The following is a 56,479-nucleotide window of genomic DNA, read 5'->3' on the forward strand; positions in this document are numbered from 1 at the left end:
GGAAAGCACGCTGTACGGCAGCATTCGCATCACCAACCGCCAGACGTTCCAGTTTCATGGCATCCTGAAAGGCAACGTCAAACCGGTGCATCAGTTGCTGAATCGCCTGGGGCTGGACGCGCTGGCGACCGCCAACGACGTGAACCGCAACGTGCTGTGCACCTCCAACCCGGTGGAGTCCGAGCTGCATCAGGAAGCCTACGAGTGGGCGAAGAAGATCTCCGAACACCTGCTGCCGCGCACCCGCGCCTACGCAGAGGTGTGGCTGGATCAGGAAAAGGTGGCCACCACCGACGAAGAGCCAATTCTGGGGCCGACCTACCTGCCGCGTAAATTCAAAACCACGGTGGTGATCCCGCCGCAGAACGACGTCGATCTGCACGCCAACGACATGAACTTCGTGGCGATCGCCGAAAACGGCAAGCTGGTGGGCTTCAACCTGCTGGTGGGCGGCGGGCTGTCTATCGAGCACGGCAACAAGAAAACCTACGCGCGTCAGGCCAGCGAGTTCGGTTACATTCCGCTCGAGCATACGCTGGCGGTGGCGGAAGCGGTGGTGACCACGCAGCGCGACTGGGGCAACCGTACCGATCGCAAGAACGCCAAGACCAAATACACGCTGGAGCGCGTCGGCGTGGACGTTTTCCGCACCGAAGTGGAAAAGCGCGCCGGCATCACCTTCGCGCCGATCCGGCCGTATGAATTCACCGGCCGCGGCGATCGCATCGGTTGGGTGAAGGGTATCGACGATCAGTGGCATCTGACGCTGTTTATCGAGAACGGTCGCCTGCTGGACTATCCGGGGCGTCCGCTGAAGACCGGCATGGCGGAGATCGCCAAGATCCATAAAGGCGACTTCCGCCTGACGGCGAACCAAAACGTGATCATCGCCGGCGTGCCGGAAAGCGAGAAGGCGAAGATTGAAGCCCTGGCGCGCGAACATGGTCTGATCGACGACCAGATCAGCGAGCAACGCAAAAACTCGATGGCCTGCGTGTCTTTCCCGACCTGCCCGCTGGCGATGGCGGAGGCCGAGCGCTTCTTGCCGCAGTTCGTCACCAAGGTCGAGGGGATCATGCATCGGCACGGGATGGGCGACGAGCATATCGTGCTGCGCATCACCGGCTGCCCGAACGGCTGCGGCCGCGCGCTGCTGGCGGAGCTGGGGCTGGTGGGCAAGGCGGTCGGCCGCTATAACCTGCATTTGGGCGGCAACCGTGAAGGCACGCGCATTCCGCGCATGTACCGCGAGAACATCAACGAAGACGAGATCCTGAGCGAGGTAGACCTGTTGGTGGGGCGCTGGGCAAAGGAACGTAACGCCGGCGAGGGCTTCGGCGACTTCACCGTGCGCGCGGGCATCGTCAAACCGGTGCTGGATCCGGCGCGGGATTTCTGGGAGTGAGGCCGGGCGGCCTCTGGGCAGAGGGGGCGCACAGGCAATTTCAAGCATCAGGAGAGACAACATGGCTGAATTCGATCTGGCGGCGCTGAACGCGTTGCCTAAATCCGGGCAGGCGCTGGCATTGGCGGTGGTCAACGGCCAACTGGAGACCCTCAGCGCCGAACAGCGCGTTGAATGGGCGCTGGCGCATCTGCCCGGCGAGTTCGTACTCTCGTCCAGTTTCGGCATTCAGGCGGCGGTGTGTCTGCACCTGGTGACGCGCATCCGGCCGGATATCCCGGTGATCCTGACCGACACCGGTTACCTGTTCCCGGAAACCTACCGCTTTATCGATCAACTGGCCGACCAGCTGAAGCTGAATCTGCAGGTGTTCCGCGCGGAGCAGTCTCCCGCCTGGCAAGAGGCGCGCTATGGCAAACTGTGGGAGCAGGGTGTGGAAGGGATTGAAAAATACAACCAGATCAACAAGGTCGAGCCGATGAACCGCGCGCTGGAGACGCTGGGCGCGCAGAGCTGGTTCGCCGGCCTGCGGCGCGAGCAGTCCGGCAGCCGCGCCAATCTGCCGGTACTGGCGGTGCAGCGTGGGGTGTTCAAGATCCTGCCGATCATCGACTGGGACAACCGCAAGATTTACCAGTATCTGACCGAACACGGGCTGAGTTATCACCCGCTGTGGGAGCAGGGTTACCTGTCGGTAGGCGATACCCACACCACTCAAAAGTGGGAGCCGGGCATGAGCGAGGAAGAGACGCGCTTCTTTGGCCTGAAGCGCGAGTGCGGTCTGCACGAAGGCTAAACGACGCGAATGACATCACAGGGCTCAGCAATGCTGGGCCCTGTTTTTTTACGGGCTACTTTTTCTTTTGCGCTTTCGGCGGGTGCGCCTGCGCCAGCTCTTTGATCAAGGGCAGCAGGATCTGCACGCTGTCGCGGCTGCGTTTGTCGATCCGCCCCGGCAGGTAGCGATCCAGATATTGCAGGTTGTCGTATTGCGGGCGGTGCCAGGTGATGCCCTGCGGGAAGTGCGGGCTGACGGCGCGCTGCTGGTAACCGTCCTTGTCGCCCAGCGACCAGTTGGTGGCCTCCACCGACAAGACCGGGATGCCTGCGGCGTCGAACACCTCTTGATCGGAACAGCAGCCGGTGCCTTGCGGATGCTGCGCGTTGCCTGGGTTGGTGGCGGCGGCGATGCCGTAGCGGTGGGCGATATCCAGCGCGCGATCGCGGGAGCGCTTCGCCATCTGCGGCGGCGTGTTGCGCCCGGCGTTGAAGTACAGACGATCGCCGGTGATCAGGCTGTCGAGATTGATCACCAGCACGGTGTTGCTTTTCTCTTCCGCGCTCATGCGCTGCAGGTAGTTCTGCGCGCCCAGCGAACCGATCTCTTCAGCGCTGGTGGCGACGAAGCGCAGGCCGTAGGCGGTGGGGATATCCTTCAGGCGTTCCGCCAGCTCCAGCATCACGCCGATGCCGGAGGCGTTGTCGTCGACGCCCTGCAGCGTCAGGCCGCCGAGATTGTTATCCAGATCCTCGTCGCTCTGCGGCGTATAGGTGTCGAAGTGGGCGACGACCACGATTTGTTTCGGGCTGTCGCCGTTGCGGGCGGCGATCACCGAGCTGGCGGTGACGTTATTCCAGTTCTTCTTGCCGTCTTTGCTGGTGTAGAGATAGCGCGTGTTGACGCTGCGAATATCGCTTTGGTAACCCATCTTGCTGAACTGCTGCTTCAGGTAGTCGGCGGTGAGCAGTTCGGCTGGGCTGCCCGCCATGCGGCCGGGGAAGTAAGTGGCGATGTGGCGGGTCTGTTCGGCGGCGAAACGGCCCATAGGCGCGTCTTTTGCGGGCTGTGCGGCACACACGCTGAAGACGCCGCCGAGTGCGAGGGCCAGCAGGCTGGTCTTCAGGTAAAAACGGGAAAACATACCGAAAAATCCTTCTTTGCTATCGGCGCTGCCGATCATTTTTCTTCGGCGCCCAGTATGAGACGACGGGCGGCATTACACAATTTCCCTGTCTCTTAATTTTCGCGCGAACGCGCAAATCGCCGTCGCGATGAGCATGGTTTGCCTCCTGCGCTGCGGCCTATATTCCATAAAGGAACTAATCATTCCTTTTCGTCATTTCAGAGGCTAAATCTCAGCCCGTATAGTCACACTATCTTTCTGTTATATGAAAAGGCTGTTGTGGACTATCTACCAATATTCGCCGACCTGAAACAACGTCCGGTGCTGGTCGTTGGCGGTGGGGACGTGGCGGCGCGCAAAGTCTTCCTGCTTCAGCGCGCCGGGGCTGAAATACGGATAGTTGCGCAGTCGCTCTCACCGGAACTGGAACAACAACGTCAGCAAGGGCGGGTGCTCTGGCTGGGGAAAACCTTTGATCCGCAGCAGTTGGACGACGTGTTTCTGGCGATCGCCGCCACGGACGACAATGCGCTGAACGCTGCGGTGTTCGCCGAGGCGGATAAACGACGGGTGCTGGCCAACGTGGTGGACGATCAGCCGCGCTGTTCGTTCATCTTCCCGTCGATCATCGATCGTTCGCCGCTGGTGGTGGCCGTATCGTCCAGCGGCCAGGCGCCGGTGCTGGCGCGGTTGCTGCGCGAAAAGCTGGAGGCGTTGCTGCCCGCCAGTTTGGGGCAGATGGCGCAGGTGGCGGGCCGCTGGCGCGGCCAGGTCAAACAGCGGTTGGCTTCGATCGGCGAACGTCGCCGTTTCTGGGAAAAAACCTTCGGCGGCCGTTTCGCCACGCTGGTGGCCAACGGCCAGACGGCGCAGGCGGAACGGCAGCTGGAGCAGGATTTACACCGCTTCGCCGCAGGCGATGAGGGCGCACAGGGCGAGATAGCCCTGGTGGGCGCCGGGCCGGGCGACGTGGGGCTGTTGACCCTGCGCGGACTGCAGGTGATGCAGCAGGCGGACGTGGTGCTGTATGACCATCTGGTCAGCGGCGAGATCCTCGATCTGGTGCGTCGCGACGCCGAGCGCATCTGCGTGGGCAAGCGCGCCGGCGCGCACTCGGTGATCCAGGAAGAGACCAACCGGCTGCTGGTGGAGCTGGCGCAGCAGGGCAAACGGGTGGTGCGCCTCAAGGGCGGCGATCCGTTCATCTTTGGCCGCGGCGGCGAAGAGCTGCAGGTGGCCGCCGCCGCCGGCATTCCGTTCCAGGTGGTGCCGGGCGTCACGGCCGCCGCGGGGGCGACCGCCTACGCCGGCATTCCGCTGACGCATCGCGATCACGCGCAGAGTGTGACCTTTATCACCGGCCACTGCCGCCCCGACGGCGATGGCCTGGACTGGGCCGATCTGGCCCGGGCGCGGCAGACGCTGGCTATCTACATGGGCACCATGAAGGCGGCGGACATCAGCCAGCGGCTGATCGCCCACGGTCGCGACGCCGCGACGCCGGTGGCGGTGATCAGCCGCGGCACGCGCGCCGATCAGCAGGTGCAGGTCGGCACGCTGGAACAACTGGAATATCTGGCCCAACGGGCGCCGTTGCCGGCGCTGCTGGTGATCGGCGAAGTGGTGGAACTGCATCACCAAATCGCCTGGTTCGGGCATCAATCGCAGACGGAAGGGGCCGCGCGCCCGGCCGTCGTGAATTTGGCATAGGCAAGGCTTTTAAGGACCTGTTATGGACGAAAAACGACTCACTCATTTGCGGCAATTGGAGGCGGAGAGTATCCATATCATCCGTGAAGTCGCCGCTGAATTCGCCAATCCGGTGATGCTGTATTCCATCGGCAAAGACTCTTCCGTGATGCTGCACCTGGCGCGTAAGGCGTTCTTCCCCGGCACGCTGCCATTCCCGCTGCTGCACGTCGATACCGGCTGGAAATTCCGCGAAATGTACGAATTCCGCGATCGCACCGCGAAGGAGTACGGCTTCGAGCTGCTGGTGCATAAAAACCCGGAAGGGGTGGCGATGGGCATCAACCCGTTCGTACACGGCAGCGCCAAGCATACCGACATCATGAAAACCGAGGGCCTGAAGCAGGCGTTGAACAAGTACGGTTTCGACGCCGCCTTCGGCGGTGCGCGGCGCGACGAGGAGAAATCGCGCGCCAAAGAGCGCATCTATTCGTTCCGAGATCGCTTCCACCGCTGGGATCCGAAAAACCAGCGGCCGGAGCTGTGGCACAACTACAACGGCCAGATCAACAAAGGGGAGAGCATCCGCGTCTTCCCGCTGTCGAACTGGACCGAGCTGGATATCTGGCAGTACATCTTCCTGGAAAACATCGACATCGTGCCGCTGTATCTGGCGAAACCGCGCCCGGTGGTGGAGCGCGACGGCATGCTGATGATGGTGGACGACGATCGCATCGATCTGCAGCCGGGTGAAGTGATCAGCCAGCGCATGGTGCGTTTCCGCACCCTGGGGTGTTGGCCGCTGACCGGCGCGGTGGACTCGCAGGCGCAAACCCTGCCGGAGATCATCGAAGAAATGCTGGTCTCCACCACCAGTGAACGCCAGGGGCGGATGATCGATCGCGATCAGTCCGGCTCGATGGAGCTGAAAAAGCGTCAAGGGTATTTCTAAGGAGCCGCCGGATGAACAACGCAATTGCACAACAAATCGCTGACCAGGGCGGCGTCGAGTCCTATCTGCACGCGCAGCAGCACAAGAGCCTGCTGCGTTTTCTGACCTGTGGCAGCGTCGACGACGGCAAAAGCACCCTGATCGGCCGCCTGCTGCACGATACCCGCCAGATCTACGAGGATCAGCTGTCGACGCTGCACAGCGACAGCAAACGCATCGGCACCCAGGGCGAGAAGCTCGATCTGGCGCTGCTGGTGGACGGACTGCAGGCCGAGCGCGAGCAGGGCATCACCATCGATGTGGCCTATCGCTACTTCTCGACCGAAAAACGCAAGTTTATCATCGCCGATACCCCGGGGCATGAGCAGTACACCCGCAACATGGCCACCGGTGCCTCTACCTGCGATCTGGCGATCCTGCTGATCGACGCGCGTAAAGGGGTGCTGGATCAGACTCGCCGCCACAGCTTTATCGCTACCTTGCTGGGCATTCGCCATCTGGTGGTCGCGGTAAACAAAATGGATCTGGTGGACTATCAGGAAGCGGTGTTCGAGCAGTTCAAACAGGATTACCTGACCTTCGCCCAGCAGCTGCCAGGCGATCTGGACATCAAGTTCGTGCCGCTGTCGGCGCTGGACGGCGACAACGTGGCGAGCGAAAGCGCCCATATGCCGTGGTACAGCGGCCCGACGCTGCTGGAAGTGCTGGAGAGCGTTGACGTGGTCAGCGAGCGAGAAAACCAGCCGCTGCGCTTCCCGGTGCAGTACGTCAACCGCCCGAACCTCGATTTTCGCGGCTATGCCGGCACGCTGTCCGCCGGCGTGGTGCGGGTGGGGCAACGCATCAAAGTGCTGCCTTCCGGCGTGGAGTCCAGCGTGGCGCGCATCGTGACCTTCGACGGCGATCTGCCAGAGGCGGTGCCGGGCGAAGCGATTACGCTGGTGCTGAAGGATGAAGTGGACATCAGCCGGGGCGATCTGCTGGTCGACGCCGGCGAAAGCCTGCAGGCGGCGCAGAGCGCGCTGGTGGACGTGGTATGGATGGCTGAGCAGCCGCTGGTGCCGGGCCAGAGCTACGACATCAAGATCGCCGGTAAAAAGACCCGTGCACGCGTGGAGAGCATCCGCCATCAGGTGGAGATCAATACGCTGGAGCAGCATCCGGCCGACACGTTGCCGCTCAACGGCATCGGATTGGTGGAACTGACCTTCGACGAACCGCTGGTGCTGGACAGCTACCAGAGCAACCACGACACCGGCGGGCTGATCTTTATCGATCGCATGAGCAACGTGACGGTGGGCGCCGGTCTGGTGCGTGAAACGCTGCAGGCCGCATCGGCGGCGCGCGGCGAATTCAGCGCCTTCGAGCTGGAGCTGAATGCGCTGGTGCGCAAGCACTTCCCGCACTGGGGCGCACGTGATCTGCTCGGTGGCCGATAAGGTGGCGGTTGAACTGAGGGCGACCGGGCCGGACGACGAAAATGTGGTTTGGCATCCGCACGCGGTGACGCGCGCGGATCGCGAAGCGCGCAACGGCCATCGCGGCGCGGTGCTGTGGTTTACCGGGCTGTCCGGCTCGGGCAAATCCACCGTCGCCGGCGCGCTGGAGCAGGCGCTGCATGGGCTCGGCGTCAGCACCTACCTGCTGGACGGCGATAACGTGCGCCACGGCCTGTGCCGCGATCTCGGCTTCTCCGACGAGGATCGGCGCGAGAACATTCGCCGGGTGGGGGAAGTGGCCAAGCTGATGGTGGACGCCGGGCTGGTGGTGCTGACCGCGTTCATTTCGCCGCACCGCGCCGAACGGCAGATGGTGCGCGAGATGCTCGGCGACGATCGCTTTATCGAGGTGTTTGTCGATACGCCGTTGGCGATCTGCGAGGCGCGCGATCCGAAGGGATTGTATAAGAAAGCGCGCGCCGGCGAGCTGCGCAATTTCACCGGTATCGACGCGGTTTACGAGGCGCCGCAGCAGCCGGAAATCCATCTTGATGGCCAACAATTGGTAACAAATTTGATTGCGCAATTGTTAGACGTGTTGCGTGGTCAGGCTATTATCAAACCCTGAATTCAAAAAAAGCGTGTGGCGTTTTTCGCCATGCGCTTTTTACTCTAAGCCGCCGCAGAGCGAGCCGAATAACCAGGGATCACTATGCAAAATGTCACGCCTATCTTGATCGACTCCAAGCAGTCAAAACAGGAGAGAGAGGAGCCTTCTTATTCTTTCCTGGGCGGCGTCAGCGGCTTTGTTTTCTACTGGCTGGCGTTCGCGTTGCCGTTTTTGGTTTACGGTTCCAATACGCTGTTTTTCCTGCTTTATACCTGGCCATTCTTCCTGGCGCTGATGCCGCTGTCGGTGCTGATCGGCATCACCCTCAGCATGCTGCTGCGCGGCCGTCTGATCTTGACGCTGTTGCTGACCGGCGCTGTTGTGCTGTGCCTGTTCTGGCTGGTGTTCAGCTTCCTGACCGGGTGGTGAGAGAGCGGGCGCCGATGCCGGCGCCCGCAGGATTGCAAAGCCGTGCCGAAGGTTACAAAACTTTGCTCAAAAATGCCTGAGTGCGCGGATTGGACGGGTGACTGAAGATCTGCTGCGGTTCCCCTTCTTCCTGAATGATCCCCTGATCGATAAACATCACCCGGTCGGCCACCTCGCGGGCAAAGCCCATCTCATGCGTCACCACCACCATGGTCATGCCCTCGTGGGCCAGTGATTTCATTACCGCCAACACTTCGCCCACCAGCTCCGGATCGAGCGCGGAGGTCGGCTCGTCGAACAGCATGATCCTCGGTTCCATCGCCAGCGCGCGGGCGATCGCCACCCGCTGCTGCTGGCCGCCGGACAGGCTGTTGGGATAGGCGTCGATTTTGTCGAGCAGGCCGACCTTGCGCAGCAGCTGTTCCGCTTGCGCGATGGCTTCGGCGCGCGGCAGTTTTTTCACGCTTACCGGCGCCATGATGATGTTTTCCAACACCGTCATGTGCGGGAACAGGTTAAAGCGTTGGAACACCATGCCCACGCTTTCCCGCATCTTGTTCAGGTCGGTTTTCTGATCGTGGACGGCGAAACCGTTGACCTCGATCTCGCCGCCGGAGAGCGTCTCCAGCGCGTTGATGCAGCGCAGGAAGGTGCTTTTACCGGAGCCGGAGGGGCCGATGACGCACACCACTTCGTTGGCGGCGATCCGGCAGGAAATGCCGCGCAGCACGTGGCTTTCACCGAACTGTTTTTGCAGGTTATGTACGCGAATCACTTTTACCGAACCTCTTTTCCATGTGTTGCACCAGCAGCGAGAGCAGGAAGGTGATGACCCAATAGACCAGCGAAATGGTCAGGTAGGGCTCCCAATAGGTGGCGTAGGCGCCGGAGACGGTGCGGGCGGCATAGGCCAGATCCGCCAGGCCGATGGCGGAGGCCAGCGACGAATCCTTGACGATGGCGATGGCGTTGTTGCCCAGCGGCGGCAGCATGCGCCGGAAGGCCTGCGGCAGGATCACCTGGCGCATGGTCTTGCCGTAGCTCATGCCCAACGAGCGCGAGGCTTCCATCTGGCCGCGGTCGATCGATTGGATCCCGGCGCGGAAGATCTCCGACACATAGGCGCCGGCGTTGAGCGTGATCGCCACCACGCAGGAGAGAAAGGCGCCGTAGTCGGCGCGCAGCGCGCGGGCGAAGTCGACGCTCATCAGGCCGCTGGTGACCAGCAGGCCGTCGCGCGGGTTGATGAACAGCGGCACCAGCGCAAAGTGCACCACCATGATCTGCACGAACAGCGGGGTGCCGCGAAAGGCGCTGATGTAGATGCGCACCGGCCACTGAACGCCGTAATGCAGGATGGGTTTCCAGATGCCGTGCGGCGCCTGCGCCAAGCGCCCCAGACCGAGGATCAATCCCCAGGTGGTGCCCAGCAGCACGCAGATAATGGTGCATTTGATGGTCATCCAGGCGCCTTCCATAAACAGCGGCGCGTATTCCTGGATGATCTCCCAGCGGAAGTTCAAGGGGTATTCCTTCTTGGTATGCTGAAACGGTGGCGCGCCGACGGCCTTGCGGGCGCCGGCGGCAGGGCATTATTCCGTCGGCAGCGTCGGTACGTTGCTGTCGAACCAGGCTTGGTAGATCTTGGCGTAGGTGCCGTCGGCGATGATTTTCTTCAGGCCGGTGTTGATTTTGTTGCGCAGCTCATCGTTGCCTTTGGCGACGGCGATGCCGAAATACTGACGTTCGAACTTGGCGTCGGGCACCAGCTTGAAGGCTTTCTCAGGGTGGGTTTTGATATAGAACTTGGCCACGCCGACGTCGCCGACCGCCGCGCCGATGCCGTCTTCATAAAGCTCTTGCAGCATCAGTGGGGTATTGTCGAAGCGTTTGATGGCGGTGCTGTTTTTGCCCAGCACGTCGGACACCACGATGTCGCCGGTGCTGGAGTTGACCACGCCGACCTTCAGCGCTTTCAACGCGGCAATGGAGTCTACCTTCGAGTCTTGCGGCACCACGATGGCCTGCTCAGCCGGGAAGTAAGGCGCAGAAAAATCAACCATTTGTTTGCGTTTATCGGTGATGGTGATGCCGGAGATGATGATATCGCGATCGCCGGAATTCAGCGTGGCGAAGATCCCTTCCCACGGTGTATTGATCAGTTTTATCTGGAAACCTTCGGCCTTGGCTACCGCTTTGATAATGTCGATGTCGAAACCTTCCAGCTGCTTTTGGCTGTTTTCAAACTCGAACGGCCGATAGGTGCCGCCGGAGCCGACGACGTAGGTAGGTTCAGCCGCCAGCGCGGCGGTGGAGAAGGTGGCGGCCAGGCAGGCGCCGATCAGAACTAAACGTTTTAACATCGCGATCCCCGATAATGAATGGTTATATATTGGAATTATTTATGCACTATGAGTGCATAAAAATAAGCTTCAATGAATGAAAGTGCAACCACTGCATGACGATTCTTCTCTCTATGGTGTTAAATATTCACTTTTTGCTTTGCTGTGGCGTAAGCGACGGGTCAGGAAGCGGTGGTGCAGTGATTCTTGCTGCATAATGGGGGAAGGACAGTGTGCGTGTCAGCGGAAAACGCGGCGCGCGCGCCGGACTAAAGCGGCTTTTTTTGCCGCTTTCGCAGTGGAATTAGGCGATAAACACGGGAATCCTTCATCCGTATTCTGAATTTGGCGTTGAAATGCCGCTCTCAGTGTGGAGTCCAACGAGAAGTTGTGGGATGATTGGTCGGTTTTTCAGGGGGCGGAGATGGGAAAACTTACGCTGCTATTGCTGGCATTGCTCGGTTGGTTACAGTATTCACTGTGGCTGGGCAAAAATGGTATTCACGATTACGTGCGGGTCAATGAAGACGTTGCGGTCCAACAGGGCAACAACGCGAAGTTGAAAGCGCGTAACGATCAGCTGTTTGCCGAAATCGATGATTTGAACGGCGGTCAGGAAGCGATCGAAGAGCGAGCGCGTAATGAGCTGGGCATGATCAAGCCCGGTGAGACTTTCTATCGTCTGGTTCCTGACCAATCCAGACGCAACGCGGCGTCTTCCTCGCAAAATAACGCACAAAAATAACGCATGAATCACTCCGCAGGCACCTTTCCCTCGGTGATTGCCGTCCTGCCCGCTGCCGGTATCGGCAGCCGCATGCAGGCGGAATGCCCGAAGCAATATTTAACCATCGGCCGGCACAGCATCGTCGAACACGCTATCCATGCCCTGTTGCGCCACCCGCGCATTGAACGGGTGATCGTGGCGATCGGCCCGGAAGATCGTCAGTTCGAACGGTTGCCCATCGCTCAGGATCCGCGGGTGACCGTCACCGAGGGCGGCAAACAGCGCGCCGATTCGGTGATGGCCGGGCTGAAGCTCGCGGGTGATGCGGACTGGGTGCTGGTACACGACGCTGCGCGCCCCTGTCTGCACGCCGACGATCTCGAGCGCCTGCTGGCGATCACCGCACACAGCAAGGTGGGCGGCATTCTCGCCGCACCGGTGCGCGACACCATGAAGCGCGCCGAACCTGGCCGCGACACCATCGCCCACACCGTTGAACGGCAGGATCTGTGGCACGCGCTGACGCCGCAGCTGTTTCCGCTGCCGCTGCTCAAGCAGTGCCTGCAGCGCGCGCTGGATGAAGGCGCGAACGTCACCGACGAAGCCTCGGCGCTGGAGCATTGCGGTTATCATCCGCTGCTGATCGCCGGCCGGGCGGATAACATTAAAGTAACGCGGCCGGAGGATTTGGCGCTGGCGGCGTTCTATTTGACTCAGTTGGACAATTAAGGAGCGCACCATGCGTATCGGTCACGGTTTTGACGTACATAAATTCGGCGGCGAAGGCCCGTTGGTGATCGGCGGTGTTCGCATCCCTTACGACAAAGGCTTGCTGGCCCACTCCGACGGCGACGTTGCGCTGCACGCCGCGACCGACGCCTTGCTGGGCGCGGCGGCGCTGGGCGATATCGGCAAGCTGTTCCCCGATACCGATCCGGCCTTCAAGGGCGCGGACAGCCGCGAGCTGCTGCGCGAAGCCTGGAAGCGCATCCGCGCCAAAGGGTACCGCCTCGGCAACCTCGATATCACGATTATTGCCCAGGCGCCGAAAATGGCGCCGCACATCCCGCAGATGCGCGTCTTCCTGGCGGAAGATCTGCAGTGCCATATGGATGACGTCAACGTGAAGGCCACGACCACCGAGCAGCTCGGCTTCACCGGGCGCGGCGAGGGCATCGCCTGCGAAGCGGTCGCCTTGCTGATCAAGGAATAACCGCATGGATATGGCGAATCTGACCTGGCTGCATGGCCGGCCGCAGAGCACCGGGGTGTTGAAAGCCAATCCGGAAGACTTCGTGGTGGTGGAAGACCTGGGCTTTGCGCCGGACGGCGAAGGCGAGCATGTGCTGGTGAACATCCGTAAAAACGGCTGCAATACCCAGTTCGTGGCCGACTATCTGGCGCGCTTCGCCGGTATTCACGCCCGTTCCGTCAGCTATGCGGGCTTGAAGGATCGCCACGCGGTGACCGAACAGTGGTTCTGCCTGCATATGCCGGGCAAAGACACGCCGGATTTCTCACAGTTTGCGCTGGAAGGCTGCGAGGTGCTCTCGTTCGCCCGCCACCTGCGCAAAATGCGCATCGGCAATCTGAAGGGCAACCACTTTACGCTGGTGCTGCGCCAGATTTCCGATCGTCAGGACGTTGAGCGCCGCCTGCAGGCTATCGCTGCGCAGGGCGTGCCAAACTATTTCGGCAGCCAACGCTTCGGCCGCGGCGGCAACAATCTGGTGATGGCGCGCCGCTGGGCGAACGACGAAATCCGCGTTAAAGAGCGCAGCAAGCGCAGCTTCTACCTTTCCGCCAGCCGCAGTGCGCTGTTCAATCTGATAACCGGCCGGCGCCTGGCCGACGGCCTGCAGCGCACCGTGCTGGAGGGGGATGCCCTGCAGTTGAGCGGCCGCGGCAGCTGGTTCGTCGCCAAAGCCGATGAGCTGGAGACGTTGCAACAGCGGCTGGATGCCGACGAGCTGGCGATCACGGCTTCCTTGCCGGGCGACGGTGAGCCAGGCACCGCCGGCCAAGCCTTGGCTTTTGAACAACAATGCTTGGCGGAACAACCGGAATTGCTTACGCTTTTAAAGCGCGAGCGTGTCGAACCCGCTCGCCGGGCCCTGCTGTTGCAGCCGCAAAATTTGCAGTGGAACTGGTGGGATGACGTTACTGTGGAACTGCGCTTCTGGCTGCCGGCAGGCAGCTTTGCTACCAGCGTGGTTCGCGAAATCATGCAGCAGGATAACAGTGATGCGGATATTGCTGAGTAACGATGACGGCGTCAGCGCACCGGGTATTCAGGCGTTGGCGGCGGCGCTGCGGGAGTTTGCCGAGGTGCAAGTGGTGGCGCCGGATCGTAACCGCAGCGGTTCTTCCAATGCCCTGACGCTGGAGTCGCCGCTGCGTACGCAGACGCTGGCCAACGGCGATATCGCGGTGCTGCAGGGGACGCCGACCGACTGTGTCTATCTTGGCGTCAACGCGCTGATGCGCCCGGCGCCGGACATCGTGGTCTCCGGCATCAACGCCGGGCCGAATTTGGGCGACGACGTCATCTATTCCGGCACCGTCGCGGCGGCGATGGAGGGCCGGCACCTGGGGCTGCCCGCGCTGGCGGTGTCGCTGAACGGCCATCAGCATTATGCGACCGCCGCCGTCATTACCTGCCGCATCCTGCGCGCGCTGCAGCGCGAGCCGTTGCGTACCGGAAAAATCCTGAATATCAACGTGCCGGATCTGCCGCTGGCGGAGATTAAAGGCCTGCGCGTCACCCGCTGCGGTAGCCGTCATCCTGCCGATAAGGTCTTCTGCCAGCAGGATCCGCGCGGACAAAATCTCTACTGGATCGGGCCGCCTGGTGATAAATTTGATGCCGGGCCGGATACCGACTTTGCGGCGGTGGAACAAGGCTATGTGGCGATCACGCCGCTGCAGGTGGATTTGACCGCCTACGCGGCGCAGGAAGTCGTGAAAACATGGTTAACCAAGGCAGAGGTTAGCGGGGAATGGTGAACAAGCGTATGCAAACATTGCTGGCGCAGCTGCGTCAGCAAGGGATCCGGGACGAAAAGCTGCTGCGAGCGATCGAAGCGGTGCCGCGCGAGCGTTTTGTCGACGAAGCGCTGGATCACAAAGCCTACGAAAACACTGCATTACCGATCGGTTCCGGCCAGACCATTTCTCAGCCCTATATGGTGGCGCGGATGACCGAGCTGCTGAATCTGAAGCCCACTTCACGGGTGCTGGAGATCGGCACCGGTTCCGGTTATCAAACCGCTATCCTGGCGCATCTGGTGCAACACGTTTGTTCCGTCGAGCGCATCAAGGGGCTGCAATGGCAGGCCAAGCGCCGCCTGAAGCAGCTCGATCTTCATAATGTTTCCACTCGCCACGGCGACGGCTGGCAGGGCTGGGCGTCGCGCGGCCCGTTCGATGCGATCATCGTCACTGCCGCGCCGCCTGAGATCCCACAGGCGCTGGTTGAGCAGTTGGACGACGGCGGCATTTTGGTGTTGCCGGTGGGCGAGCAGGCCCAAACCCTCAAACGCATTCAGCGTCATGGCAACGATTTCGTGGTCGACGCGGTGGAAGCGGTGCGTTTTGTGCCGCTGGTGAAAGGCGAATTGGCCTAGCGATTGTCTGATTTTTAGACCGCCCGCAAAATCTGTTGCACTTTCATCACGTGCGGATAAGGTTTTCTCGTTCCAATCAGGCTAATTTTCACTAGAATTGGCCTTTCTACGTAGTTGTCTTATGGTGCGGCAACGTCAATGTGGTTAGCATTGGCGCGCGTTTTGATGCTCCGGCGGGAGATGACCTGGCGTTCAGGGATCGGCCGGCGGCGCCTTTACATCGCAGAAACTGGGAAGTGGCAAAAGCTCGGCTACGATGTAAAGGGTATTTTGGATATATCACTGATATTGCTGTCATGGGGGAAGCATGAGCACGGGAAGCCCAATGATTACGTTACGCCGGGTTGCGGTGTGTACGATGGTAAGTTTGTGGTTGGCGGGTTGTACAAACACGGCCTCGACGTCAGCCCCTATCAGCAGCGTGGGCGGTGGCGCCGTTCCAACCGGCAATAATAATGGCGGGGCACAGCAGACCGGCCCTGAGGGCCGCATTGTCTATAACCGCAGTTATAACGCTATCCCTAAAGGGAGCTACAGCGGCGGCGACACCTATACGGTCAAGCGCGGTGACACGCTGTTCTACATCGCCTGGATCACCGGCAACGATTTCCGCGACCTGGCGCAGCGCAACAATATTCCCGAGCCTTACAGCCTGAATGTTGGCCAAACCATTCAACTTGGTAATGGTTCTGCCAATGGCGGCGGCGGTATGCTGGCGACGACTGACGCGACCAAAGGCGGTGTTCCGAAGCCACCTTCCAGCGCCCAGATCCAGACGGCAACGGTTGATTCTCAATCAACTAACGCGTATTCTGAAAACTCGGGTAAACAGAATGTAGGTAAGATGTTACCTGCAGCGGGCGCCGCAGCGGTTGGGACCGCGACTGCGCCTGTTACCGCACCGGAAGCCGCTCCACCAGTGAGCAGCACCGTCAGCAATAGCGCTCCTGTCAGTACCTGGAGATGGCCGACTGACGGCAAGATTATTGATAACTTTTCCTCATCAGAAGGTGGGAATAAGGGCGTCGATATCGCCGGTTCCCGTGGGCAGCCTATCTTCGCTACCGCCGATGGTCGCGTAGTGTATGCCGGCAACGCTTTACGGGGTTACGGTAATCTAATCATCATCAAACATAATGATGATTACCTGAGCGCCTACGCTCATAACGACACAATGCTGGTCCGGGAACAACAAGAAGTGAAGGCGGGTCAAAAAATAGCCACCATGGGTAGCACCGGTACCAGTTCAGTACGTTTGCATTTTGAAATTCGTTACAAGGGGAAATCCGTAAACCCGCTGCGTTATCTTCCGCAGCGATAGATTGGGCAGAATACGCTGAGATTCTGCTCGCGGTATCACGGGTAGGAGCAGCATATGAGCCAAAATACGCTGAAAGTTAACGAGTTACATGATGATGCGGATTTCGACGAGAATGGAGCTGAGGCCGAGTCGTTTGATGAAAAAGCGCTGGTAGAAGAAGAGGCCAGCGAGAACGATTTAGCGGAAGAAGAGCTGTTGTCTCAAGGCGTTACGCAACGCGTATTGGATGCGACGCAGCTCTATCTGGGTGAGATCGGTTATTCACCTCTGCTGACCGCAGAGGAAGAGGTCTATTTTGCGCGGCGTGCTCTGCGCGGTGACGTGCCGTCCCGCCGTCGCATGATTGAAAGCAACCTGCGGCTGGTGGTGAAAATCGCCCGCCGCTACAGCAACCGCGGTCTGGCGCTGCTGGATCTGATCGAAGAGGGTAACCTCGGTCTGATCCGCGCGGTGGAAAAATTCGACCCGGAACGCGGTTTCCGTTTCTCCACTTACGCAACCTGGTGGATCCGTCAGACGATTGAACGGGCGATCATGAACCAAACCCGCACCATTCGTTTGCCTATCCATATCGTCAAAGAACTGAATGTTTATCTGCGCACCGCGCGCGAGCTTTCCCATAAACTGGATCATGAACCGAGCGCTGAAGAGATTGCCGAGCAACTCGACAAGCCGGTGGATGACGTCAGCCGCATGCTGCGCCTGAATGAGCGCATCACCTCGGTGGATACGCCGCTGGGCGGGGATTCGGAGAAAGCGCTGCTGGACATTCTGGCCGACGAGAAGGACAACGGGCCTGAAGACACCACGCAAGACGACGATATGAAGCAAAGCATCGTCAAATGGCTGTTCGAACTGAACGCCAAACAGCGTGAAGTGTTGGCGCGTCGTTTCGGCCTGCTGGGCTATGAAGCGGCGACGCTGGAAGACGTGGGCCGGGAGATTGGCCTGACGCGTGAACGCGTCCGTCAGATTCAGGTTGAAGGTTTGCGCCGCCTGCGTGAGATTCTGCAGATGCAGGGCCTGAGCATTGAGGCGCTGTTCCGCGAATAACGCCGGTTGTTGAACCGCATCAAATAAAAACGGTGAGCATGATGCTCACCGTTTTTTTATGCCCGCGTGTGACGTCTGACTACACCATATTTTTCAGCCGGTAGATCCATTCCAGCGCCTGGCGCGGCGACAGGGAATCCGGATCCAGCGCCTCCAGGGCTTCTACCGCCGGCGAAGTCTCTTCCTGCAACAGCGTCATCTGGGTGGCATCGACGCTGCCCGACGCGGTGTGGCTGGAGATGGATTCCAGCTCGCGCAGTTTCTGGCGGGCGCGCTTGATGACGTCGCGCGGCACGCCGGCCAGCGCGGCGACCGCCAGGCCATAGCTTTTGCTGGCGGCACCGTCCTGCACGCTGTGCATAAAAGCGATGGTGTCGCCGTGCTCAAGCGCGTCCAGATGCACGTTGACCACGCCTTCCATTTTTTCCGGCAGGGTTGTCAGCTCGAAGTAGTGGGTGGCGAACAGCGTCATTGCCTTGATGCGGTTAGCCAGGTTCTCGGCGCAGGCCCAGGCCAGCGACAGGCCGTCGTAGGTGGAGGTGCCACGGCCGATTTCATCCATCAACACCAGGCTGTGCTCGGTGGCGTTGTGCAGGATGTTGGCGGTTTCGGTCATCTCCACCATGAAGGTGGAACGGCCGGAAGCCAGATCGTCCGCCGCGCCGACGCGGGTGAAGATGCGATCCACTGGGCCGATGGTGGCTTTGGCTGCCGGAACGTAGCTGCCGATGTGCGCCATCAGCACAATCAGCGCCGTTTGCCGCATATAGGTGCTTTTACCGCCCATGTTCGGGCCGGTGATGATCAGCATGCGGCGCTGTGGCGACAGGGAGAGCGGGTTGGAGATAAACGGTTCGCTCAGCACCTGCTCCACCACCGGGTGGCGGCCTTCGGTGATGCGGATCCCCGGCTGCTCGCTCATGACCGGGCAGGCGTAGTTCAGGGTGTCGGCGCGCTCGGCCAGGTTGGCCAGCACGTCCAGCTCGGCCAGCGCGGCGGCGCTTTGCTGCAGTTCCGCCAGGTGTGGCAGCAGCAGATCGAACAGCTCGTCGTACAGGTTTTTCTCAATTGCCAGCGCTTTGCCCTTGGAGGTGAGTACCTTGTCTTCGTACTCTTTCAATTCCGGGATGATGTAACGCTCGGCGTTTTTCAGCGTCTGGCGACGTACATAGTGGATCGGCACCAGATGGCTCTGGCCGCGGCTCACCTGAATGTAGTAGCCGTGTACGCCGTTGAAGCCGACCTTGAGCGTATCCAGCCCCAGCTTTTCACGCTCGCGGATCTCCAGCCGATCGAGGTAGTCGCTGGCGCCGTCGGCCAGGGCGCGCCACTCGTCCAGCTCGCTGTTGTAACCGGGGGCGATCACGCCGCCGTCGCGCACCAGCACCGGCGGCGATTCAATGATCGCGCGTTCCAGCAGTTCGCGCAGCTCGTCGAACTGGCCCACCTGAGATAGCAGTTGCTGCACATGCGGCGTATCCACATCTTGCAGCAGCGCGCGGATGTCCGGCAGTTGCTGGAAAGCATGACGCATGCGGGCCAGATCGCGCGGACGCGCGGTGCGCAGCGCCAGGCGCGCCAAAATTCGCTCCTGATCGCCCACCTGGCGCAGCGAAGGCTGCAGGTCGGCGAACCGTTCCTGCAATGCGCCGATCGCCTGTTGGCGGGCGGTCAGCACCTTGATGTCTCGGGTCGGCATGTGCAGCCAGCGTTTCAGCATGCGGCTGCCCATCGGCGTGACTGTGCGATCGAGGATCGCCGCCAGCGTGTTGTCGCTGCCGCCGGACAGGCTCTGCGTCAGCTCCAGGTTGCGGCGGGTGGCGGCGTCCATGATGATGCCGTCCTGCTGACGTTCCATGGTGATGCCGCGAATGTGCGGCAGCGAAGTGCGCTGGGTATCTTTCACGTACTGCAACAGACAGCCGGCGGCGCGCAGCGCCTGATGCGCCTGTTCGACGCCGAAGCCGGTCAAATCGCGGGTGCCGAACTGCAGGTTGAGTTGTTGGCGTGCGGTCTCCAGTTCGAATTCCCACAGCGGACGGCGGCGCAGGCCGTGGCGCTGTTCGATCAGCGCCATTTGTTCGAAGGTTTCCGGGTAGAGCAGCTCGGCCGGATTGGTGCGCTGCAGCTCGGCGGCCATGGTTTCCAGATCCTGCGGCTCGGCGACGCGGAAGCGGCCGGAGCTCACGTCCAGCGTGGCGTAACCGAAGCCGCGCGCATCCTGCCAGATCGCCGCCAGCAGGTTGTCCTGGCGCTCTTGCAGCAGCGCTTCGTCGGTGATGGTGCCGGGGGTGACGATGCGCACCACTTTGCGCTCGACCGGCCCTTTACTGGTGGCCGGATCGCCGATCTGCTCACAGATGGCGACGGACTCGCCGAGCTGCACCAGCTTGGCCAGGTAGTTCTCCACCGCGTGGTGCGGCACGCCGGCCATCGGGATCGGCTCGCCCGCCGAGGCGCCGCGTTTGGTCAGCGAGATATCCAGCAGTTGGGAAGCGCGCTTGGCGTCGTCGTAAAACAGCTCGTAGAAGTCGCCCATGCGGTAGAACAGCAGGATTTCAGGATGCTGGGCCTTGAGGCGCAGGTACTGCTGCATCATCGGCGTGTGCGAATCGAGTTTATCGGTGCTATTCATGCGATTATTTTTCCAATCCATTGAATGTAAAGGGAACTGTGATTTTCATTGTCGTCATTCGCTATCACATTGTTTCAGCAGGCGTCGCCCACTCAGCGCTTGGCGGGCGGCGCAAATCAAATCATCAAAACGCCAAACGGCGCGCTCAAACCTGAGGTTTGCACAGACGCTTATACTAGCCCAGCGGGCAATCGGCTGTCACAGGTAAAAATGGGAAGAGCTGCGCAAGGCGGGTTTGAAACGCGGCGAGATTGTTGTTCGCCTGCGGGCAATAACGCAAGTGGCCGCCCGCTGAGGCGGCGTAGAGGTTATTGCGCGCCGTTTCCCGGTTTTTACCTCTATTACCCCAACCGCAGAAACCATTCCGTGGCGCTGGCCACGGTGATTGAGTTGCTGCGTCTGCCCACGTAATCCTCTTCACCAGCCATCGCGTTCGGATGGCAGCAGGCGAATCAAGCTTGAACTATTTTTATTCCCTTTTCGTTTGTTCAGGCGCAAATAAACCCTTAAATTCCCGGCGAGTTTATAACTTGCTGTTTATAATTGCTATTTGATTATTTATTACGAATATTCTGAGTTTTTATCGGTTATTTGAGAGCCCGGTCACACTATTTTTTTGTGCGAAATGTGAAGAGAGTCAATCCATCAGGTCAATGAGAGACGGTTCTGTGTCCTTCTGGCTTACCGATCCTTTTTTCATGCTCCGTATACTGTCTGTAACCAGGGCAACGTGACGGAAATTTTCATAAGGAATGTGCGTGAAGCAATCGTGATTGCATCTGGCATACAAATAACACCGGGTTTTTTTGATTATCTGAGGTGCTTGGTATGGAAAAGAAAAAAATCTATCTGTTTTGTTCTGCCGGTATGTCCACTTCCCTGTTGGTATCAAAAATGAAGGCGCAGGCCGAAAAATATGAAGTGCCGGTGATCATCGCCGCCTATCCGGAAGCGCTGGCCGCGGAGAAGGGCGTTGAAGCGGATCTGATCCTGCTGGGGCCGCAGATCGCCTACACCCTGCCGGAAGTGCAGAAACAGTTGCCCAATAAACCTGTTGAAGTCATCGATCCGCAGCTGTACGGCAAGGTCGATGGGCTGGGCGTGCTGAAGGCCGCGGTGGCCGCCATCAAAAAAGCCAACCAATAACAGGAGGCCGCCGTGAATACCCTCATTGCCTCGCTCGAGAAGGTTATCCTGCCTTTCGCCGTAAAAATCGGTAAGCAGCCCTACGTCAACGCCATCAAAAACGGCTTTATCCGTCTGATGCCGCTGACCTTGACCGGGGCGATGTTCGTGTTGATCAACAACGTGTTCCTGAGCTTTGGCGAGGGATCGTTCTTCTATTCGCTGGGCGTGCGATTGGACGCCTCCACCATCGAGACGCTTAACGGCCTGAAGAGCATCGGCGGCAGCGTTTACAACGGTACGCTGGGGATCATGTCCCTGATGACGCCGTTCTTTATCAGCATGGCGTTGGCCGAAGAGCGCAAGGTCGATCCGCTGGCCTCGGCACTGCTGGCGGTGGCGGCCTTCATGACCGTCACGCCGTTCAACGTCGGCGAGGCCTATGCGGTGGGCGCCAACTGGCTGGGCGGCGCCAACATCATTTCCGGTATGGTGATCGGGTTGGCGGTGGCTGAGATGTTTGCTTTCATCGTGCGGCGCAACTGGGTGATCAGCCTGCCGGACAGCGTACCGGCTTCGGTGTCGCGTTCTTTCTCGGCACTGATCCCCGGCTTCATCATCCTCTCCATCATGGGGCTGGTGGCGTTCGCGCTGGCGCATTGGGGCACCAACTTCCACCAGATCATCATGGACGGCATTTCGGCGCCGCTGGCCAAGATGGGCAGCGTGGTGGGTTGGGTGTACGTGCTGTTCTCTTCGCTGCTGTGGTTCTTTGGGGTGCACGGCTCCATGGCGCTGGCGGCGCTGGACAGCGGCATCATGACACCGTTCGCGCTGGAAAACGTGGAGCTGTACAACAAATACGGTTCTGTCGAAGCGGCGGTGGCCGCCGGTAAAGAGTTCCACATGTGGGCGAAACCGTTCGTCGACTCCTATATCTACCTCGGCGGCACCGGCTCGACGCTGGGTCTGATCATCGCCATCTTCATCGCCTCGCGCCGCGAAGATTACCGCCAGGTCGCCAAGTTGGCGACGCCATCCGGCATTTTCCAGATCAACGAGCCGATCCTGTTTGGCCTGCCGGTGATCATGAACCCGGTGATGTTCATTCCGTTTATTCTGGTACAGCCGGTGCTGACCATTATCACTTCGCTGGCTTATTACTCCGGGCTGATCCCGCCGATCACCAACATCGCGCCCTGGACCATGCCGGTTGGCCTGGGGGCGTTCTTCAACACCAACGGCAGCATCATGGCCATGTTGCTGAGCCTGTTCAACCTGGCGGTCGCCACCGTGATTTACCTGCCGTTCGTGGCGATCTCCAACAAGGCGCAGAGCCAGATCGATGCGGCGACAGAAAGCGAAGAAGACATCGCCAACGCGCTGAAATTCTAACTGTGGAACGGGGCGGCGCGGCCGCCCCGCGAGGGACGCGAGTATGGAATATCAATTTGCCGACGGGTTCTGGTGGGGCAGCGCCACCTCCGCGCCGCAGTCTGAAGGGGCGGCCGCGCGGGACGGCAAGAGCCGCAACATCTTCGACTATTGGTACGAGATCGCGCCCGAGCGCTTTCACGATCGGGTGGGGCCGGCCGAGGCCTCGACCTTTTATGACCATTTCCGCACCGATATCGGGCTGCTCAAAACGTTGGGCCACAATACCTTCAGAACGTCGATCTCGTGGTCGCGGCTGATCCCGGACGGCGACGGCGAGGTGAACCCGCAGGCGGTGGCCTTCTATAACGCGATGATCGACGAGCTGCTGGCGCAGGGCATCACCCCGTTTATCAATCTCTATCACTTCGATATGCCGCTGTGCATGCAGCAGCGCGGCGGCTGGGAAAGCCGGGCGGTGGTCGAAGCCTACGCGCGTTACGCCGATACCTGTTTCGGCCTGTTTGGCGATCGGGTTACCCACTGGTTCACCTTCAACGAGCCGATCGTGCCGGTAGAGGCCGGTTACCTGAATGACTTGCACTACCCTTGCGTGGTGGACTTCAAACGGGCGGTCACCGTGGCGTATCACAGCGTGCTGGCGCACGCCATGGCAGTGCAGCGTTTCAGAGCGCGCGGGTTGCCGGGGAGCATCGGCATCATTCTGAATCTGAGCCCGACCTATCCGCGCTCCGATGCGCCGGAGGATCTGCAGGCCGCACACGACGCCGATCTGCTGCTCAATCGCAGCTTTCTCGATCCGGTCGCCAAGGGGCGTTATCCGACGCCGCTGCTGCACCTGTTGGAGCAGCATGGGCTGATGCCACACTGCGAGCCGCAGGACGCGCAACTGATCGAAGGCGGCGTGGTGGATATCCTCGGCGTCAACTACTACCAGCCGCGCAGGGTGCAGGCGAAAGCGGGGCGCCGCGCCGGGGAGCCGATCGCGCTGCCGGAGGACTTGTTCAGTTACTATGCAATGCCGGGCCGCAAAATCAATCCGCATCGCGGCTGGGAGATCTATGAGAAGGGGTTGTACGACATCCTGATGGACCTGAAAGAGAACTACGGCAATCTGCCCTGTTATATTTCGGAAAACGGCATGGGCGTCGAGGGCGAAGAAGCGTTTATCGGCGCCGATGGGCGGGTGGAGGACGATTACCGCATCGAGTTTATTCGCGAGCACCTGAAGTGGCTGCACCGCGCGCTGGCGGAAGGCTCGCAGTGCAAGGGCTATCATCTGTGGACCTTTATCGACTGCTGGTCCTGGTTGAACGCCTACAAGAATCGGTATGGGTTGGTGCGGCTGGATCGGGCGGAGCAGCGGCGCACCATCAAAAAAAGCGGCTACTGGTTTGCCGAGGCGGCCAGACGCAACGGATTTGACTAACGGGAGGCCGGCGCCGTGTCCGATAACCGAATTTCGCTGAATGCGAACGACGTGAAGCTGATTCGCGAGCAGGATTTCTTTAACTGCAAAGACTTTCACCTGTTCATCTACAACAAGGTGGAAAGCGCCACCGGGCTGCATCAGCACGACTATTACGAATTCACCATCGTGCTGAGCGGCAAATGCTATCAGGAGATCAACGGCAAGCGGGTGCTGCTGGAACGCGGGGATTTCGTCTTTATCCCAATCGGCTCTTACCACCAGAGCTTTTACGAGTTCGGCGCGACGAAAATCTTCAACGTGGCGGTCAGCAAAGCGTTCTTTGAAGAGCACTATTTGCAGCAACTGCCGCGCTGCTTTGTCGCCTCGCAGGCCTACAGCCTGAGAAGCGAGTTTTTGGCCTATATCGAATCGGTGGTGAGTTCGCCGCAGTTTCGCGAGGACGATTTCGCCGAATTCCTCGAAACGCTGACCTTCTACGTGATCAGCCGCATTCGTCACTATAAAGAAGACACCGACGGCGGCGATGATATCCCGCAGTGGCTGAAAAACACCCTGGCCGGCATGCATGACAAGGCGATGTTCGGCGAGCGGGCGTTGGCGAACATGGTGGCGCTGTCGGGGAAAACTCAGGAGTACCTGACCCGGGCGATGCGGCGTTACTACCAGAAGACGCCGATGCAGGTGATCAATGAGATCCGCATCAACTTCGCCAAGACGCAGCTGGAGGTCACCAACTATTCGGTCTCCGACATCGCCTTTGATTCCGGCTATGGCGATGTCAGCCTGTTCATTAAAAACTTCAAGCGGCTCACCGACGTGACCCCAGGCAACTACCGAAAAAAGTGTTACGGCCCTCTTTAGGGCCGCTCCCGATCAGTATCAACGCCGATATGCCGATGAGCCTCAGGGCGCCGGTCGGTTAATCATTTGATTTTTATCTTAGCTAAGGGGAATGCCGCACCGGTCGGTCGGCCCGCCCTTGCCAAAAATTCATCCCGCGGGAGCCACTATGGAAAAACTACTGATCGTGAATGCCGACGATTTCGGTCTGAGCAAAGGGCAGAACTATGGCGTTATCGAGGCGTATCAGCATGGCGTCGTTTCCTCCACCACGGCGATGGTGAACGGAGGCGGCGCGGAGCATGCTGCAGCGCTCAGCCGGCAATATCCCGGATTGCCGATCGGGCTGCACTTCGTTTTGACCCATGGCAGGCCGCTGGGCGCCATGCCTTCGCTGGTCAACGAGCACGGCGAACTGGGAAAATGGCTGTGGCGCCGCGCCGAGGCCGGCGAGCTGCCGCTGGACGAGATTCAGGAAGAGCTGCAGCGCCAGTTCGCGCGGTTCGTGACGGTGTTCGGCAGGCCGCCGACGCATATCGACAGTCACCACCATGTGCATATGCAGCCGCAAATTTATCCGCTGGTGGAGGCGTTCGCGCAAGCGCAGGGTCTGCCGCTGCGTCTCGATCGCGAAGAGGCGAAACGGCGTGGCATCACGCTGCATGCCCCCTATAGTACTGACGCTTTCGACGCGGGATTCTACGGTGAAATGATTTCCGAAGCCTTGTTCTTGCAGCGGTTGGCGCGCGCCGACGAGCAGGGCGCAGAATCATTGGAAATGATGTGCCACCCGGCGTTCCTCGACGCGACGATCCTGCAGAGCCAATACTGCCATCCGCGCCTCGTCGAGCTGGATGTGTTGACCGCGCCGACGCTGAAAGCGGCGATCGCCGAACGCGGTTTTCTGTTGGGCTCCTTCCAGGATCTGTAACGCCGCCGTTTACAGCATGGCGTGCGCCTTTTTCAGGCCGGTGTCTTCTTCCGGATCGGCGCCCTGAGGTAAGGGCTCCGCCTCTTGTGCTTCGGACTGCGGCTCGTCGACCTCGGGCGCCGCTTCCGGCGGCGGCATGGTGTCGTGAATGATCTGCTCATCGAAGGTCGGATTGAGCGCCGGCGACAGCGGCGAGCTGGTGAGGCTGTCCGGCAGCGGAATGTGCGGCACCGGCGCGTCCTGCGCCAACTGCGGTTCCTCCGCTTTCGCCGTGCGGCTGAGGGCCGCCAGCAGCACGCCGCACAGGGCGAAAAAGGCGTACAGGATATTGCCGCCCAGCGGCTCGATCAGCGCGCCGACCGCCAATGGCCCGATGCTGGCGCCGACGCCGAACGCCATCAGCAGACAGGCGGCCAGCGAGACGCGGCGTTCCGGCTCGATCAGATCGTTGGCCAGCGCCACCGCGAGCGGGTAAAGCGTAAATTGCAACATGCTGACGACGAACCCGACCGCCAGCAGCAGCGGGAAATCGATGTGCGGCAGCAGCGCCAGCGGCAGCGCCGCCACGATCAGCAGAATGGCGTTGAGGCGCATCAGCAAGGGGCGGTTATAGCGATCCGACAGCCAACTGAGCGGGAACTGCGCCACCAGCCCGGCGAAGATGGCCAGCGCCATGAACAGGCCGGTTTGCTGAGTGGTTAAGGATTGCAGGCTGGCGTAGACCGGCGCCAGGCCGTAAAACGAGCCCACCACCATGCCGATCACCAGCGTGGTAGCCAGCACCTTGGGAATGGCGCCGACAAAGTAACGCAGCTCCATCGGCGCCGGCGACATGTGGCGCGCATTGGTGCGGGTGGTGAGAGCGATGGGCACCAGACAAAGCGCGAAGCACAGCGCGATCACCAGCAGCGTGGCGATGCCCAGATTGCTTTGCAGCATCAGCACTATCTGGCCCAGCGACATGCCGAGATAGGTCGCCGCCATATAGAAGCCGAACACCATGCCGCGCTGATTGGATTCCGCCTGGTCGTTCAACCAGCTCTCCAGCACCATGTACTGACACATCATGCATAGGCCGATCACCAGGCGCAGCGCGACCCAGGCGGGAATGAACTCCGTCAGGCCGTGGCCCAGCACCGCGGCGGTGATGATGCCGGCGCAGGCCACGTAGGCGCGGATATGCCCGACGCGGGCGATGAGAAAGTGGCCGACCTTGCCGCCGATCACCAGCCCGATGTAGTTGGCGGCGATGATGGCGCCGATCAGCGCGCTGCTGACGTGAATGGAGGTCAGCCGCAGCGAGACGTAGGTAGTGAGCAGGCCCGAGCCCAACAGCAGCAGCAGGGTGGTGGTGTACAACGGCAAAAATACGCCCAACGTTTTTTTCACTCTATCATCCTAATCTCTTCTGGTGCGCCCTGAGACCGCCGCCGCAGCGTGCCGCCTCCGTGATGTTCCTTGTGCTGGTGCGCCGCCGCTCGATGGGGCGCTTCTTTTGATACTAGCAGCTTGGCCGGGCGCTTAAAACCGCACCTCCTGCGAGGCGCTGCGCATTTCTGCGCACCAGCCGCCGCGCCGCCTTGATAAATGCTACTATCGGGCGCATATACCTGAATTCGCGAGGGAGGGGTTATGAGTCAAAACCAACTGCGCCGGCTCAGCGTGCTGGCAGGGGAAAAACTGAAGGCGCAGGGCCGCTGGATCACCTGCGCGGAATCCTGCACCGGCGGCGGCATCGCCAAGGCCATTACCGATGTTGCGGGGAGCTCCGCCTATTTCGATCGCGGATTCGTGACCTACAGCAATGCGGCGAAGCATGATCTGCTGGGGGTGAGCGAAGCGACGTTGGCGGCGCACGGCGCGGTCAGCGAAGAGGTGGTGCGCGAGATGGCCATAGGGGCGCTGCGTGCGGCGAAGGCCGATCTGGCGCTGTCGGTGAGCGGCATCGCCGGCCCGGACGGCGGCAGCGCGGAAAAGCCGGTCGGCACCGTGTGGTTCGGCTTCGCCGGCAGCGATGGCCGGGGGCTGTCGCGCAAGATGCAATTCGAGGGCGACCGCGACGCGGTGCGGCTGCAGGCGACGATTTTCGCGCTGCAAACCGCCATCGACGAATTTTTGTAAATTAGGCTTGATACTGTATGACCATACAGTATAATTAGTGACATTTCCTGCACAACATACATTCAGTGGCAGTGTGGGGTAACACCGGCATTGCGAAACGAAGGAGCAAAAATGGCTATTGATGAGAACAAGCAAAAGGCGTTAGCTGCGGCACTGGGCCAGATTGAGAAACAGTTCGGCAAAGGCTCCATCATGCGCCTGGGTGAAGACCGCTCCATGGACGTGGAAACCATCTCCACCGGCTCACTGTCACTCGATATCGCTCTGGGCGCCGGCGGCCTGCCGATGGGCCGCATCGTCGAAATCTACGGCCCGGAATCGTCCGGTAAAACCACCCTGACGCTGCAGGTGATCGCCGCCGCGCAGCGCGAAGGCAAAACCTGTGCGTTCATCGATGCCGAGCACGCGCTGGATCCTATCTATGCGAAGAAGCTGGGCGTCGATATCGACAACCTGCTGTGCTCCCAGCCGGACACCGGCGAGCAGGCGCTGGAAATCTGTGATGCACTGACCCGCTCCGGCGCGGTTGACGTCATCATCGTCGATTCCGTGGCGGCGTTGACGCCGAAGGCGGAAATCGAAGGTGAAATCGGCGATTCGCACATGGGGTTGGCGGCGCGCATGATGAGCCAGGCGATGCGTAAGCTGGCCGGCAACCTGAAAAACGCCAATACCCTGCTGATCTTCATCAACCAGATCCGTATGAAAATCGGCGTGATGTTCGGCAACCCGGAAACCACTACCGGTGGTAACGCCCTGAAGTTCTATGCTTCGGTGCGTCTGGATATCCGTCGTATCGGCGCTATCAAAGAGGGCGACGAAGTGGTGGGCAGCGAAACCCGCGTGAAAGTAGTGAAGAACAAAATCGCTGCGCCGTTCAAACAGGCTGAGTTCCAAATCATGTACGGCGAAGGCATCAACAGCCGTGGCGAGCTGGTCGATCTGGGCGTGAAGCACAAGATGATCGAAAAAGCCGGCGCCTGGTACAGCTATAACGGCGAGAAGATCGGTCAGGGCAAGGCGAATGCCTGTAACTTCCTGAAAGAAAACCCGGCTATCGCCGCCGAGCTGGATAAGAAACTGCGCGACCTGCTGCTGCACAGCGGCGGTGAGCTGGTGGCTGCCTCCGGTGACGACTTCGAAGATGACGAAGCGGAAACCAGCGAGCAGTTTTAATCGCTGAAGATGTGCGCCGCCGTTTATGTGGCGCACATTCCCTGAATTCAGGCTTGAATGATGAATGACTTGCTAAGCCGCGCCATGCGCCTGCTGTCGCAACGCGATCATAGTGAAGCTGAACTGCGCCGCAAACTTGCGGCGCAGCCGTTTGTGGCGAAAGCCCGGTTTGGCGGCAAGGGGCCGCATGCGCCGACATCGCCGCCGCCGGTAGCCGAAGAGCCGGTGGATCCCGCGCTGATCGATCAGGTTATCGTCTACTGTTACCAGCACAACTGGCTGGACGATAAGCGTTTCGCCCACAGCTACATCGGCAGCCGCAGCCGCAAAGGTTATGGCGCGCAGCGCATCCGCAGCGAACTGATGCAAAAGGGCGTGGATAAAGCGCTGGTGCAGGACGCGTTGGCGGAATGCGATATCGACTGGTGCGAACAGGCGAAACAGGTGGCGCAGCGAAAATTTGGCGATGCGTTGCCAACCGACTGGAAAGAGAAAGCCAAAGTGCAGCGTTATCTGCTCTATCGCGGCTTCTTCCAAGAAGAAATTCAGTCAATTTACCGTGATTTTGCGCAATGAGCGCACACGGGGTTTTACTTCCCTCTGAAGAAAATTTATCTTATCCCCACTTTTTGTTCGTGAGCTGGTTGTCATCGTCGGGATGACGCGCCACCGGCTCACGTGTCGTTATTCTAGCCTTTCCAGGAAAATTATGAGCAAGAGCACCGCTGAGATCCGTCAAGCGTTTCTCGATTTCTTTCATAGTAAGGGTCATCAGGTTGTAGCAAGCAGCTCCCTGGTGCCTAACAATGATCCGACATTGCTGTTTACCAATGCCGGCATGAACCAATTTAAGGATGTTTTCCTGGGGCTCGACAAACGCGCCTATTCCCGCGCCACCACCTCGCAGCGCTGCGTGCGCGCAGGCGGCAAGCATAACGACCTGGAAAACGTCGGTTATACCGCTCGTCACCACACCTTCTTTGAAATGCTGGGCAACTTCAGCTTCGGCGATTACTTCAAGCACGACGCTATCAGCTACGCGTGGGAACTGCTGACCGGTGAAAACTGGTTCAACCTGCCGAAAGAGAGACTGTGGGTCACCGTGTATGAAACCGATGACGAAGCCTTCGACATCTGGCAGAAGCAAATCGGCGTACCGGCCGAGCGCATTATCCGCATCGGCGATAACAAGGGCGCGCCTTTCGCTTCAGATAACTTCTGGCAGATGGGTGATACCGGCCCATGCGGCCCGTGCACCGAGATTTTCTACGATCACGGCGATCACATCTGGGGCGGCCCTCCGGGCAGCCCGGAAGAAGACGGCGACCGCTACATCGAGATCTGGAACATCGTTTTCATGCAGTTCAACCGTCAGTCCGACGGCACCATGCTGCCGCTGCCGAAACCTTCGGTGGATACCGGTATGGGTCTGGAGCGTATCGCGGCGGTGTTGCAGCATGTGAACTCCAACTATGAGATCGACCTGTTCCGCACCCTGATCGCCGCCGTGGCGAAAGTGACCGGCGCGACCGATCTGGACAACAAATCCCTGCGCGTTATCGCCGACCACATTCGTTCCTGCGCCTTCCTGGTGTCGGACGGCGTGATCCCGTCTAACGAAAACCGCGGCTACGTGCTGCGCCGTATCATTCGTCGCGCGATCCGCCATGGCAACATGCTGGGTGCGAAAGACACCTTCTTCTACAAGCTGGTGGCGCCGCTGATCGAAGTGATGGGCCCGGCGGCCGACGAGCTGAAACGCCAGCAATCGCTGGTGGAGCAAGTGCTGAAAACCGAAGAAGAGCAGTTTGCTCGCACGCTGGAGCGTGGGCTGGCGCTGTTGGACGAAGAGCTGGCCAAGCTGCAGGGCGATACCCTGGACGGCGAGACCGCTTTCCGTCTGTACGACACCTACGGCTTCCCGGTGGATCTGACCGCAGACGTCTGCCGCGAGCGCGGTCTGAAAGTCGACGAAGTGGGCTTTGAAGAAGCGATGGAAGCGCAGCGCCGCCGCGCGCGCGAATCCAGCGGTTTCGGCGCCGACTACAACAGCCTGATCCGCGTGGACGGCAGCAGCCAGTTCAGCGGCTATGATCATGACGAGCAGCAGGCGACGGTGATCGCGCTGTTCCGTGATGGCCAGCCGGTCGAGCAGATCAACGCCGGCGAAGAGGCGGTGGTGGTGCTGGACGAGACGCCGTTCTACGGTGAATCCGGCGGCCAGGTCGGCGATAAAGGCGTGCTGAAAGCCGCCGGCGCAGAATTTGTGGTCAACGACACCCAGAAATACGGCCAGGCTATCGGCCATCAAGGCAAGCTGGCGCAGGGTTCGCTGAAGCTGAACGATCGCGTTGACGCGCAGATCGATACCGAGCGTCGCAACAGCATCCGTCTGAACCACTCCGCAACCCACCTGTTGCACGCCGCGTTGCGCCAAACGTTGGGTGAGCACGTTGCGCAGAAAGGCTCGCTGGTTAACGACAAATACCTGCGCTTCGACTTCTCGCATTTCGAAGCGATGAAGCCGGAACAAATCCGCGCGGTGGAAGATCTGGTTAACCAGCAGGTGCGTCGTAACCTGCCGGTGCAGACCGAGCTGATGGCGTTGGAAGACGCCAAAGAGAAGGGCGCAATGGCGCTGTTCGGTGAGAAGTACGACGACAACGTGCGCGTGCTGACCATGGGCGACTTCTCCACCGAGCTGTGCGGCGGCACCCACGCCAGCCGCACCGGCGATATCGGTCTGTTCCGCATTCTGAGCGAGTCGGGCACCGCGGCGGGCATCCGCCGTATTGAAGCGGTGACCGGCGCTGGCGCTATCGCTACGCTGCATCAGCAAAGCGATTTGTTGCAAGACGTTGCTCAGTTGGTGAAGGGCGACAGCAACAACCTGACCGATAAAGTGCGCTCGGTGCTCGATCGCACGCGCGTGCTGGAAAAAGAACTGCAGCAACTGAAGGATCAGCAGGCGGCGCAGGAAAGCGCGTCGCTGTCCAGCCAGGCGAAAGTGGTTAACGGCGTGAAGCTGTTGGTCAGCCAGTTGGACAATGTCGAAGCCAAAATGCTGCGCACCATGGTGGATGACCTGAAAAATCAATTGGGTTCGGCCATTATCGTGTTGGCGACGACGGCTGATGACAAAGTCAGCCTGGTCGCGGGCGTGACCAAGGATCTGACTGACCGCGTGAAAGCCGGCGAGTTGATCGGCAACGTGGCGCAGCAGGTCGGCGGCAAGGGCGGTGGTCGCCCTGATATGGCGATGGCGGGGGGGACGGATATCAACGCCCTGCCAGCGGCGTTAAACAGCGTAGAAGCCTGGGTGGCCTCAAAGCTGTGAACATAAATAAATAGCACGGACAAACGCCATAATACTTTGTTGATTATGGCGTTTTCATACTGTGCTAACACAATTTAGTTACAATTGCGGGAACAAAGTTTTTCTGGTCGGCTAAACTTACCATTATCTGAGGTGGGACCAAGTCTGCTTACACTTATTGTGGATTGCGCGGCTTACGTTTTCACCACATATGATGGATAATGACGGGGAAACTGAGAGACCCGACTCTTTTAATCTTTCAAGGAGCAAAGAATGTTAATTCTGACTCGTCGAGTTGGTGAAACCCTCATGATTGGCGATGAGGTTACGGTCACTGTGCTAGGGGTAAAAGGCAACCAGGTGCGTATTGGTGTGAACGCCCCCAAAGAGGTTTCAGTTCACCGTGAAGAAATCTATCAGCGCATTCAGGCAGAGAAGTCTCAGCAGACGACTTACTGATTCCGAAGCAGCGTCTCGTTGCCAGACGAGACGCTACTGCATCGTTTTACCCACTTCTTTCGTTCTCCCCTCTATTTTTCGTGATTATTTTCCCGGTTAGTTTCCTGCTTTATTGCTGCAGACGTTGCGGTTGCCTGTTGATAAAACGCCCTTTTTGCCGTGAAATCGCCCATGTTGGGTGTGAATTGTGCAAACGCACATGAGTTGGGAAAAATTGTTTGACTTAAAAGTCGGAGAAAGTAATATGTGCGCCACGCAGTGCCGATGAGCTTCTCCAAAGCAAGTTAGGCACAATTCGAAAGAAGCGTATGGTGAGGTGGCCGAGAGGCTGAAGGCGCTCCCCTGCTAAGGGAGTATGCGGTCAAAAGCTGCATCCGGGGTTCGAATCCCCGCCTCACCGCCATTTGCATCCGTAGCTCAGCTGGATAGAGTACTCGGCTACGAACCGAGCGGTCGGAGGTTCGAATCCTCCCGGATGCACCATATTTTGCAGTATGGTGGGGTAGTAACAACGTACCATACGGTATCAAAAAAGAATTCCTGTGCATCCGTAGCTCAGCTGGATAGAGTACTCGGCTACGAACCGAGCGGTCGGAGGTTCGAATCCTCCCGGATGCACCATTCTTAATCTCACTCGTCGCGAAGAGAAATCTTCAAGCGGGTGGAAGAAAAGAAAGTGTTCCCAGGGAGGATAACGTTGCTTAAGCAACGGCCCGCAGGGTAAGGCGCTAGCGCCGAATCATCCTCCCGGATGCACCATTCTTCAAGTCTGGCTTTATTAGCAAAGCCGGCACGCGGTAAAAATAGTAATGCATCCGTAGCTCAGCTGGATAGAGTACTCGGCTACGAACCGAGCGGTCGGAGGTTCGAATCCTCCCGGATGCACCATCTAAGAGAAGCCCGCCTTAGCGGGTTTTTGCTTTTCTGTTATTCGTGAAACAGGCAAGCGGCAAAAGCAGTCATGCATCCGTAGCTCAGCTGGATAGAGTACTCGGCTACGAACCGAGCGGTCGGAGGTTCGAATCCTCCCGGATGCACCATGTTTAACTCCCCGTATCGCGAAGAGAAATCTTCAAGTGGGTGGGAGAAAAGAAAGTGTCCTTGGGGAGGATAACGTTGCTTTAGCAACGGCCCGCAGGGTGAGGCGTTGGCGCCGAATCATCCTCCCGGATGCACCATCTAAGAGAAACCCGCCCTGGCGGGTTTTTCGCTTTTCAGCATTTCGCTATTCTCTCTTCACCCCTTTCTTTCTTTGCACCCGATCGATCACAGCACATTCCGCTATGACGCAGTCAGCGACAACCCAACGGCTTTACGCTAAAGTAGTTTTCTTTCCTCAACGATCATGGAGTAACGATGTACGACCGCTATCAGGGTCTTATTTTCGACATGGACGGCACGATTCTGGACACTGAGCCAACGCACCGTAAAGCGTGGCGCGAAGTGCTGTCCCGTTATGGCATGACGTTTGATGAAGCGGCAATGGTGGCGCTGAGCGGTTCACCGACCTGGCGCATCGCTCAGGCGATTATCGCCAGCCATCAGGCCGATCTCGATCCCCATCACTTGGCGGCGGAGAAAACGCGCGCGGTGGAAGCGATGCTGCTGGATAGCGTGCGTCCATTGCCATTGATCGAGGTGGTGAAATCCTATCATGGCCGCCGTCCGATGGCGGTCGGCACCGGCAGCGAGCACCGCATGGCGGAAATGCTGCTGCGTCATCTCGGCCTGTTCAACTGCTTCGACGCGATCGTCGGTGCGGACGACGTGCAGCGCCATAAACCGGAGCCGGATACCTTCCTGCGCTGTGCCGAACTGATCGGCGTGCCGCCGGAAAAATGCGTGGTGTTTGAAGACGCCGAGTTTGGCATTCAGGCGGCGAAAAATGCCGGCATGGCTGTGGTAGACGTTCGTACGCTGTGAGTAGTACGCTAGCCATAATATCGTTATTTGGCAGCAGCTTCCTCAGTGCGACGCTGCTGCCGGGAAATTCAGAAATCGTTCTGGTCGCCTTGCTGACCCAGAGTCGCGTCTCGCCGGAGTTGCTGGTGCTGGCCGCGACCCTGGGCAACACTCTTGGCGGGTTGACCAATGTCATTATCGGGCGCCTGTTACCGGCGTTGAAACCACAGCGGGGGCTGGCAACGGCGCTCGGGTGGCTGCAACGCTTTGGCCCGGCTGCGCTGTTGCTCAGCTGGGTGCCGGTGGTGGGCGATTTGTTGTGCGTGTTGGCAGGTTGGCTGCGCATGCCCTGGGGCTCTGTCGCGCTGTTTCTGTGTATCGGAAAGGCGCTGCGTTACATCGTTTTGGCTATGATAACGGTACAGGGCATCGCCTGGTGGCAGTAACCAAGTGAATATAACTCAATATTCTCTCGGATGCGGATTCAGTATGCTTACGAGTTATTGTTTTTAGAAGCGGGAGGTCAATTTGATCCCGGACGTATCACAGGCGCTTTCTTGGTTGGAAGCCCATCCCCAGGCATTAAAAGGCATTCGTCGCGGCATCGAGCGTGAAACGCTGCGAGTCACGCCGAACGGCACCTTGGCGACCACCGGGCATCCGGAAAAGCTGGGGGCGGCATTGACGCACCATTGGATCACCACGGATTTCGCCGAGGCGCTGTTAGAGTTCATTACGCCGGTTGATGACAATATCGATCACCTGCTGACGTTCCTGCGCGATATTCATCGCTACGTGGCGCGCAACATTGGCGATGAGCGCATGTGGCCGCTCAGCATGCCGTGCTTTATCGAAGCCGAGCAGGACATCGAGCTGGCGCAGTTCGGTTCGTCGAACATCGGCCGCATGAAGACGCTGTACCGTGAAGGGCTGAAGAATCGCTATGGCGCGCTGATGCAGACCATTTCCGGCGTGCACTACAACTTCTCGTTGCCGCTGGAGTTTTGGCAGGCCTGGGCCGGCGTGCAGGACGCAGAAAGCGGTAAAGAGCAGATCTCGGCCGGTTATTTCCGCCTGATCCGCAACTATTACCGTTTCGGCTGGGTGATCCCGTATCTGTTCGGCGCATCGCCGGCCATTTGTTCTTCGTTCCTCAAAGGGCGCGAGACCACTCTGCCGTTCGAGCGCACCGAGCAGGGGATGTGCTACCTGCCGTACGCCACTTCGCTGCGCTTGAGCGACTTGGGTTATACCAATAAATCGCAGAGTAATCTGGGCATCACCTTCAACGATCTGCACAGCTATGTGGCCGGTTTGAAGCGGGCGATCGCCACGCCTTCCGAAGAGTTCGCCAAGCTGGGCGTGAAAGAGGGCGATCGCTACCTGCAACTGAACAGCAACGTTCTGCAAATCGAGAACGAGCTGTATGCGCCGATCCGGCCAAAGCGCGTGACCCAAAGCGGCGAGACGCCGTCGGACGCGCTGCTGCGCGGCGGTATCGAATACATTGAAGTGCGTTCGCTGGACATCAACCCATTCTCGCCGATCGGCGTGGATGCGGTGCAGGCGCGTTTCCTGGATCTGTTCCTGGTGTGGTGCGCGCTGGCGGATGCACCGGAGATGAGCAGCGATGAGCTGCTGTGCACGCGCAAGAACTGGAACCGGGTGATCCTCGAAGGGCGTAAGCCGGGCCAGACCATCGGCATCGGCTGTGGCGCCAGCCATGAGCCGCTGGATAAAGTCGGCAAGGCGCTGTTCACCGATCTGCGTCGGGTGGCGGAAGTGCTGGACGGCGAAGCCGGCGATCGTCAATACCAGCAGGTGTGCGATGAACTGGTCGCCGCGTTCGACGACCCTGAATTGACCTTCTCCGCGCGCATTCTCAAGGCGATGAAGGCGGAAGGCACCGGGCGCGTCGGTTTGCAGTTGGCGGAGCAGTATCGCCAGACATTGCTGGAAGAACCGTTGGAAATCCTGAACGAAGCCGAGCTGGATAAAGAGCGGGAAGCCTCGTGGCAGCGTCAACGCGACATAGAAGCCAATGATACGCTAAGCTTTGAAGCGTTCCTGAAGCAAAACGGCGGAAGCTGAAAAAGAAAAAGGCCACATCAATGTGGCCAAATATGCATCTCTGATGACAGGGATGATGATAACAAATGCGCGTCTTTCACATACTCAGACTCGCAGGGTTGGAAAAGGTTTCCCGGTTAGGAAAAAAAGTTTCGAAATAAATGCTCTTTTACGAGGAGGTAGCGAAATGCCATTGCTGGATAGCTTTACCGTCGATCATACCCGTATGGCAGCTCCGGCTGTCCGCGTTGCAAAAACCATGAAAACGCCTCATGGCGATACCATCACGGTGTTTGATCTGCGCTTTTGCCGCCCGAACCTGGAAGTGATGCCCGAGCGCGGCATTCACACGCTGGAGCACCTGTTCGCCGGCTTTATGCGTGACCACCTGAACGGCCAGGGCGTGGAAATTATCGACATCTCCCCGATGGGCTGTCGCACCGGTTTCTACATGAGCCTGATCGGCGTACCGGAAGAGCAGCGCGTTGCCGATGCCTGGAAAGCGGCGATGGCCGACGTGCTGAAAGTGACCGACCAGCGCAAGATCCCTGAGCTTAACGAGTACCAGTGCGGCACCTACCATATGCACTCGCTGGAAGAAGCGCAGGAAATCGCCAAGCACATTCTGGATAACGGCGTGGTGGTGAACCACAACGACGAGCTGGCGCTGCCGAAAGAGAAGCTGCAGGAATTGCATATCTAGTCGTGCGTGGCCCGCAGAGATAAAAAAAGACGCGATTTCGCGTCTTTTTTACGTTCTGGCCGAGGACTAATGATGGCCGACGCTGGACTGCAGCGAGGTGATCGGCGTGACCCGCACCTGTTTAATCATGTTGCCCTGCACGTCGAGGATGTCGATATCGTAATGACCGATGCGCACCCGGGTGCCGATGTCGGGGATCTCTTCCAGCTCTTCCAGCAGCATGCCGTTGACGGTACGAGCCTCGTTGGCCGGCAAGGTCCAGTTGAAGGCCTTGTTCAGCTCGCGCACGTTGGCGGTGCCGTCGATCAAGACCGAACCGTCGCTCTGCGGCGTGACTTCTTCCGCCAGCGTGGGTGACATCGAGGTGGTGAAATCGCCCACGATCTCCTCGAGGATGTCTTCCACCGTGACCAGGCCCTGAATGTCGCCGTACTCGTCGACCACGATGCCGACCTTCTCTTTGTTGCGCTGGAATTTCACCAGCTGCACGTTGAGCGGCGTGCCTTCCGGAACGAAATAGATCTCATCGGCGGCGCGCAGCAGGTTCTCTTTGTTGAACTCTTTTTTCTCGGTCATCAGGCGGTAGGCTTCGCGTACGCGCAGCATGCCGATCGCATCGTCCAGCGAGCTGCGATACAGCACGATGCGGCCGTGCGGCGAGTGGGTCAGCTGGCGCATGATCGACTTCCAGTCGTCGTTGACGTCGATGCCGACGATCTCGGTGCGCGGCACCATGATGTCGTTGACCGTCACCTTTTCCAGATCCAGCACCGAGATCAGCATGTCCTGATTGCGGCGGGAGATCTGCGACTGGGATTCGCGCACGATGGTGCGCAGCTCATCCTTGCTGACGGCGTCGCTGATGCGCACGTTGGTGCGAATGCCGAACAGGCGCAAGGTCAGGCTAGTGATGCCGTTGAGCAGCCAGACCAGCGGGAACATCACCTTTTGCAACGGCGCCAGCAGGACGCTGCTGGGGAAGGCGATGCGTTCCGGATAGAGTGCGGCGAAGGTCTTCGGCAGCACTTCGGCGAACAGCAGCACGGCGAAAGTCAGTATGCCGGTCGCAATCGCCACGCCGAGATCGCCATACAGCCGCATGCCGACGATGGTCGCCAGCGCCGAAGCGAGGATGTTGACCAGGTTGTTGCCGATCAGCACCAGGCCGATCAGCCGATCCGGTTTTTGCAGCAGCTTCTCGACCCGACGCGCCGAGCGGTTGCCCTGTTTGGACAGGTGACGCAGGCGATAACGGTTGAGCGTCATCATGCCGGTTTCGGAGGCGGAGAAGTAAGCGGAGACCACGATCATGATCACCAGGATAATGATGAGGGTCCCCGTCGACACATGCTCCAATGCAGTATTCCTTATAGAGAGGGAGAATTGAGCCAGGCTGGCCTAGCGCACCATCACCTGCTGAATCAGACGGCTGCCGAAGTAGGCGAGCGTCAGCAGGAAGGCGCCGGCGAAGCTGAACCAGACGACGCGGCGGCCGCGCCAGCCCTCATGGTAGTGGCCCCACAACAGCACGATATACACGAACCAGGCCATGATCGACAGCACGGCTTTATGCACGTTCTCTTTGCTGAACAGATTATCCATGTACAGCAGGCCGGTGCACAGGGTGAGCGTCAGCAGCACCACGCCGATCTGGGTGATATGGAACATCTTGCGCTCAATGCTCATCAGCGGCGGCATGTCGGCGCTGAAGGTCAGCTTCTTGTTTTTCAACAGGTAGTCGAGCCAGGCGAGCTGCAAGGCATAGAGCGCAGCGATGATCAGGGTGGCGTAAGAGAACAGCGCCAGGCCGATATGCACCATCAGTTCCGGGCTGGCCTCCAGGTGAGTGATGAACTCGCCGGGCATAAAGCTGGCGAAGGCCAGGTTGATCATCGCGAAGCTGTAGACAATTGGCAGCAGGAACCAGCCGCGATCGCGCGAAGCGACGAAGGTCATCACCGAGCAGATGATCAGGCTGACGATGGAACCAATGTTCAGCAGGCTGAGATTCTGCCCGGCGCTGACGTCAAAGATGCGCTGCTGCAGCGCGATGGCGTGGCAAATCAGCGCGACCACCGCCGAGACGAGGGCAAGCCGACGGTATGCGCTGTTCTTCCGCAACAAACTGGGAATGATCAGTCCAAGGCTGAGCAGGTAGGCCATCAAAGCCACAATGGAGAAAACTGGCATAGCGTTTAATTTTGCTTCGGCGTGGTTAATTGGAGTGTCAGTATAACGTTGCGCGCGTTTCACTCCAACCTATCTCCAACGCTGAGGCAGAGATCCTGCTCGCTTCGTGTTATCATCGGCGCAATTGTGTCGCCGGAGCGGCCTGTCATTACACGTTGAGCATGAGACGATGTTTGAAAATTTAACCGATCGATTGTCGCGCACGTTGCGCAATATCAGCGGCCGCGGGCGGCTGACCGAAGAAAATATCAAGGAAACCCTGCGTGAAGTGCGTATGGCTTTGCTGGAAGCGGACGTTGCGCTGCCGGTGGTGCGCGACTTCATCAACCGCGTAAAAGAGAGCGCGGTTGGCCATGAAGTCAACAAGAGCCTGACGCCGGGGCAGGAGTTCGTCAAGATCGTCAAGGGCGAGCTGATCGCCGCGATGGGCGAAGTCAACACCGAGCTGAACCTAGCGGCACAGCCGCCGGCGGTGGTGCTGATGGCGGGCCTGCAGGGCGCCGGTAAAACCACCAGCGTCGGTAAGCTCGGCAAGTTCCTGAAAGAAAAACAGAAGAAGAAAGTGTTGGTGGTTTCCGCGGACGTTTATCGCCCAGCGGCGATCAAACAGCTGGAAACGCTGGCGGAAGGTGTCGGCATCGATTTCTTCCCGTCCGACGTCAAAGAAAAACCGATCGACATCGTCAACCGCGCGTTGCAGCAGGCCAAGCTGAAGTTCTATGACGTACTGATCGTCGATACCGCCGGCCGTCTGCACGTTGACGAAGCGATGATGGACGAGATCAAACAGGTGCACGCGGCCATCAAGCCGGTGGAAACCCTGTTCGTGGTCGACGCCATGACCGGCCAGGACGCCGCCAATACCGCCAAGGCGTTTAACGAAGCGCTGCCGCTGACCGGCGTGGTGCTGACCAAGGTCGACGGCGATGCGCGCGGCGGTGCCGCGTTGTCCATCCGCCATATCACCGGCAAGCCGATCAAGTTCCTCGGCGTCGGCGAGAAGACCGAAGCGCTGGAGCCGTTTTACCCGGATCGCGTGGCATCGCGCATCCTGGGCATGGGCGACGTGCTGTCGCTGATCGAAGATATCGAAAGCAAGGTCGACCGCGAGCAGGCAGAGAAGCTGGCCAACAAGCTGAAGAAGGGCGACGGTTTCGATCTGACCGACTTCCTGGAGCAGCTCAAGCAGATGCGCAACATGGGCGGCATGGCCAATATGCTGAGCAAGCTGCCGGGCGCCGGCCAACTGCCGGACAACGTCAAGTCGCAGATGGACGACAAAGTGCTGGTGCGCATGGAGGCGATCATCAACTCGATGACGCTGAAAGAGCGTGCCAAACCGGAAATCATCAAGGGCTCGCGCAAGCGCCGCATCGCGATGGGGGCTGGCATGCAGGTGCAGGACGTCAACCGCTTGCTGAAGCAGTTCGACGAAATGCAGCGTATGATGAAGAAGATGAAGAAAGGCGGCATGGCGAAGATGATGCGCGGCATGAAAGGTATGATGCCGCCGGGCTTCCCTGGCCGCTGACGGGCTTCCGCACGCTGAGTGCGGGCGCTTTCAGCATTCGCCGTTCGCGGTGAAAACCGTCCGAAATTTGACAGGCTGCAAAAGTTGTCCCCTGCGATCGACGCTTTAGATTGCTTTTTGCGCCAAAATGAGTAAAATTTTCGGGCTTTTTATATTGCAACCGGGCCCCGTCCCTCAATGGGGCCCGGCTGTTTTATTAACTAAAGAGGATGTTATGGTAACAATTCGTTTGGCACGTGGCGGCGCTAAAAAGCGTCCGTTCTATCAAGTAGTAGTGACCGACAGCCGCAACGCTCGTGATGGTCGTTTCATCGAGCGCGTAGGCTTCTTCAACCCGATCGCTTCCGGTCAGGCTGAAGCACTGCGTCTGGACCTGGACCGCATCGAGCACTGGGTTGGTCTGGGTGCAACCGTTTCTGATCGCGTTCACGCGCTGATCAAAGACGCTAAGAAAGCAGCTTAATCTGTCGCGGTGGTGGCAATGAGCAAGCAACTCAAACCGGTAGCGCCGATCGCGCCGATTGTACTCGGTAAAATGGGGTCCGCTTACGGCATTCGTGGTTGGCTCAGAGTGTTTTCATCCACCGAGAACGCCGAAAGCATTTTTGACTATCAGCCGTGGTTTATCCAGCAGGCGGGTCAGTGGCAGCATATCGAGTTGGAAGACTGGAAGCGCCACAGTCAGGATCTGATCATCAAAGTCAAAGGCATTGACGATCGGGACGCGGCGAATCTGCTGACTAATCGCGAGATTATGGTGGATTCCGATCAACTTCCTCCGTTGGAGGGTGATGATTACTACTGGAAAGACCTGATGGGCTGCCAGGTAGTCACCTCCGCCGGCTACGAGCTGGGTAAAGTCATCGATATGATGGAAACCGGCTCGAACGATGTGATGGTTGTGAAAGCGAACCTGAAAGATGCGTTTGGCATGAAGGAGCGGTTGATTCCGTTTCTTCATGGGCAGGTTATCAAGAAAGTCGATCTCACTGCCCGCGTGATTGAGGCAGATTGGGATCCTGGTTTTTGACCCCCGGATCAAACGGTCGAAGCAAGTGGAATAACGGTAAGGGGATTGGCTTGTGTTCATCGGTATTGTAAGCCTGTTTCCTGAGATGTTCCGCGCTATCACCGATTACGGGGTGACTGGCCGGGCAGTAAAAAATGGCCTGCTGAGCGTGCAGTGTTGGAGTCCTCGCGACTTCACCTACGACCGGCATCGTACCGTGGACGATCGCCCTTACGGCGGCGGCCCGGGAATGCTGATGATGGTGCAACCTTTACGGGAAGCCATTCATGCGGCGAAAGCAGCGGCAGGCGAGGGAGCAAAGGTGATTTATCTGTCACCTCAGGGGCGCAAGCTGGATCAAACCGGCGTGTGCGAACTGGCGGCCAATCAGAAGATGATTCTGGTGTGCGGCCGTTACGAAGGGATAGACGAGCGCGTAATCCAAACCGAAATTGACGAAGAATGGTCAATCGGCGATTACGTTCTCAGCGGCGGGGAACTGCCGGCGATGACCCTGATTGATTCAGTCGCCCGTTTCATACCGGGTGTGCTGGGCCATCAGGCCTCAGCGGAGGAAGACTCCTTCGCCGACGGATTGCTGGACTGCCCGCACTATACCCGCCCCGAGGTGTTGGAAGGAATGGAAGTACCGCCGGTTCTGCTGTCGGGCAACCATGCCGAGATACGTCGCTGGCGCTTAAAGCAGTCGCTGGGCCGAACCTGGCTTAGAAGACCTGAACTTCTAGAAAGCCTAGCTCTGACTGACGAGCAAGCGGTGTTGCTGGCTGAGTTCCAACGGGAACATCAGACCAGGCAACAGGACTATGAAGGAAACGTCTGACATCAGACGGGACCGATATATCAGTTTACCTAGGGTAAGAGACATATTATGAGCAACATTATTAAGCAACTTGAACAAGAGCAGATGAAACAAGACGTACCTGCATTCCGTCCGGGTGATTCCGTGGAAGTGAAGGTATGGGTCGTTGAAGGTAGCAAAAAACGTCTGCAGGCATTCGAGGGCGTGGTTATCGCTATCCGTAACCGCGGTCTGCACTCTGCATTCACTGTTCGTAAGATTTCCAACGGCGAAGGTGTTGAGCGCGTATTCCAGACTCACTCCCCAGTAATCGACAGCATTACTGTTAAACGTCGTGGTGCCGTTCGTAAAGCTAAACTGTACTACCTGCGTGAACGTACTGGTAAGGCTGCTCGTATCAAAGAGCGTCTGAACCGCGTTAACTAACGCTGCATCCAAAAGTTAATAGTTATCAGGGGTTGGCCTATGCCAACCCCTTTTTTTATCTGAAAATCCGGCTGCGTTGCATTTGCGAGATTTGGCCACGTTGTAGCGACATTAAAAAGCCTGCATCAGCAGGCTTTTTGCATTACAGCACTGCGGCGCTGTGTTTCTGCTGACTCTCCGGCGGGTGAGGCTGCGCCGGGATAATGTCATCGCCAGGTTTGACGATCACCCGCGCGACGGACTCGTGCGTGGCGAACGTGCAGCTGCAATTGATGTTGCGGCATTGATGGTAACGCTCTTTGGTCGACTCGCTCAGATAGCGGCTGGAGCGAGTGTGGGCCACGTGACCGCATAATGGACAGTGCATCATAAGAACCCCCTTGAACAAATTAAGTGAAATTGTTGTGGCATCACCACTTAGGCGAGCGAGCCCGTCATGATGAGGCAATACCTTGCAAGCACAGTGCGCGTTCCATGGCGCGTCGCTGTTCCAGCCCCTTGTTTTTCTTTCCATTTACATAAACCCAGCGTGGCAACTGATCGCAGGCCTGCTGCCACTGACCCTGCTGCAGCAGCGCGACCAGCGTGGAATGGCAGGCGGCGCTGATACCCACGTTGAAGGCGAAGGCGATCACCGCATCATAGGTTTCTTGCGAGAGCGTTTGCGGCAGACAGGCGGCCATGCCGCGCTCGGTGCGGCGAACATCGTCTACCAAATCCACAGCGGCTTTCCGTTCATCTATCGCCTTGCCCGGGATGACGCCGGCGGTGTGCCCAATGCCCTGTGTCCATACCCCGGCGTTGCACTGGTAAGGAGACAGTCGGCAACCTTCGAGATCGGCGATCAGCCTGAGGCCGGTTGCTGAGGTTTGCAGCTCGCCGAACGATGGCAACCACACGGCGATGGCTAAAACGGCGGCGACGCTGCAGCGTTTAACGATTGCACTCATCGAAAATTTTCCTCCGTGATGCCGCATTGCGCTCAATAGCCTTCAAGATCTGCAGGCTTTTACGTCGGTAATACCAGTTCACCAGGAAAGTGCCGATGCCTACTGCGGCACCGACTAAAAAGGCAATGTCCTGCGGAGACAGTTTGCCCAGCCAGGCGAGGAACAGCGCCATGGCATAGGTGATGAATGAGGTGATTTTCTCCATAGCTTATGCTCGCTTCGTTTACAGAACCTCGGGATCCGAAGGTATCGATGCGTGGCAGCTCGCTATCGATATCCGTCATGCTCCTGGCCTGTATAATAATTACTGTATATGCATACAGTATTAAGCTATTTGCTAAAGTCGTCAATGGGTGGGGTGAATATTTTTAGCAGATTGTGCAAAAGGTGACTGCAGACATAAAAAAGCCCATCGATGATGGGCTTCGAGAAATAATGGGCGGGCAGGTTACAGGCCGTAGACCAGCGTGACCGAGGTTGTCGTGTCGGTGTTCTTCGGCGCGGAGGCCGGTGGCTTGCTGTTGTAGGTCACGGTGTAAGCTACGCGCAGTGAAAAGCGATCGTTGATCGCTACGTTCAACGCGCTTTCCGAGTTCAGCGTGGTTTCTTCGTTCGCCAGTGCTGAGACGCCCTGAATGAACTTGGTGTTGTCGGTGAGCTGATAGGAATAGTTGGCCGCGCCATAGGCCAGCCCTTTGGTCGAACGGCCGCCGCCATGGTATTCGTCATGGCGCACGCCGGGACCGAATTCCACCCGCAGGTCGCTGAGCGGCCCGTTGAGGATTTGACGGCCATAGCCGCTGGTCAGCGTGGAGCGTGAGTCGTAACCGTTGAAACGGTCGCTCAGCCAGCTGGCCTGGCCGAACAGGTAGTTGCGATCGGTCAGGTTATAGCGCGTACGGCCGCCGGCCTGATACTTTTCGGACGAGCGCACGTTGGAGGAGGTGGTGTTGTTGGCCGCCCCCCACAGGCTGTACGCCGCGTCGGTGTTGAACCAGGTCATGTTGGTATTGGCCAACAGAGTGGAACTCTGCGAGTTGCCGGACTGGGCGTTGTAGCCCGCCTGCACGTTGCCTTCGAACGGTTTCTTGGCGGTGGCCGGATCGTCCATCGCGGTGAAAAGCGTATTGTCGGCAAGGGCTGAAACACTGGTGAAAGTCGTTAAGCAGCAAATATACAGCGGAAAAGCGCGACGAGCGCGGGAAGAGAGCATCTTGGATCCAGTTGTTAAGGGTGATTATTGTTGATGACGGTCACATTATATCGGTTCATTTCGGCGACAAAAATAGCCGCCATTAGCTTAAGTTTTTAATTTTTACCCCTCATTTATTCGCTTTTCTTCTACTTAAATTCATCGCTTTCGACGGCATTTCGTGCTGATGCTGCTTCGCCCGGTCGTCGGTGCCGAGATGGGGCGTGCATCCTCGCTGTAAAATATAATGTACAAATATGTTTACGATAAATGGCTTTGTTAGGCAGGAGGGGTTACAGCGTGATGATGGGCTGTTTAATTGTTTAATATATTGTATTTGTTGGGTTTAAATCTATTTTCGCAACCCTGGCTCAAAGGTGGTTTAAGCAAGATAATGACGGTAATATTTTATTTACGGAAAATGGATTGAAAACTTTACATATCGTGATAGGGTAGACCCCTGAAACGCTCAATGTTCCATTTCAACGCATAACGCCAAACGACAGGAATAGCATCATGCAAAAAGACGCGCTCAATAACGTACACATCAGTGCAGAACAGGTTCTCATCACGCCGGAGGAGCTGAAGAACCAGTTCCCGCTCAGCGCCGACGACGAAAATGAAATCGCCACTGCGCGTAACACCATCGCCAACATTTTGCAGGGGCGCGATCATCGCCTGTTGGTGGTGTGTGGGCCTTGTTCGATCCACGATCCGGATGCGGCGCTGGACTACGCCCGTCGTTTGAAAACCCTGGCGGCTGACTTGAGCGATCAGCTGTATATCGTTATGCGCGTCTACTTTGAAAAACCCAGAACCACTGTCGGCTGGAAAGGTTTGATCAACGATCCGTACATGGACGGTTCGTTTGACGTTGAAGCAGGCTTGCATATCGCGCGTCGCCTGTTGCTGGATCTGGTGGGCATGGGCTTGCCGTTGGCTACCGAAGCGTTGGATCCTAACAGCCCGCAGTACCTGGGCGATTTGTTCAGCTGGTCGGCGATCGGCGCGCGTACCACCGAATCTCAGACCCACCGGGAAATGGCATCCGGCCTGTCGATGCCGGTCGGGTTCAAAAACGGCACCGACGGCAGCCTGGGCACCGCTATCAACGCCATGCGCGCCGCTGCCATGCCGCATCGCTTCGTCGGCATTAACCAGGCAGGCCAGGTTTGCCTGCTGCAGACTCAGGGCAACCCGGATGGGCACGTGATCCTGCGCGGCGGCAAAACGCCGAACTACAGCGCTGAGCACGTTGCGGCCTGTGAAAAACAGATGCTTGAGGCGGGACTCCACCCGTCCTTGATGATAGATTGCAGCCATGGCAACTCGAATAAAGACTATCGCCGTCAGCCGGCGGTTGCCGAGTCCGTGGTGGAGCAGATCAAGGCGGGTAACCGCTCAATCACCGGCATTATGCTGGAGAGCCATCTGCATGAGGGCAATCAGTCTTCCGAACAGCCGCGTGCAGACATGCGTTACGGTGTGTCCGTCACCGACGCCTGCATCAACTGGGAGAGTACGGAAACCCTGTTGCGCCATATGCATCAGGAACTCGGCGCTGCGCTGACGGCCCGCACGGGAGAAAAGTAAGTTATGGTGGCAGAACTGACCGCGCTGCGCGATCAAATCGATGAGGTGGATAAAGCGCTGCTGGATCTGCTGGCGAAACGCCTGCATCTGGTAGCGGAAGTGGGCGAAGTCAAAAGCCGTCATGGCCTGCCGGTTTACGTACCGGAGCGAGAAGCCGCGATGCTGGCTTCGCGCCGCCGGGAGGCGGAAAATCTCGGCGTGCCGCCGGATCTGATCGAAGATGTGTTGCGCCGCGTGATGCGCGAGTCTTACGTCAGCGAGAACGACAAGGGCTTTAAAACCCTGTGCCCGCAGCTGCGGCCGATCGTCATTATCGGCGGCAACGGCCAAATGGGCAGGTTGTTCAATCGCTTGCTGACGTTGTCGGGTTATCAGGTCAGGGTGTTGGATCAGGAAGATTGGCCGCAGGCGGAGCAGCTGTTGGCGGATGCCGGCATGGTGATCGTCAGCGTGCCGATCCACGTGACCGAGCAGGTGATAAGCCGCCTGCCGACGCTGCCTGCCGATTGTATTCTGGTGGATCTGGCGTCGGTGAAGAACCGGCCTTTGCACGCGATGTTGGCGGCGCACAGCGGCCCGGTGGTCGGTCTGCATCCGATGTTCGGTCCGGACGTGGGCAGCGTGGCCAAGCAGGTGGTGGTCTACTGCGACGGCCGCCAGCCGGAGGCGTATCAGTGGCTGCTTGAACAGTTGCAGGTGTGGGGCGCGCGGCTGCATCGCATCAGCGCGGCCGAGCACGATCAGAATATGGCGTTTATTCAGGCGCTGCGGCACTTCGCTACCTTCGCCTACGGGCTGCACCTGGCGGAAGAGAACGTGCAACTGGAGCAACTGCTGGCGCTCTCTTCGCCAATCTACCGGCTGGAGCTGGCCATGGTTGGCCGTCTGTTCGCGCAGGATCCGCAGCTGTACGCCGATATCATTATGTCGTCGGAAGAAAACGTGGCGCTGATTAAGCGTTACTACCAGCGCTTCGGCGAGGCGATAAAGCTGTTGGAGCATGGCGACAAACAGGCGTTTATCGAGAGCTTCCGCAAGGTAGAGCATTGGTTCGGCGATTACGCCCAGCGCTTCCTGGTGGAGAGCCGCACGCTGTTGCGGCAGGCTAACGACAGCCGGCAGTAAAATGCTGGCGGTTAACATAAAGGGTTCGGCTTGGCCGAACCCTTTTTTTATGGTTTCACGACGGGTTGACCGGCACCACGGTGTCGCTTGGGTAACAGCCCAGCACCTTCAGCGAACGGGTGATCGGCGCCAGATCGCGCAGCGCTTTTTGCATCGCCTCGGCGCGCAGGTTGGCCTGTACATCGATATAGAACATCTCCTCCCACGGATTGCCGTTGATCGGACGTGATTCCAGCTTGGTCATGATGATGCCGTTATCGCGCAATACCAGCAGCGCTTCGACCAGCGCGCCGGATTGTTGGCCGGTTGCCATGATCAGCGTGGTTTTGGCTGGCACCTGTTCGGAGACGTCGATCGCTTTGCGCGCCAGGACGATAAAGCGAGTGATGTTTTGCTGCTGGTTGGCGAGATTGTGTTCCAGCACCTGCAGCCCGTACAGCGCGCCGCCGGCCTCGCTGCCCAGCGCAGCCACCTTCGGCGAATTCAGCTTGGCGACTTTCTCCATCGCGGCCGCCGTGCTTTCGGTGTATTCGATTTTCCAGTGCGGGAAGCGGTTAAGGAACTGGCTGCACTGTTGGAACGGCTGCGGATGGCTGTAGACGGTTTCTATCTGGCTCAGATCGCTGTCGCCGGCGATCAGAACGCAGTGATTGATCGGGTTAGTCAGTTCGCCGACGATCGACAGGCTGGTGTGTTGCAGCAGATCGTAGACCTCGTTTATCGAACCGGAGCTGGTGTTCTCGATCGGCAAAATCGCGTAGTCTGCCTGGCCGGTTTCCACCTGGGCGAAAATATCCTGAAACTTCTGGCAGCCGCATTCGATCAGCCGATCGAAATGGCGGGCGGCATATTGGCGCGCCGCCAGATGCGAGTAAGAGCCTTTCGGGCCGAGGAAGGCGATGCGGGCGGAATGCTGGCTGACGGGGTTGAGCTGGTGCTGCAGCAGCGCCTGCTGGGTCAGAACGGAATCTTCGATAATCAGTTGGAACAGACGGGTGACGTAAAAACCGTCCAGATCGTAAGGCTTGGCGGCGGCGATCAGCGCATCCAGCAGATCGCGTTCGCGCTCTTTGTCACGGATCGGGCGGTGAGAGTGCAGCTTGGTCTTGCCGACTTCGATCGCCAGCTCACGGCGTTCCGCCAGCAAGGCCAACAGTTTCAAGTCCAGTGCGCTGATGCGCTCGCGCAGCACCAATAACGGGTTGTCAGTCATAATCAGCTTCCGCCTTCTGTTCTTATTCGTTGTAAAACAGCCATAAAAAAAGCCCCCTGTCTCCAGGAGGCCTTGTTGTTCGTCTTCGCATTCTTTCTCACACGACGAAACGCCTCCCAGTCAGGGGAAGGTAAAAAAGAATGCGAAGAAAAACGGTGTGCGTGGCATGGTCTACCTAAGGTTGTTGTGAACAGGTTTTAAAGTAACCGCTGGTCTTTAGCCCGTCAACAAAAATACCCGACAAAAAACGCGCCCTCGGGCGCGTTTGATGCGGCAATCGCTGTCGGACGGTTATTCCTGCTCTTGCGTGACTTCCGGCACAATGTCTTTCACGCTGGCATTGCAGCGGCGCGCTTCGCCTTTGTGCTGCACCTTGTTCAACTGGCGCTCCAGCTTGGCGATAAGCTCATTAACGGCGGTATACATGTCGTCATGTTTGGCGCTGGCGACCAGCGGGCCGTTAGGCGTGGTAATGGTAGCGTCGGCGACAAACCCTTGCGGCTCTTTGGATAAGACGATATGCGGGTTAATCAGCTGGGTCTGCCATTTTTCCAGTTTGGTGAGACGGTCTTCGACGTGATTGCGGATGGCGGGAGTGATATCCATTTGTTTGCTGGTAATGTTCAATGTCATATAACTTACCTCTCTGTCTTTCCGTCTTGGTGAACCCAGCATACCCCGCTTTTTGTTTAAATGCGTGATGTAAATCACGATTTTTTGTCACTTTTTGCAAAGTTAGTTCAATCTGTGATTCAGCATTTGAATTGGCTATCTAATGCTTGAGAGTTGCCGCCGGATGGCGCATTATCGATGAGTTGACCGGTGAGGAGCGCTCGCTAACACCGTGTTTTTACTTGTGTATTTTTCCAGTAAAAACCAGGTCGACGCCAATGAAAACGGCAGCCTTGGCTGCCGTTTGGTTTTTCTGCCGGTGCCGACGCGCGCTTATTGCGGGTTGGCGGCGATCACTTTGGCCACTTTGTCAGCCTGGCCGTTCAGCTGCAGCTGCTTGTAGGCATTTTCCATCAGCGGCAACACGTCATGCGTCGCTTTGGTATCCGGGAATTCACGCAACATCTGCTCGGCGCGATTAACGACCGCGACGTAAGCACCGCGTTTAGTGTAGTATTCCGCCACCGAAAGCTCATACTTGGCCAAGCGGTCTTTCAGATACACCAAACGCTTGTTGGCGTCGGTTGCGTATTGGCTGTTCGGGTATTGCTGAATCAACTGGCTGAAGTCGCGGAACGCAGCGCGAGCGTGCTGAGGATCGCGGTCCGAACGGTCAACCCCGAAGAAGCCCTGCAGCGCGCTGTCATCAAGCGCCATGTCGGTCAGGCCGCGCATGTACATCACGTAATCGATGTTCGGGTGCGTCGGATTCAGGCGCATGAAGCGATCGATGGATGCCTGAGCCATCGGCAAGTCGGCAGCCTTATAATAGGCGTAAATCAAATCCAGCTGGACCTGCTGGGAATACGGCCCGAAAGGATAGCGGTTATCTAACGCTTCGAGTTGCGTAATCGCGCCCTTGAAGTTACCGTCCTGCAGTTTTTGCTGCGCGGTAGCATAGATTTCCGAAGGTGGGTTGTCGGGAACCGCATCCTTGGATGTGGAGCAACCTGCCAGCGCCAGGCTCAACGTGGCTGCCGCCACCAGATATTTCATACGCGTCATGACGTTTTGATTATCCTCAGGGTGTTATTCCGGGAGACTGTCCGTTAAGCTCCCGACAAAGACCAGGTACAATAGCACATTATATTAAACGGCATCGCCGTGAAAACCCAACGTTAACGAAGAAGCTGCATATGGCACAACAAGTACAACTCACCGCAACGGTGGCCGAATCTCAACTCGGACAACGTTTAGATCAGGCTTTGGCCGAATTGTTCCCTGATTATTCACGATCTCGCATAAAAGAGTGGATCCTGGGCGATCGGGTGAAGGTCAATGGCAAAACGTCAAACAAACCGAAAGAGAAGGTGCTGGGCGGAGAGACAGTCGCCATCGATGCACAGATAGAAGAAGAAGCGCGTTGGGAGCCACAGGATATCGCGCTGGATATCGTCTATGAAGACAGCGACATCCTGGTGATCAACAAGCCGCGCGATTTGGTGGTGCACCCTGGCGCCGGCAATCCGGACGGCACGGTGCTCAATGCGCTGCTGCATCACTACCCGGAAATCGCCGACGTGCCGCGTGCCGGCATCGTGCACCGTCTGGATAAAGACACCACCGGTCTGATGGTGGTGGCGAAGACCGTACCGGCGCAAACCCGGCTGGTGGAAGCGCTGCAGGCGCGTGAAATCACCCGTGAATACGAAGCGGTGGCGATCGGCACCATGACGGCAGGCGGCACGGTAGAGGAGCCTATCGCGCGCCACTCTACCAAGCGCACCCACATGGCGGTGCATCCGATGGGTAAACCGGCGGTGACGCATTACCGCATTATGGAGCACTTCCGCGCACACACTCGTCTGCGCCTGCGCCTGGAAACCGGTCGTACTCACCAGATCCGCGTGCACATGGCCTATATCAGCCATCCGCTGGTGGGCGATCCGCTGTACGGCGGCCGTCCGCGTCCGCCGAAAGGCGCTTCGGAAGCCTTCATCAACACGCTGCGCGGCTTTGACCGCCAGGCGCTGCACGCCACCATGCTGCGTTTGTATCATCCGATCAGCGGCATCCAGATGGAGTGGCATGCGCCGCTGCCGCAGGACATGGTCGATCTGATCAACGCGCTGAAGGCGGACACCGAAGAATTCAAAGATCAGATGGACTGGTAATGAACTCGCTCATTCTGCCCGACTGGCCGTTACCTCCCGGCGTTAAAGCTTGCAGCACCACGCGCGGTGGCGGCGTCAGCTTGCCGCCTTATGACTCGCTGAACCTCGGCGCTCACGTGGGTGACGAGGCGCAAGCGGTGAAGCGCAATCGGGAACGGCTGGTTACCGCCGCCGGCTTGCCGCAGATGCCGGTATGGCTCGAGCAGGTGCACGGTACTCGCGTGGTGACGTTGACGGGACAAGCGCCCGCCGATCTGCGGGCGGATGCGGTGTACAGCAATGTGCCGGGGCAGGTGTGCGCAGTGATGACGGCGGATTGTCTGCCGGTGCTGTTCTGCTCGCAGCGCGGCGACGAAGTGGCCGCCGCTCACGCCGGTTGGCGTGGGCTATGCCACGGCGTGCTGGAGCAAACCGTGGCGGCGTTCAGCGCCGCACCGGGCCAAATCAGCGCCTGGCTGGGGCCGGCGATCGGCCCGCAGCAGTTTGAGGTCGGGCCGGAGGTGCGCGCCGCTTTCATGGCGGAAGACGCAGAGGCCGCTGCGGCATTTACCCCGCATGGCGATAAGTTTTTGGCTAATATCTACTTGCTGGCTCGCCAACGCTTGTTGCGTGCGGGCGTTCAGGCCATTTATGGCGGCGACCGCTGTACGGTTAACGAAATGAGCCATTTTTTCTCCTATCGACGCGATGGAATAACCGGACGTCTGGCAAGTTTAATCTGGCTGATATAACCTATTGAATTAGGACGATCCAACGACGCATGGCGTTGTACCGAAAATTTAGCGTCGAGATAACCTTGAAAATTTGAGGGATGACCTCATTTAATCTCCAGTAGCAATTTCGACCCATCTTGGAGGTGTTATGCGTCTGGATCGTCTTACCAACAAATTCCAGCTTGCCCTCGCCGATGCCCAGTCACTAGCCCTTGGGCACGACAACCAGTTTATTGAACCGCTACATCTGATGAGCGCTCTGCTCAATCAGGAAGGGGGCACGGTTCGTCCACTATTAACTTCCGCAGGTATCGATGCCGGGCGTGTGCGCACCGAGATCGAACAGGCGCTGTCCCGTTTACCGCAGGTAGAAGGCACCGGTGGCGACGTTCAACCGTCCCACGAGCTGGTGCGCGTTTTGAACCTGTGCGACAAGCTGGCGCAAAAGCGTGCGGACAAATTCATTTCTTCCGAGCTGTTTGTGCTTGCGGTGCTGGAAGACCGCGGCTCGTTGACCGACTTGTTGAAAGCGGCCGGCGCGACGGCCGACAAAATCAGCAAAGCCATTGAACAAATGAGAGGCGGTGACAGCGTGGAAGACCAAGGCGCCGAAGACCAACGGCAGGCATTGAAGAAATACACTATCGATCTGACCGAACGTGCTGAGCAGGGCAAGCTTGACCCGGTGATCGGCCGTGACGAAGAGATCCGTCGCACCATTCAGGTGCTGCAACGCCGTACCAAAAACAACCCGGTGTTGATCGGCGAGCCTGGCGTGGGTAAAACCGCCATCGTCGAAGGCCTGGCGCAGCGCATCATTAACGGCGAAGTGCCGGAAGGGCTGAAGCACAAGCGCGTATTGTCCCTCGATATGGGCGCCTTGATCGCCGGCGCCAAATATCGCGGCGAGTTTGAAGAGCGTCTGAAAGGCGTGCTCAACGATCTGGCCAAGCAGGAAGGCAGCGTTATCCTGTTTATCGACGAACTGCACACCATGGTCGGCGCCGGTAAGGCGGATGGCGCGATGGACGCAGGCAACATGCTGAAGCCGGCGCTGGCGCGCGGCGAGCTGCACTGCGTCGGTGCCACCACGCTGGATGAATACCGTCAATATATAGAGAAGGATGCGGCGCTCGAACGTCGTTTCCAGAAAGTGTATGTGGCTGAGCCGAGCGTGGAAGACACCATTGCTATTCTGCGCGGCCTGAAAGAGCGTTACGAACTGCACCACCACGTGCAGATCACCGACCCGGCCATTGTGGCGGCGGCAACGCTTTCGCACCGCTATATCGCCGATCGTCAATTGCCGGACAAGGCGATTGACCTTATCGACGAAGCGGCGTCCAGCATTCGCATGCAGATGGACTCCAAGCCGGAGTCGCTCGACAGGCTTGAACGCCGCATCATCCAATTGAAACTGGAACAGCAGGCGCTGAATAAAGAGTCTGACGACGCCAGCAAGAAACGCCTGGACATGCTGAGCGATGAGCTGGGGCAGAAAGAGCGCGAATACTCGGAGCTGGAAGAAGAGTGGAAAGCGGAAAAAGCGTCGCTCTCCGGCACCCAAAACATCAAGGCAGAACTCGAGCAGGCCAAAATCACCCTGGAGCAGGCGCGTCGCGTCGGCGATCTGGGGCGGATGTCGGAACTGCAGTACGGCAAAATCCCTGAGCTGGAAAAACAGCTCGCCGCCGCCACGCAGGCCGAAGGCAAGAGCATGAAGCTGCTGCGCAACCGGGTGACCGATGCGGAGATTGCCGAAGTGCTGGCGCGTGCGACCGGGATCCCGGTCGCAAGAATGCTGGAAGGCGAGCGCGACAAGCTGCTGCGCCTGGAACAAGAACTGCATTCGCGAGTGATTGGCCAGGACGAAGCGGTCAGCGCAGTCTCCAATGCGATCCGCCGCAGCCGTGCCGGGTTGTCCGATCCTAACCGGCCGATCGGTTCGTTCCTGTTCCTCGGTCCGACCGGGGTGGGGAAAACCGAGCTCTGCAAGGCACTGGCTTCGTTCCTGTTCGACAGCGACGACGCCATGGTGCGTATCGACATGTCCGAGTTTATGGAGAAACACTCCGTTTCGCGTCTGGTCGGCGCACCTCCGGGCTATGTCGGTTATGAAGAGGGCGGCTACCTGACGGAAGCCGTACGTCGCCGGCCTTATTCGGTGATTCTGCTGGATGAAGTCGAGAAAGCGCACCCGGACGTGTTCAATATTCTGTTGCAGGTGTTGGATGACGGTCGCCTGACCGATGGTCAAGGCCGCACCGTCGATTTCCGCAATACCGTGGTGATCATGACGTCCAACCTGGGTTCCGATCTGATCCAGGAGCATTTCGGTCAGATGAACTACGCGCAGATGAAAGAGTCGGTGATGGAGATGGTGAGTCACCACTTCCGTCCGGAGTTCATCAACCGTATCGACGAAGTGGTGGTGTTCCACCCGCTGGGCGAGAAACACATCGCCGCGATCGCCAAGATTCAGCTGTCGCGTCTGTACAAGCGTTTGGAAGAGCGCGGTTATGAAGTGACCATGACCGAACCGGCCCTGGCGCTGTTAAGCAAAACCGGCTACGACCCTGTGTATGGCGCGCGCCCGTTGAAACGCGCTATTCAGCAGGAAATCGAGAACCCGCTGGCGCAACAAATCCTGTCCGGCAAGCTGATACCTGGCAAGCTGGTGACGCTGGATGTGGAAAACGACCATATCGTTGCCCGCCAATAACGGCGATTAAGGATAATAAAGATGAAAGGGAGCGGGGGACCGCTCCCTTTTCTTTATCTTCGTTTGTCCCTATTTACAGGGGTTGCCGCTATTACTGCCCTAAAACCGGTATTTTTTGCCTAATAAACATCCTAAAAAGGCGTTTTTGGTGGTTATTTGAGCGCTTGAAAAGTTTTTTGCATTTAGGGGTTGCGGCCCGCCGAGAACTCCCTATAATGCGCCTCCACTGACCGGGAACAACGACTGACAAGCCGCCGGGTCAGCGAGAGGAAAGCGAAATAAACGCTTGACTCTCCGGGTGAAAAGCGTAGTATACGCAGCCCGCGCCGATGAGTTTCTCGGCACTGCTCTTTAACAATTTATCAGACAATCTGTGTGGGCACTCCACAAGACGATATCCAGCATCTTCGGATGCAAAAAATATCAAGTCTTGAAGAGTGACTAACTGAAGTAAAATTCATGCAGTAAATCTTTGAGCACCGCTTCTCGAGTGGAAGCAAATCAAGCTTTTAATTGAAGAGTTTGATCATGGCTCAGATTGAACGCTGGCGGCAGGCTTAACACATGCAAGTCGAGCGGTAGCACAGGGGAGCTTGCTCCCTGGGTG

Annotated in this window: 56 protein-coding genes, 5 tRNA genes, 1 rRNA gene and 1 other annotated feature (1 of these 63 only partly in view); of the genes, 45 read left to right on the plus strand and 17 right to left on the minus strand. The window is 58.6% G+C overall.

Annotated elements, in window-relative coordinates; translation table 11 throughout:
- On the plus strand, positions 1-1,405 hold the 3' portion of the coding sequence (cysI, locus tag IMX17_RS16590) for an assimilatory sulfite reductase (NADPH) hemoprotein subunit (protein ID WP_182265294.1). Its footprint begins 311 nt before the window's first position; 1,405 of the gene's 1,716 nt are visible here — the last part of the coding sequence; the start codon falls outside the window, past its left edge; the stop codon is at positions 1,403-1,405.
- 61 nt (positions 1,406-1,466) lie between these two features.
- Complete coding sequence (locus tag IMX17_RS16595; RefSeq protein WP_046898150.1) at positions 1,467-2,201, plus strand: phosphoadenylyl-sulfate reductase; 735 nt, start codon at positions 1,467-1,469, stop codon at positions 2,199-2,201.
- A gap of 55 nt (positions 2,202-2,256) precedes the next feature.
- Here the strand turns inward: IMX17_RS16595 and IMX17_RS16600 are convergent, their stop codons facing one another.
- On the minus strand, positions 2,257-3,327 hold the full coding sequence (locus IMX17_RS16600) for an aminopeptidase (RefSeq protein ID WP_046898199.1): 1,071 nt from the start codon (positions 3,325-3,327) through the stop codon (positions 2,257-2,259).
- A gap of 261 nt (positions 3,328-3,588) precedes the next feature.
- Between IMX17_RS16600 and cysG the strand changes: the two genes are divergently transcribed.
- The 5 genes from cysG (at position 3,589) to IMX17_RS16625 (ending at position 8,428) form a co-directional block, all read left to right on the plus strand.
- On the plus strand, positions 3,589-5,019 hold the full coding sequence (gene cysG, locus IMX17_RS16605; protein ID WP_193549995.1) for a siroheme synthase CysG: 1,431 nt from the start codon (positions 3,589-3,591) through the stop codon (positions 5,017-5,019).
- Positions 5,020-5,041: 22 nt separating this feature from the next.
- Positions 5,042-5,950 (plus strand): sulfate adenylyltransferase subunit CysD, encoded by a 909-nt coding sequence (gene cysD / locus IMX17_RS16610; RefSeq protein WP_033641883.1) that lies wholly within the window; start codon positions 5,042-5,044, stop codon positions 5,948-5,950.
- Between the two features lie 11 nt (positions 5,951-5,961).
- A complete protein-coding gene (cysN, locus tag IMX17_RS16615) occupies positions 5,962-7,389 on the plus strand; it encodes a sulfate adenylyltransferase subunit CysN (protein ID WP_193549996.1) in 1,428 nt (475 codons plus the stop codon).
- Positions 7,328-8,017 (plus strand): adenylyl-sulfate kinase, encoded by a 690-nt coding sequence (gene cysC / locus IMX17_RS16620; protein ID WP_193549997.1) that lies wholly within the window; start codon positions 7,328-7,330, stop codon positions 8,015-8,017. The genes cysN and cysC overlap by 62 nt, the downstream gene beginning before the upstream one ends.
- A gap of 84 nt (positions 8,018-8,101) precedes the next feature.
- Positions 8,102-8,428, plus strand: coding sequence for a DUF3561 family protein (locus tag IMX17_RS16625; protein WP_016929047.1), 327 nt, complete (start codon positions 8,102-8,104; stop codon positions 8,426-8,428).
- 52 nt (positions 8,429-8,480) lie between these two features.
- On the opposite strand, the gene IMX17_RS16630 is transcribed toward IMX17_RS16625, so the two are convergent.
- The 3 genes from IMX17_RS16630 to IMX17_RS16640 form a co-directional block, all read right to left on the minus strand.
- Positions 8,481-9,203, minus strand: coding sequence for an amino acid ABC transporter ATP-binding protein (locus tag IMX17_RS16630; protein WP_193549998.1), 723 nt, complete (start codon positions 9,201-9,203; stop codon positions 8,481-8,483).
- Entirely contained in the window at positions 9,187-9,906 is a 720-nt protein-coding gene (locus tag IMX17_RS16635; RefSeq protein WP_042706788.1) for an amino acid ABC transporter permease, read from the minus strand. The genes IMX17_RS16630 and IMX17_RS16635 overlap by 17 nt, the downstream gene beginning before the upstream one ends.
- A gap of 114 nt (positions 9,907-10,020) precedes the next feature.
- Entirely contained in the window at positions 10,021-10,791 is a 771-nt protein-coding gene (locus IMX17_RS16640; RefSeq protein ID WP_193549999.1) for a basic amino acid ABC transporter substrate-binding protein, read from the minus strand.
- 403 nt (positions 10,792-11,194) lie between these two features.
- Between IMX17_RS16640 and ftsB the strand changes: the two genes are divergently transcribed.
- From ftsB to rpoS, 8 genes are all read left to right on the plus strand, one after another.
- Positions 11,195-11,515 carry a cell division protein FtsB gene (ftsB, locus tag IMX17_RS16645; protein ID WP_016929043.1) on the plus strand — a complete coding sequence of 107 codons (321 nt, stop codon included), beginning with the start codon at positions 11,195-11,197 and terminating at the stop codon, positions 11,513-11,515.
- Between the two features lie 3 nt (positions 11,516-11,518).
- On the plus strand, positions 11,519-12,226 hold the full coding sequence (ispD, locus tag IMX17_RS16650; protein ID WP_004932598.1) for a 2-C-methyl-D-erythritol 4-phosphate cytidylyltransferase: 708 nt from the start codon (positions 11,519-11,521) through the stop codon (positions 12,224-12,226).
- 10 nt (positions 12,227-12,236) lie between these two features.
- Positions 12,237-12,710 carry a 2-C-methyl-D-erythritol 2,4-cyclodiphosphate synthase gene (ispF, locus tag IMX17_RS16655; RefSeq protein ID WP_004932594.1) on the plus strand — a complete coding sequence of 158 codons (474 nt, stop codon included), beginning with the start codon at positions 12,237-12,239 and terminating at the stop codon, positions 12,708-12,710.
- A 4-nt stretch (positions 12,711-12,714) separates the two neighbouring features.
- A complete protein-coding gene (gene truD, locus IMX17_RS16660; RefSeq protein WP_193550000.1) occupies positions 12,715-13,761 on the plus strand; it encodes a tRNA pseudouridine(13) synthase TruD in 1,047 nt (348 codons plus the stop codon).
- Positions 13,742-14,503, plus strand: a complete 762-nt coding sequence (gene surE / locus IMX17_RS16665) for a 5'/3'-nucleotidase SurE (protein WP_019455116.1) — start codon at positions 13,742-13,744, stop codon at positions 14,501-14,503. Before truD ends, surE begins: the two co-directional genes overlap by 20 nt.
- Entirely contained in the window at positions 14,497-15,123 is a 627-nt protein-coding gene (locus IMX17_RS16670; RefSeq protein ID WP_182265299.1) for a protein-L-isoaspartate(D-aspartate) O-methyltransferase, read from the plus strand. The genes surE and IMX17_RS16670 overlap by 7 nt, the downstream gene beginning before the upstream one ends.
- 325 nt (positions 15,124-15,448) lie before the next feature.
- A complete protein-coding gene (gene nlpD / locus IMX17_RS16675) occupies positions 15,449-16,444 on the plus strand; it encodes a murein hydrolase activator NlpD (protein WP_176445967.1) in 996 nt (331 codons plus the stop codon).
- 54 nt (positions 16,445-16,498) lie between these two features.
- Positions 16,499-17,497 carry an RNA polymerase sigma factor RpoS gene (gene rpoS / locus IMX17_RS16680; protein ID WP_019455119.1) on the plus strand — a complete coding sequence of 333 codons (999 nt, stop codon included), beginning with the start codon at positions 16,499-16,501 and terminating at the stop codon, positions 17,495-17,497.
- A gap of 79 nt (positions 17,498-17,576) precedes the next feature.
- Here the strand turns inward: rpoS and mutS are convergent, their stop codons facing one another.
- Complete coding sequence (mutS, locus tag IMX17_RS16685) at positions 17,577-20,132, minus strand: DNA mismatch repair protein MutS (protein ID WP_182265300.1); 2,556 nt, start codon at positions 20,130-20,132, stop codon at positions 17,577-17,579.
- A gap of 828 nt (positions 20,133-20,960) precedes the next feature.
- On the opposite strand from mutS, the gene IMX17_RS16695 reads away from it, so the two are divergent.
- From IMX17_RS16695 to chbG, 5 genes are all read left to right on the plus strand, one after another.
- Positions 20,961-21,278: a PTS sugar transporter subunit IIB gene (locus IMX17_RS16695; protein ID WP_182265301.1), complete on the plus strand. Its 318-nt coding sequence runs from the start codon at positions 20,961-20,963 to the stop codon at positions 21,276-21,278.
- A 12-nt stretch (positions 21,279-21,290) separates the two neighbouring features.
- Positions 21,291-22,652, plus strand: coding sequence for a PTS N,N'-diacetylchitobiose transporter subunit IIC (gene chbC / locus IMX17_RS16700; RefSeq protein ID WP_193550001.1), 1,362 nt, complete (start codon positions 21,291-21,293; stop codon positions 22,650-22,652).
- A gap of 43 nt (positions 22,653-22,695) precedes the next feature.
- Positions 22,696-24,081, plus strand: a complete 1,386-nt coding sequence (locus IMX17_RS16705) for a glycoside hydrolase family 1 protein (RefSeq protein WP_193550002.1) — start codon at positions 22,696-22,698, stop codon at positions 24,079-24,081.
- A gap of 15 nt (positions 24,082-24,096) precedes the next feature.
- Positions 24,097-24,945: a transcriptional regulator ChbR gene (gene chbR / locus IMX17_RS16710; protein ID WP_193550003.1), complete on the plus strand. Its 849-nt coding sequence runs from the start codon at positions 24,097-24,099 to the stop codon at positions 24,943-24,945.
- A 148-nt stretch (positions 24,946-25,093) separates the two neighbouring features.
- Positions 25,094-25,855, plus strand: a complete 762-nt coding sequence (chbG, locus tag IMX17_RS16715; RefSeq protein WP_193550004.1) for a chitin disaccharide deacetylase — start codon at positions 25,094-25,096, stop codon at positions 25,853-25,855.
- A 9-nt stretch (positions 25,856-25,864) separates the two neighbouring features.
- Here chbG and IMX17_RS16720 read toward each other — a convergent pair whose 3' ends face one another.
- A complete protein-coding gene (locus IMX17_RS16720; RefSeq protein WP_046898164.1) occupies positions 25,865-27,244 on the minus strand; it encodes an MFS transporter in 1,380 nt (459 codons plus the stop codon).
- Between the two features lie 243 nt (positions 27,245-27,487).
- Here IMX17_RS16720 and pncC point away from each other — a divergent pair, with 243 nt between their 5' ends.
- The 3 genes from pncC (at position 27,488) to recX (ending at position 29,728) form a co-directional block, all read left to right on the plus strand.
- Entirely contained in the window at positions 27,488-27,976 is a 489-nt protein-coding gene (gene pncC, locus IMX17_RS16725) for a nicotinamide-nucleotide amidase (protein WP_046898165.1), read from the plus strand.
- A gap of 111 nt (positions 27,977-28,087) precedes the next feature.
- The gene (gene recA, locus IMX17_RS16730; protein WP_004932541.1) at positions 28,088-29,152 is read left to right on the plus strand and encodes a recombinase RecA; all 1,065 of its coding nucleotides are present in this window, start codon (positions 28,088-28,090) and stop codon (positions 29,150-29,152) included.
- Between the two features lie 60 nt (positions 29,153-29,212).
- Complete coding sequence (recX, locus tag IMX17_RS16735; RefSeq protein ID WP_033651636.1) at positions 29,213-29,728, plus strand: recombination regulator RecX; 516 nt, start codon at positions 29,213-29,215, stop codon at positions 29,726-29,728.
- Positions 29,729-29,768: 40 nt separating this feature from the next.
- On the opposite strand, the gene IMX17_RS16740 is transcribed toward recX, so the two are convergent.
- The gene (locus IMX17_RS16740) at positions 29,769-29,912 is read right to left on the minus strand and encodes a hypothetical protein (RefSeq protein WP_162180460.1); all 144 of its coding nucleotides are present in this window, start codon (positions 29,910-29,912) and stop codon (positions 29,769-29,771) included.
- Here IMX17_RS16740 and alaS point away from each other — a divergent pair.
- The 11 genes from alaS to luxS all read left to right on the plus strand — a co-directional run bounded on the left by alaS (position 29,862) and on the right by luxS (position 37,602).
- Complete coding sequence (gene alaS, locus IMX17_RS16745) at positions 29,862-32,489, plus strand: alanine--tRNA ligase (RefSeq protein ID WP_193550005.1); 2,628 nt, start codon at positions 29,862-29,864, stop codon at positions 32,487-32,489. The two genes, IMX17_RS16740 and alaS, sit on opposite strands and share 51 nt — an antisense overlap.
- Positions 32,490-32,741: 252 nt before the next feature.
- Entirely contained in the window at positions 32,742-32,927 is a 186-nt protein-coding gene (gene csrA / locus IMX17_RS16750; RefSeq protein ID WP_004091602.1) for a carbon storage regulator CsrA, read from the plus strand.
- A gap of 310 nt (positions 32,928-33,237) precedes the next feature.
- Positions 33,238-33,330: transfer RNA gene (locus IMX17_RS16755), tRNA-Ser, on the plus strand.
- Positions 33,331-33,333: 3 nt separating this feature from the next.
- Positions 33,334-33,410 (plus strand) — tRNA-Arg (locus tag IMX17_RS16760).
- Positions 33,411-33,471: 61 nt separating this feature from the next.
- Positions 33,472-33,548: transfer RNA gene (locus IMX17_RS16765), tRNA-Arg, on the plus strand.
- Between the two features lie 190 nt (positions 33,549-33,738).
- Positions 33,739-33,815 (plus strand) — tRNA-Arg (locus tag IMX17_RS16770).
- 75 nt (positions 33,816-33,890) lie between these two features.
- Positions 33,891-33,967: transfer RNA gene (locus tag IMX17_RS16775), tRNA-Arg, on the plus strand.
- 316 nt (positions 33,968-34,283) lie between these two features.
- Positions 34,284-34,850 carry a fructose-1-phosphate/6-phosphogluconate phosphatase gene (gene yqaB, locus IMX17_RS16780; RefSeq protein WP_033641908.1) on the plus strand — a complete coding sequence of 189 codons (567 nt, stop codon included), beginning with the start codon at positions 34,284-34,286 and terminating at the stop codon, positions 34,848-34,850.
- Positions 34,847-35,275 (plus strand): YqaA family protein, encoded by a 429-nt coding sequence (locus IMX17_RS16785; protein WP_046898167.1) that lies wholly within the window; start codon positions 34,847-34,849, stop codon positions 35,273-35,275. Before yqaB ends, IMX17_RS16785 begins: the two co-directional genes overlap by 4 nt.
- 82 nt (positions 35,276-35,357) lie before the next feature.
- Complete coding sequence (gshA, locus tag IMX17_RS16790; RefSeq protein WP_046898168.1) at positions 35,358-36,920, plus strand: glutamate--cysteine ligase; 1,563 nt, start codon at positions 35,358-35,360, stop codon at positions 36,918-36,920.
- A gap of 166 nt (positions 36,921-37,086) precedes the next feature.
- Positions 37,087-37,602 carry an S-ribosylhomocysteine lyase gene (luxS, locus tag IMX17_RS16795; protein WP_004932513.1) on the plus strand — a complete coding sequence of 172 codons (516 nt, stop codon included), beginning with the start codon at positions 37,087-37,089 and terminating at the stop codon, positions 37,600-37,602.
- A gap of 66 nt (positions 37,603-37,668) precedes the next feature.
- On the opposite strand, the gene IMX17_RS16800 is transcribed toward luxS, so the two are convergent.
- On the minus strand, positions 37,669-38,958 hold the full coding sequence (locus IMX17_RS16800; RefSeq protein WP_046898169.1) for an HlyC/CorC family transporter: 1,290 nt from the start codon (positions 38,956-38,958) through the stop codon (positions 37,669-37,671).
- A gap of 42 nt (positions 38,959-39,000) precedes the next feature.
- Complete coding sequence (locus IMX17_RS16805) at positions 39,001-39,792, minus strand: inner membrane protein YpjD (protein WP_004932506.1); 792 nt, start codon at positions 39,790-39,792, stop codon at positions 39,001-39,003.
- A 169-nt stretch (positions 39,793-39,961) separates the two neighbouring features.
- On the opposite strand from IMX17_RS16805, the gene ffh reads away from it, so the two are divergent.
- The 5 genes from ffh to rplS all read left to right on the plus strand — a co-directional run bounded on the left by ffh (position 39,962) and on the right by rplS (position 43,578).
- Positions 39,962-41,323 (plus strand): signal recognition particle protein, encoded by a 1,362-nt coding sequence (ffh, locus tag IMX17_RS16810; RefSeq protein WP_004932504.1) that lies wholly within the window; start codon positions 39,962-39,964, stop codon positions 41,321-41,323.
- Positions 41,324-41,537: 214 nt separating this feature from the next.
- Positions 41,538-41,786: a 30S ribosomal protein S16 gene (gene rpsP / locus IMX17_RS16815; RefSeq protein WP_004932501.1), complete on the plus strand. Its 249-nt coding sequence runs from the start codon at positions 41,538-41,540 to the stop codon at positions 41,784-41,786.
- Positions 41,787-41,804: 18 nt separating this feature from the next.
- The gene (rimM, locus tag IMX17_RS16820; protein ID WP_004932489.1) at positions 41,805-42,353 is read left to right on the plus strand and encodes a ribosome maturation factor RimM; all 549 of its coding nucleotides are present in this window, start codon (positions 41,805-41,807) and stop codon (positions 42,351-42,353) included.
- A 52-nt stretch (positions 42,354-42,405) separates the two neighbouring features.
- A complete protein-coding gene (gene trmD, locus IMX17_RS16825) occupies positions 42,406-43,173 on the plus strand; it encodes a tRNA (guanosine(37)-N1)-methyltransferase TrmD (RefSeq protein ID WP_033641911.1) in 768 nt (255 codons plus the stop codon).
- Positions 43,174-43,221: 48 nt separating this feature from the next.
- The gene (gene rplS / locus IMX17_RS16830) at positions 43,222-43,578 is read left to right on the plus strand and encodes a 50S ribosomal protein L19 (RefSeq protein ID WP_015376707.1); all 357 of its coding nucleotides are present in this window, start codon (positions 43,222-43,224) and stop codon (positions 43,576-43,578) included.
- Between the two features lie 142 nt (positions 43,579-43,720).
- Here the strand turns inward: rplS and IMX17_RS16835 are convergent, their stop codons facing one another.
- The 4 genes from IMX17_RS16835 to IMX17_RS16850 all read right to left on the minus strand — a co-directional run bounded on the left by IMX17_RS16835 (position 43,721) and on the right by IMX17_RS16850 (position 45,741).
- Positions 43,721-43,948 carry an ogr/Delta-like zinc finger family protein gene (locus IMX17_RS16835; RefSeq protein WP_182265305.1) on the minus strand — a complete coding sequence of 76 codons (228 nt, stop codon included), beginning with the start codon at positions 43,946-43,948 and terminating at the stop codon, positions 43,721-43,723.
- Between the two features lie 64 nt (positions 43,949-44,012).
- Complete coding sequence (locus IMX17_RS16840; RefSeq protein WP_193550006.1) at positions 44,013-44,528, minus strand: lysozyme; 516 nt, start codon at positions 44,526-44,528, stop codon at positions 44,013-44,015.
- Positions 44,512-44,733 carry a holin gene (locus IMX17_RS16845; protein ID WP_033652732.1) on the minus strand — a complete coding sequence of 74 codons (222 nt, stop codon included), beginning with the start codon at positions 44,731-44,733 and terminating at the stop codon, positions 44,512-44,514. The genes IMX17_RS16840 and IMX17_RS16845 overlap by 17 nt, the downstream gene beginning before the upstream one ends.
- 243 nt (positions 44,734-44,976) lie before the next feature.
- The gene (locus IMX17_RS16850; protein WP_033641933.1) at positions 44,977-45,741 is read right to left on the minus strand and encodes a YdiY family protein; all 765 of its coding nucleotides are present in this window, start codon (positions 45,739-45,741) and stop codon (positions 44,977-44,979) included.
- A 495-nt stretch (positions 45,742-46,236) separates the two neighbouring features.
- Here IMX17_RS16850 and IMX17_RS16855 point away from each other — a divergent pair, with 495 nt between their 5' ends.
- Both IMX17_RS16855 and tyrA read left to right on the plus strand, forming a co-directional pair.
- Positions 46,237-47,313 (plus strand): 3-deoxy-7-phosphoheptulonate synthase, encoded by a 1,077-nt coding sequence (locus IMX17_RS16855; RefSeq protein WP_016929016.1) that lies wholly within the window; start codon positions 46,237-46,239, stop codon positions 47,311-47,313.
- A 3-nt stretch (positions 47,314-47,316) separates the two neighbouring features.
- Positions 47,317-48,438, plus strand: coding sequence for a bifunctional chorismate mutase/prephenate dehydrogenase (gene tyrA, locus IMX17_RS16860; protein WP_033641935.1), 1,122 nt, complete (start codon positions 47,317-47,319; stop codon positions 48,436-48,438).
- Positions 48,439-48,493: 55 nt separating this feature from the next.
- Here tyrA and pheA read toward each other — a convergent pair whose 3' ends face one another.
- The 4 genes from pheA to bamD all read right to left on the minus strand — a co-directional run bounded on the left by pheA (position 48,494) and on the right by bamD (position 51,328).
- Positions 48,494-49,651, minus strand: coding sequence for a bifunctional chorismate mutase/prephenate dehydratase (gene pheA, locus IMX17_RS16865; protein WP_033641936.1), 1,158 nt, complete (start codon positions 49,649-49,651; stop codon positions 48,494-48,496).
- Positions 49,652-49,693: 42 nt separating this feature from the next.
- Positions 49,694-49,820, minus strand: a sequence feature (Phe leader region).
- Entirely contained in the window at positions 49,772-49,819 is a 48-nt protein-coding gene (locus IMX17_RS16870; RefSeq protein WP_101428074.1) for a hypothetical protein, read from the minus strand. It overlaps the preceding feature by 48 nt.
- A gap of 122 nt (positions 49,821-49,942) precedes the next feature.
- A complete protein-coding gene (gene raiA, locus IMX17_RS16875; protein ID WP_004932457.1) occupies positions 49,943-50,284 on the minus strand; it encodes a ribosome-associated translation inhibitor RaiA in 342 nt (113 codons plus the stop codon).
- Positions 50,285-50,596: 312 nt separating this feature from the next.
- Positions 50,597-51,328, minus strand: a complete 732-nt coding sequence (gene bamD / locus IMX17_RS16880; RefSeq protein ID WP_004932456.1) for an outer membrane protein assembly factor BamD — start codon at positions 51,326-51,328, stop codon at positions 50,597-50,599.
- 131 nt (positions 51,329-51,459) lie between these two features.
- On the opposite strand from bamD, the gene rluD reads away from it, so the two are divergent.
- The 4 genes from rluD to IMX17_RS16900 all read left to right on the plus strand — a co-directional run.
- The gene (rluD, locus tag IMX17_RS16885) at positions 51,460-52,437 is read left to right on the plus strand and encodes a 23S rRNA pseudouridine(1911/1915/1917) synthase RluD (RefSeq protein WP_004932452.1); all 978 of its coding nucleotides are present in this window, start codon (positions 51,460-51,462) and stop codon (positions 52,435-52,437) included.
- Entirely contained in the window at positions 52,437-53,168 is a 732-nt protein-coding gene (gene yfiH, locus IMX17_RS16890) for a purine nucleoside phosphorylase YfiH (RefSeq protein ID WP_193550007.1), read from the plus strand. Before rluD ends, yfiH begins: the two co-directional genes overlap by 1 nt.
- Before the next feature lie 130 nt (positions 53,169-53,298).
- Positions 53,299-55,872 carry an ATP-dependent chaperone ClpB gene (gene clpB, locus IMX17_RS16895; RefSeq protein ID WP_025301647.1) on the plus strand — a complete coding sequence of 858 codons (2,574 nt, stop codon included), beginning with the start codon at positions 53,299-53,301 and terminating at the stop codon, positions 55,870-55,872.
- Between the two features lie 510 nt (positions 55,873-56,382).
- Positions 56,383-56,479, plus strand: a 16S ribosomal RNA gene (locus IMX17_RS16900); the annotation flags it as partial.

It is taken from the genome of Serratia sp. X3 (assembly GCF_014982455.1).
GTDB classification, from domain to species: domain Bacteria; phylum Pseudomonadota; class Gammaproteobacteria; order Enterobacterales; family Enterobacteriaceae; genus Serratia; species Serratia ureilytica.

Bases quoted from the DNA above. Each gene is read 5' to 3' on its own strand.
- surE (WP_019455116.1), top strand. From the start codon at position 13,742: ATGCGGATATTGCTGAGTAACGATGACGGCGTCAGCGCACCGGGTATT.
- tyrA (WP_033641935.1), top strand. From the start codon at position 47,317: ATGGTGGCAGAACTGACCGCGCTGCGCGATCAAATCGATGAGGTGGAT.
- yqaB (WP_033641908.1), top strand. From the start codon at position 34,284: ATGTACGACCGCTATCAGGGTCTTATTTTCGACATGGACGGCACGATT.
- IMX17_RS16595 (WP_046898150.1), top strand. From the start codon at position 1,467: ATGGCTGAATTCGATCTGGCGGCGCTGAACGCGTTGCCTAAATCCGGG.
- IMX17_RS16805 (WP_004932506.1), bottom strand. From the start codon at position 39,792: ATGCCAGTTTTCTCCATTGTGGCTTTGATGGCCTACCTGCTCAGCCTT.
- IMX17_RS16600 (WP_046898199.1), bottom strand. From the start codon at position 3,327: ATGTTTTCCCGTTTTTACCTGAAGACCAGCCTGCTGGCCCTCGCACTC.
- alaS (WP_193550005.1), top strand. From the start codon at position 29,862: ATGAGCAAGAGCACCGCTGAGATCCGTCAAGCGTTTCTCGATTTCTTT.
- yfiH (WP_193550007.1), top strand. From the start codon at position 52,437: ATGAACTCGCTCATTCTGCCCGACTGGCCGTTACCTCCCGGCGTTAAA.
- rplS (WP_015376707.1), top strand. From the start codon at position 43,222: ATGAGCAACATTATTAAGCAACTTGAACAAGAGCAGATGAAACAAGAC.
- ispF (WP_004932594.1), top strand. From the start codon at position 12,237: ATGCGTATCGGTCACGGTTTTGACGTACATAAATTCGGCGGCGAAGGC.
- IMX17_RS16845 (WP_033652732.1), bottom strand. From the start codon at position 44,733: ATGGAGAAAATCACCTCATTCATCACCTATGCCATGGCGCTGTTCCTC.
- rpoS (WP_019455119.1), top strand. From the start codon at position 16,499: ATGAGCCAAAATACGCTGAAAGTTAACGAGTTACATGATGATGCGGAT.
- IMX17_RS16625 (WP_016929047.1), top strand. From the start codon at position 8,102: ATGCAAAATGTCACGCCTATCTTGATCGACTCCAAGCAGTCAAAACAG.
- luxS (WP_004932513.1), top strand. From the start codon at position 37,087: ATGCCATTGCTGGATAGCTTTACCGTCGATCATACCCGTATGGCAGCT.
- cysD (WP_033641883.1), top strand. From the start codon at position 5,042: ATGGACGAAAAACGACTCACTCATTTGCGGCAATTGGAGGCGGAGAGT.
- rluD (WP_004932452.1), top strand. From the start codon at position 51,460: ATGGCACAACAAGTACAACTCACCGCAACGGTGGCCGAATCTCAACTC.
- rimM (WP_004932489.1), top strand. From the start codon at position 41,805: ATGAGCAAGCAACTCAAACCGGTAGCGCCGATCGCGCCGATTGTACTC.
- ftsB (WP_016929043.1), top strand. From the start codon at position 11,195: ATGGGAAAACTTACGCTGCTATTGCTGGCATTGCTCGGTTGGTTACAG.
- IMX17_RS16705 (WP_193550002.1), top strand. From the start codon at position 22,696: ATGGAATATCAATTTGCCGACGGGTTCTGGTGGGGCAGCGCCACCTCC.
- recX (WP_033651636.1), top strand. From the start codon at position 29,213: ATGAATGACTTGCTAAGCCGCGCCATGCGCCTGCTGTCGCAACGCGAT.
- rpsP (WP_004932501.1), top strand. From the start codon at position 41,538: ATGGTAACAATTCGTTTGGCACGTGGCGGCGCTAAAAAGCGTCCGTTC.
- IMX17_RS16640 (WP_193549999.1), bottom strand. From the start codon at position 10,791: ATGTTAAAACGTTTAGTTCTGATCGGCGCCTGCCTGGCCGCCACCTTC.
- ispD (WP_004932598.1), top strand. From the start codon at position 11,519: ATGAATCACTCCGCAGGCACCTTTCCCTCGGTGATTGCCGTCCTGCCC.
- IMX17_RS16635 (WP_042706788.1), bottom strand. From the start codon at position 9,906: ATGGAAGGCGCCTGGATGACCATCAAATGCACCATTATCTGCGTGCTG.
- IMX17_RS16855 (WP_016929016.1), top strand. From the start codon at position 46,237: ATGCAAAAAGACGCGCTCAATAACGTACACATCAGTGCAGAACAGGTT.
- mutS (WP_182265300.1), bottom strand. From the start codon at position 20,132: ATGAATAGCACCGATAAACTCGATTCGCACACGCCGATGATGCAGCAG.
- raiA (WP_004932457.1), bottom strand. From the start codon at position 50,284: ATGACATTGAACATTACCAGCAAACAAATGGATATCACTCCCGCCATC.
- IMX17_RS16850 (WP_033641933.1), bottom strand. From the start codon at position 45,741: ATGCTCTCTTCCCGCGCTCGTCGCGCTTTTCCGCTGTATATTTGCTGC.
- IMX17_RS16695 (WP_182265301.1), top strand. From the start codon at position 20,961: ATGGAAAAGAAAAAAATCTATCTGTTTTGTTCTGCCGGTATGTCCACT.
- cysN (WP_193549996.1), top strand. From the start codon at position 5,962: ATGAACAACGCAATTGCACAACAAATCGCTGACCAGGGCGGCGTCGAG.
- IMX17_RS16670 (WP_182265299.1), top strand. From the start codon at position 14,497: ATGGTGAACAAGCGTATGCAAACATTGCTGGCGCAGCTGCGTCAGCAA.
- IMX17_RS16840 (WP_193550006.1), bottom strand. From the start codon at position 44,528: ATGAGTGCAATCGTTAAACGCTGCAGCGTCGCCGCCGTTTTAGCCATC.
- cysC (WP_193549997.1), top strand. From the start codon at position 7,328: ATGCGCTGGTGCGCAAGCACTTCCCGCACTGGGGCGCACGTGATCTGC.
- truD (WP_193550000.1), top strand. From the start codon at position 12,715: ATGGATATGGCGAATCTGACCTGGCTGCATGGCCGGCCGCAGAGCACC.
- nlpD (WP_176445967.1), top strand. From the start codon at position 15,449: ATGATTACGTTACGCCGGGTTGCGGTGTGTACGATGGTAAGTTTGTGG.
- pheA (WP_033641936.1), bottom strand. From the start codon at position 49,651: ATGACTGACAACCCGTTATTGGTGCTGCGCGAGCGCATCAGCGCACTG.
- ffh (WP_004932504.1), top strand. From the start codon at position 39,962: ATGTTTGAAAATTTAACCGATCGATTGTCGCGCACGTTGCGCAATATC.
- IMX17_RS16740 (WP_162180460.1), bottom strand. From the start codon at position 29,912: ATGAAAGAAATCGAGAAACGCTTGACGGATCTCAGCGGTGCTCTTGCT.
- chbG (WP_193550004.1), top strand. From the start codon at position 25,094: ATGGAAAAACTACTGATCGTGAATGCCGACGATTTCGGTCTGAGCAAA.
- bamD (WP_004932456.1), bottom strand. From the start codon at position 51,328: ATGACGCGTATGAAATATCTGGTGGCGGCAGCCACGTTGAGCCTGGCG.
- csrA (WP_004091602.1), top strand. From the start codon at position 32,742: ATGTTAATTCTGACTCGTCGAGTTGGTGAAACCCTCATGATTGGCGAT.
- recA (WP_004932541.1), top strand. From the start codon at position 28,088: ATGGCTATTGATGAGAACAAGCAAAAGGCGTTAGCTGCGGCACTGGGC.
- clpB (WP_025301647.1), top strand. From the start codon at position 53,299: ATGCGTCTGGATCGTCTTACCAACAAATTCCAGCTTGCCCTCGCCGAT.
- IMX17_RS16835 (WP_182265305.1), bottom strand. From the start codon at position 43,948: ATGATGCACTGTCCATTATGCGGTCACGTGGCCCACACTCGCTCCAGC.
- pncC (WP_046898165.1), top strand. From the start codon at position 27,488: ATGAGTCAAAACCAACTGCGCCGGCTCAGCGTGCTGGCAGGGGAAAAA.